Source organism: Ollibium composti (genome assembly GCF_004801285.1).
Taxonomy (GTDB): Bacteria; Pseudomonadota; Alphaproteobacteria; order Rhizobiales; family Rhizobiaceae; genus Mesorhizobium; species Mesorhizobium composti.
In genome coordinates this window covers 1-50793 of record NZ_SSNY01000019.1, presented here as the reverse complement: position 1 = coordinate 50793, position 50793 = coordinate 1, and the positions used below count along the sequence as shown (strand labels likewise).

The window sequence follows — 50793 nt, the reverse complement described above, 5'->3', positions numbered from 1 at the left end:
GCCAAGCTCAAAGACTGGCGGCGCATCGCAACCCGCTACGACCGCTGCGCCCACACCTTCTTCTCGGCAATCTGCATCGCTGCCGCCGTCATCTTCTGGCTATGATTAATGAGTCCTGAGCCTAGACGATCAAACCCAAGCGCTTCACTGAAACGTGACGGACCTGACGGGACGGTGATCTGGAGGCCAGGCGGTATTTTCAAGAGCGTCGATAGGCATTCCCCGACCTAGCCGTGGGTGGGGTTCGCCTCACCCACCTCCTTGATGAAGGCGAGCAGGAGCGTGCTGAGCCGAACCGACCCGTGTTCCGAGCTTGTTCGACGACGCTTCCATCTGTTCGGCGAATTCTGGAATCTCTTCGTCGGCGACCTGCGCCGCATCAGCCGCCCGATACGGACAGCCCTGCCAGAAGCGGAGCGTAGGCGCCGAGCCTGCGGGATACGAACTCGGTGAACAGCCGCACGCGCTTGGTCTTGCGTGCCTCGCCCTGCGTGAGAAGCCAGAGCGTCCCATGCATGGGCAGGTCGGTGCCCGGCACCCTCACCAATAACGGGTCCGTATCTCCGACGAAGCACGGCAGCTTCGTCATCCCGATCCCTTGCTGCGCCGCTACGATCTGCGTCTCGGCGTCCGGGGTCCTGAACGGAACTCCCGTGGTGTGAATCTCTCCCTCGCGCGCCCAGTCCGGAATTCCATGATTGTCTATGACGATCCACCGGACGGGATCGGGCGCGCCCGTACGCCACGCGGCCAGTCGATCGCGGGACATGTAGACGCCGCTGAACAGCTCCGGTCCCTTCAGGCCATAAAGATTGAGCGGCAGGGTCTTGCGGTCGGCGACAATGCGGATCGCGACGTCGGCATCCCGGTTGGTCAGGTTTGCCACCTCGCCGGACGACAGGATTTCCATCTCGATGTCAGGATGCAGACGCGCGAAGTCGGCGAGATCCGGCATGAGCAAATGTGTGGCGAGGAACGGCGGAAGCGTCACCCGCAAAAGCCCGCGAGCGCTCTGGTCGCGCCCGAAGATGCGCGTCTCCAGCTGGTGCGACGACGCTTCCATCTGGCTCGCGAGATCGAGGACCTCCTCGCCCGCAGAAGTCAGGCGGTAGCCTGAGGGCTGCTTCTCGAACATCTGCGCCCCGAGGCGTTCCTCGAGCTGAGCGATACGTCGCAGCACGGTCGAGTGATTTACTCCGAGGCGCCCGGCGGCGGCCCGGACCGAGCCTCCCCGCGCGACGGCAAGAAAGTAGCGAACGTCGTCCCAGTCGATCATGGTGCAATCCCGCACCGTGCGGTGCGCCTTCCAAAGCCCCTTCTAGCACATTGAGCCGCGGTACGCGCGATCGGCGCGACGTTCAATCCTCCAGCCGGATCGATTTCGCACCACCGATATGCGCGCTTGCGCACTCACCGCCTGACTTCGGCAGACCTATTTTGGGGCTCTCAGGGGACCTCCCTACAGCCAACGGCCCGTGACGCCGAAACGAAGGAAACACTGACATGACGAGATTAAGCGGAAAGACCGCCGTGATTACAGGTGGCTCCACCGGCATCGGTCGCGCCGCAGCAAGGCGCTTCATCGAGGAAGGCGCGTTCGTCTTCATCTTCGGCCGCCGGCAGGAAGCGCTCGACGCCGCTGTAGCCGACCTTGGCCCCAATGCCCGCGCGGTGAAGGGCTCGGTCTCCGATGAGGCCGACCTCGACCGGCTTTACGCGGCGGTGAAGGCCGAGCGCGGAACCCTCGACATCGTCTTCGCCAATGCCGGGGCGGGAAGCCAGCTTGCGCTCGGCGAGATCACCGCCGGGCACATCGACGAAACCTTCGACACCAATGTGAAGGGTACGATCTTCACGGTCCAGAAGGCGCTGCCCCTGATGGGCCAGGGCGGTTCGATCATCCTGACGGGATCGAGCGCCGGCACCACGGGTGCTCCGGGAATGAGCGCCTACAGCGCGAGCAAGGCGGCAGTGCGCAACCTCGCGCGGACCTGGGCGGAAGACCTGAAGGGCACCGGCATCCGGGTAAACGTGCTGTCGCCCGGGGCGACGGCGACCGAACTCGCGAAGGAAGCGCTGGGCGAGGAAGGCCAGAAAACCTTCGCTGCGATGACTCCGCTCCAGCGGATGGCCGATCCGGCGGAGATCGGGGCGGTGGCCGCCTTTCTCGCGTCTTCGGACAGCAGTTTCATGACCGCCAGCGAAGTCGCCGTCGACGGCGGCTTGGCGCAACTCTGACACGCACGCCCGGCCGGGCGCTCCATTCGATTGTTCGGAGCGCCGTGGGGGCGTGATCAACCCAAGGAGAATATAGATGAGCTACGCAATCATCGGCTTCGGCAATATCGGCCAGGCTCTGGCCAAGGCGTTTGCCCGCAAAGGCATGGAAGTATCCGTTGCAACCACGCGCGACCCGGAAAGCTTTGCATCCGCAGCGGCCGCGATCGGACGCACAGTCATTCCCACCAAATTGGCGGACGCCGTCAAGGCGGACACCACCTTTCTGGCCGTCCGTTTCGAACAGCACCCGGATGTCGCGAAGGCGCTTCCCACTTGGCAGGGCAAGACCATCGTCGATGTGACCAATGCCTACGGCGTGCCCCCTGAGAAACTGGGAGGACAGCCTTCGTCCAGGTTCGTTGCACAGGCCTTCTCTGGTGCAAGACTGGTCAAGGGCTTCAACCATTTGCCCGCTGCGGTCCTCGACCAGGATCCGGCCGTGCATGGCGGCAGGAGGGTCGTGTTCCTGGCGAGCGACGATGACGCTGCCGCAGCGAAGATTGGTTCGCTCGCGGAAAATCTCGGTTTTGCGCCGATCAAACTCGGCGGGCTTTCGGAAGGTGGGCTGCTGGTCCATGCGCGCGGAAATAGCTGGGGTCAATTGATCTTCAAGGACCTGATCAAGTTCGACGGATGAACACGACTTCCCCGCCGGGAGAGCCACGACGCACGCGATCCGAGGGAAATGGAGAAATTCCTATGAGTACCGAGAAGAACGTCCAGACCGTGAAGGACTTCTTCGCCGCGATCGGTCGCGGCGACAGGGAGGGTCTGCTGGCGCTGGTCGCCGAAGACATCGAGTGGATCATCCCGGGCGAGAACTGGCCGTTGGCTGGTACGCACCGCGGACACTCTGGATTGGCGGATTTGCTTCTAACGGCGTCCAAGACGTTGGAAACGTACACAGAGCCCCGCGAATACGTAGCGCAGGGAGATCGGGTCCTGATCCTCGGTTTCGCAAGGGGCAAGGTCAAGGCTACGAACAGGGCGTTCGAGGACCATTTCGTCTTCGCCATTACCGTCCAGAACGGCAAGCTGACGAACATCCGGGAGTATATCGATACGCAAGCACTGGCGCGGGCCTCCGACATGGCCGCGAGCCCAGGGTCCTTTATCACTGAGACGATCACCATCATCGGATCGGGCGATATGGCCGCGGCGATCGGCGGCCTTGCCGTCGAGGCCGGACACTTCGTCGAGGTGCTGGGTCGCGACGCCGCGAAGGCGCGGGCGCTGGCCGAGCAGATCGGGGCGGGCGCAACGACAGGGACGTTCGGCGCCGCCCCGGCCGGCGATATTGTCATCCTGGCGGTTCCCTACGCAGCCGCTCTTGATGTGGTCACGCAGTACGGCGAGGGCCTGGCAGGCAAGCTCCTCGTCGACATCACCAACCCCATCAAATCCGATTTCACGGGCTTCTTGACCCCGGCGGACAGTTTCGGCGCGCGGGAGATCGCCAAGGCCGCTCCTGCCGCCACGGTGATAGTCAAGGCGTTCAACACCCAGAATTCGAACGTTCTTGCCGCCGGTCCGGTCGAAGGCCGTACATTGGACATATTTCTTGCCGGCGACGACGCGCAGGCGAAAGCGCGCGTTTCGGCGTTTATCCAAAGCCTCGGACTGCGGCCGATGGATACCGGGCCGCTGACCATGGCGCGGACATTGGAACACGCCTGCATGTTGTGGCTGGGCCTTATGACCCACTCCGTCAGGCACACCAATTTCTCAATTGGCGTCAGTCTTCCCGGCTGAGCAAACCCGTACCGCGACTTCTCGCGTCGCCCACAAGGAGCAGTACCATGCACGTTTTCGTCACTGGGGGGACCGGCCATTCCGGTCCGTACATCATCTCCGAGCTCGTCGCCGCCGGCCACGAGGTCACCGCTCTGGCCCGTTCGGAGAAGTCTGCGGCGGAAGTGACCGCGTTCGGCGCCAAGGTGCGTCGCGGCAGCCTCGAGGACCTTGACGGGCTCAAGGCGGCGGCTGCAAGCTCCGACGGTGTCATCCACGTCGCGCACCGGCAGGACCTGCTTCCCTCCGGCGGGCTCGACGCCGTGGCTGCCGCAGAGGTCCAGATCATGCTCGCCTACGGCGAGGCGTTGGCGGGAACCGGAAAGCGGCTTGTCGTGTCGGGGAGCATTGGCTCGCCCGGCTGGGAAGGCCTGGGCCGACCGGCCACCGAGGCCGACCCGGCTCTTCCCGGCGGCGGATACAAGGGCACGTTGCGGGTTCGTAACGTCGTGGAGACTGCGGTAATTGGCCTGGCCGAGAAGGGCGTACGGTCCTCGGTTGTGCGGATTCCTCCCATCATGCACAGCACGACCGACAATGCCGGCTTCCTCCCGCTGCTGATCGGGCTTGCAAAGGAAAAGGGCGTGATGGGCTATCCGGGGGACGGCGCGAACTTGTGGCCGGCCGTACATGCCCGCGATCTCGCCTCTTTATTCCGCCTGGCACTGGAGAAGGGGCCTGCCGGCAAAGTCTGGCACGCGGTCGGTGACGAGGGTGTCCCGTTCCGCGAGATCGCCGAGGCCATTGGCAGCCGTCTCAAGCTACCCGCTGTGCCCATTCCCGCCGACGTCCTGATGCTGCCGGGATTCTTCGGGTTCCTCGCGAATCTGGTCACGCTTGACGTTCCGGCGTCCAACCTCATCACCCGCCAGACCCTCGGCTGGGAGCCGTCTCAGCCGGGTCTGATCGCGGATCTCGACAACGGCCATTACTTCCCGGCCGGCTGACCCCGCTTGGTGACCACGAACAACATTCCACGTCTTTAGGAGATTGAACATGAGCACCATCAGCATTATCGGCGCAGGAACCATGGCCACGGCAATTGCAGACCGTATTGCCAAAGCGAGACACACCGTCGAAGTGATCACCCGCGACCCCGCCAAGGCGCGGGCGCTGGCCGACCATCTTGCAGCCGGGGCGACCACAGGGGCGTACGGCGCCGCGCCTGCGGGCGACATCGTCATCCTCGCCGTACCGTACCCCGGTGCAGCGGCGGTCGTAGCCGACTTTGGTGAAGCGCTTAACGGCAAGGTGATCATCGACATTACCAACCCGGTCGCTCCCGACCTTTCAGGCCTCGTCACTCCCTCCGGCAGTTCCGGTGCGCAGGAAATCGCCAGGGGCCTCCCCGCCGGCGCGCATGTCGTGAAGGCGTTCAACACGATCTTCGGCCACGTACTCGCCAAGGGCGGACGGCTCGACGCGTTCATCGCAGCCGACGATGCAGGGGCGAAGGCGCGCGTCTCGACCTTTCTCGAAAGTCTCGGGCTTCGACCGCTGGATGTCGGCGGCCTGCACATGGCCCAGACGCTCGAGGCGCTCGGCCTGATGATGATCGGCCTGGCCAAAAACGGCGCCGGCACCTGGGACTTCGCCATGAACGTCGATATCGGCTGAGTCAACGATACGCATCGCATGGGGCGGTTATCACAAAGACTAAGTCGAACACCTCGCCCGCCCCGCGGGGGCAGAAGCCGCGAACGCCGCCACTTGAACCGCCATCCACCGGAGTAGAATCGCATGCACATCGAACTCAAAGGCCGCAAAGCCATCGTGACCGGCTCCACCGCGGGGATTGGCCGAGCGATTGCCGAAGGACTGGCACGCGCTGGTGCATCGGTCGTAGTCAATGGCCGCACGCGGGAACGCGTGGACATGGCGCTGCGCGAAATGCGCGCGCTGTTGCCGCAGGCAGAACTGCATGGCGTCGCTGCCGACATCGCCACGCCGGAAGGCTGCGCCACGCTGATCGCGCGAGCGCCCGATGCCGACGTCCTCGTCAACAACGCCGGCACCGCGCGCCCGAATAACTTCTTCGATCAAACCGATGAAGAATGGCTCGACCTGTTCCACCTCAACGTGCTCAGCGGCGTGCGCCTGGCGCGCCACTATCTGCCGAAGATGACGGCACGCGGCTGGGGACGCGTGGTGTTCATCAGTAGCGAATCGGCGTTGAACATCCCGAAGGAAATGATCGACTACGGAGTGACCAAGACCGCGGTGCTCGCCGTATCGCGCGGGTTGGCCGAACTCGTTGCCGGCAGCGGCGTCACCGTCAATGCGGTGTTGCCCGGCCCGACCGATTCGGAAATCCTGTCCAACTGGATGAAATCGGTTGCGCAAGAGCAAGGCATCACGCCCGCGCAGGCCGAGCAGGACTTTCTGAAAACGATGCGCCCGACCACGCTGATCCGACGTTTCGCAACCACAGAAGAAGTGGCGAACATGGTGGTCTATGTCGCTTCGGAACAAGCTTCGGCGACGACCGGCGCATCCCTGCGCGTGGACGGTGGCGTGTTGCGCTCCATTGCCTGACTGCTTCCGTAGGGCGAAATATTCGAGACGAACTTCTGCGCTGGAACGAGGGATGGCCGCCCGAAACCTGCCAGTCTGCAGAGATGCGCCGATTGCCGCAAGGCTAAGACCATAGGTCGCCATGATCCGCGCGGGTGGTGAGGACCCGTCAGCGTAGACGGCGATCCATAGTCCTTGCCGCATTTGAAACCTCACTCGCGCGCGAGCGCAAATGACCAAAAGCCATCTCTCTGCACTGCGAGCAGCGGCAGGTACCCGATTGTGTCCTTCTCCGCATCGCCGGTGACGGGGCCGAAATTGCGGGCCGGGCCGATGAAAGCGATCGGATGATCACTGTCTTCAGGCTTCACCAGATAGGCGAACGTCTCGTCCTCGGGGTCCGCCGCACGATCCCCGATGTATGCAGGGCCGACCATCGAGGAATCGGCTGCGGCAGCGCCGCAAAGCGCGGTCACGCCGGCAAGCACGCTTATCGCCAATGTTAGCTTCGCCATATGATTAACTCCCCTGGTGCTTTGCTAAGCTTTGGCCAGATCCCGTTCAGGCTGGCCCGAGGTGGAGAGCATCGGCGATTTCGCGGCGGCAATCCTGAAGACGCTCCGAACAGAATCCAAAATTTTTCCGAAAGGCGCAAAATTTCGTCCGAAGGTCGTATGATAGGCTATGGCGCCTCAGCGCTTCGCATTCGGCCCCTTCGTGCTCGACGCTGGCAGCAGCGCACTCTTCGAGAACGGCCTTCCTGTTGCGATGGGAAGCAAACCCCTCGCGCTGCTGCAGGCCCTGGTGGAGGCGCGCGGTCAGGTGGTGCCCAAGGCGGCTTTGATGGATGCCGCCTGGCCGGATACCAACGTCGAGGAAAGCAATCTGACGGTGCAGATCGCCACCCTCCGGAGACGGCTGCGGGTCTCGCCGGACGGGGAAGAGTGGATCGTGACTTTCCCGCGGGTGGGCTATCGTTTCGCAGGCCCGCTCACCATCCAGGAGCGCGAGGCTCGCATCGTCGACGCCGGCCGAGCGCTCGAAGCGGACCCCTCCATCGCAGTCCTGCCCTTTTCGTATATGAGCCTCGATCCGGAGCAGGCGCATTTCGCCGACGGTCTGGTGGAGGATCTGATCGCCGACCTGTCGAAGGTGCCTGGCCTCCATGTGATCGCGAGCCATTCATCGTTCGCTTTCAAGGCAAGGTCCACCGATACGCAATCGATCGCGAAGGAACTCGGCGCCCGCCATGTCGTCGAGGGCAGCGTGCGCCGCGTCGCAGGCCAGGTCAGAATTGGGGTTCGCCTCACCGAGGCGACGATGAACAGATGCCTTTGGGCCGAGCACTTCGATGGCGATCTGGCCGACGTCTTTGGTCTGCAGGACCAGGTCGTACGTAAGGTCGTCGCGGCCTTGTCTGACGTGCTGCCGCTTGGACCGGTGCTCGATGATACGCCCCGGCGCCGGACGACGATCGAGGCGTATGACCTCCTCGTTCGCGGGCGCGTTCTTGTCATGCACTCACCCGCGGGGAACGATCTCGCTCGTACTTTCCTTGCCAAGGCCATTGAGCTCGATCCGGATCTGGCGGAGGCCTATGCATGGCTTGCCGTCTCGTACTACAGCGCGGCGATCCAGTACGGGGAGGACTTCGACGCGAACCAGGCCCTGGGGCTCGCTTACGCCCAGAAAACCATGTCGCTCGATATGAACGATCCCATGGCGCATAGCGTGCTTGGGTATGCCCGGCTCTGCGAGGGCAAACTCGATGAGGCGGAAGCCGCATTGCAAACGGCGCTGCGGATCAACCCGAACCATGCCGATACGATGGTGAACATGGCGGGCTTGAGGGTCCTGCAAGGCCAGCCTCACGATGCCGTCGAACTGGCCGAGAATGCTCTCCGGCTCAACCCCTTTCCGCCGGGTTGGTACTATTGGGACCTTGGCTTCGCATACTATGCCGCCGGCCACTATGCCGAGGCGGTCCGGGTTCTCCGCAAGGAGGAGGTCGGCCGGCTCCCGGCAAAGCGCATCCTTGCCGCGAGCCTGGCGCAGCTCGGTCGGCTCAGCGAAGCTCACGAGGAAGCCTGCCGCTTCCTCGAGATAAATCCCGGCTTTCTCGCATCGCGTTGGGCGGCCACGCAGCCTTTCAGACGCGATGAGGACCGGCAGCACTTCCTCGACGGCTATATCAAGGCGGGTTTGCCGCTTTAGCGTCTGCTATACCTCCTCCGGCGCAAAGTCGGAATTAATCTAGCCGCTCTACAAGCGATTGTTCCTTTCTTCCATCGCCGCTGCCTCCTGCTCTCGCCTCCCAAGGGTAATTACCCAGACGTCTTGCGCCTTCGACAAATCTGTGTTGAGTAACGCCTCACCACAGGGGTGCTCCGTATTGCCGGGGCTGAGACCGCAGCGCCAAGCCGCGAAACCCTCAAGCTGATCTGGGTAATACCAGCGGAGCGAGGCGGATCATGTTTTCTGGCGCACAAGTCGCATTGTACCCGATGGCGGACGATTTCGTTCGCGTCATCCTCGGCAGCCTGTCGGCGTTCGATCCCTACCGGGATCGCTTCCGGATCGAGACGGACGACCTTTCCACCCTGCTGGTCGGGGCCCCCGAACAGCTGTTTCCCGCCATGCGCGACCTCCATGTCGCGGCTTCCCGGGGCGGCGTTCATTGCGTGCTGCATGCCACCGTGTCGCGCGGCTGTCCCGGCGAGCCTGACGATCCGATCTGCACGCCCATCCAGGGCCGAGGGGCCGACATGCCGCTCGGTCAACGGGTGGAGGCCGCGCTGGCTGTCGTAGCGGGCGCACCGGAAACGGGACAGGCCGTGGCCGCACAGTTGTCGCTCTACCCGCTGGGCGCGGCGCATCACATGGACGAGATCTACGGCTGCATCGATTTCGTGAAGCGCTCGGGCGTGTTCGGGCGGTCGAAAAATTTCTGCACCACGCTGCGCGGCGACGCCGGACCGGTGTTCGCCACACTCGGCGAGGCGTTCCTGCGTTTCGGCTCTCCCGAAGGCCATCTGGCGCTCGACCTCACCGTTTCGGCCAACAGCCCGACTGCCATCTGAGCCTGGCGCTGTCCGCGCAAGGCGCCTGCACCATGCCCAAAACACTTTCCCTATTGGCCCGGGCGGGGCCTGCCGCGATCGCCATCGCAACGCTGCTGCTTGCCTGGCAGTTCTATGCCTATCTGTCCGGTATCAGCCCGACCATCTTGCCGTCTCCTGTCCGGGTGGCGGAGCAGGCATGGGCGAACCGCCGGGCGCTGTGGGACAATACCTTGCCCACCATCCGCGCGACTCTGCTCGGCTTCGGCTGCTCGCTGGCGACGGCGTTTGTCCTGTCCATCTTGCTCGACTTCTCGCAGGCACTGCGGCGGGCGCTATTTCCTGTCTTCATCGTCAGCCAGACGCTGCCGCTGGTCGCCATCGCGCCGCTCGTCGTGCTCTGGTTCGGCTTCGGACTGATGCCGAAGATCATGCTGGTCGCGCTGGTGACCTTCTTTCCGATGCTGGTCGCGCTGGTGCAGGGCTACGAGTCGACGGAAAAGGAGATCTTGACGCTGCTGCGCTCCATGGGCGCAGGGCGCTGGCTAAGATTCCGGCTCGCCCGCCTTCCATCGGCGGCGCCCTTCTTCTTCGCGGGCCTGCGCATCTCCATCACCTATGCGGTCGTCGGTGCGATCTTCGCCGAATACGCCGGCGCGGCGCGCGGCCTCGGCATCTACATTCTCAACGCCAAGAACAATTTTCGGCCCGACCTCGTGCTCGCCGCGGTCGGCGTAAGCGCGACGCTGACCCTGCTCTTGTTCGCCGCCACGGTGCTCGTCCAGCGTCTGGCCATGCCTTGGGTACGCTTGGAACGGGGGCCGACGCCATGACGCCGAAGCTCGAACTCGAAGATATCCGCAAGGCTTTCGGAACCACGCCTGTTCTTGACGGCATTTCGCTCGACGTACACGCGGGCGAATTCGTGTCGATCCTCGGCCCGTCGGGTGCGGGCAAGTCTACCCTGTTCCAGATGCTGATCGGCGGTATCCGTGCCGACAGCGGCAGCATACGCTGCGAGGGCCAGCTGCTTGGTCCGGAAGTCGGCCGCTTCGCCTTCATGCCCCAGCGCGACGCCCTCATGCCGTGGCGGCGCATCCTCGACAACGTCACGCTCGGCCTCGAGGTGCAGGGCATGGGGCGCAAGGCTGCGCGGGAAAAGGTGCTGGCGCTCTTTCCGGAGTTCGGGCTGGCAGGGTTCGAGAACCATTACCCGGCCCAGCTTTCCGGCGGCATGCGCCAGCGCGCCGCCCTTCTGCGTACCGTGGCGCAGGAGCGGGACATGCTGTTGCTGGATGAGCCGTTCGGCGCACTGGATGCGCTCACCCGTTCAGGCATGCAGCGCTGGCTGGAGGCCATGTGGCGGCGCCACCGCTGGACGGCGCTGCTGATAACGCACGACGTGCGCGAGGCTGTCTTCCTGTCCGATCGCATTTACGTCCTGTCAGCACGTCCGGCACGCGTCGTTTGCGAGTTTTCCGTTCCGCTGCCGCGACCGCGCCACGCCGGCGCCACCGGCCTGCGGGACGCCAGCGCGGTGGAAGCCGCTGTGCTGGAAACGCTTCTCAAAACTGAAACCATTGGAGAATCCAACCCATGACCACGATCAACCGCCGCGATGCGCTTCTGCTCGGGCTCGCCGCGGGCACGAGCTGCGCGGTTCCTGCCTGGGCGCGGGCCGATAAGACGAAAGTGACTGTTGCGCTCGACTGGACGCCCAACACCAACCATGTCGGCCTCTATGTCGCGCGCGACAAAGGCTTCTATGCCGACGTTGGGCTGGAGGTGGAGATTCTCCCCTATGCCGACACCGCGGCCGGCACGCTGGTCAGCAACCGGGTGGCCGATTTCGGTGTCAGCGGCGCGATCGGTTTCTTCACCCAGCGTGCGGCCGGGGCCGACCTCAAGGCGGTCTACGCCGTGGTGCAGACCGAAACCGGCCGCCTCGTCTTCAATGCCGACCGGGCGGGGATCCAGCGGCCGAGGGACCTCGACGGCAGGACCTATGGCGGTTTCGGCAGCGCCTGGGAGAACGCGCTGATCGGCACGCTGATCCGAAACGACGGTGGCGAGGGCAGGTTCGAAACGGTGACCCTGGGCACTTCGGCCTACGAAGCGCTGGCCAACGGCGCGGTGGATTTCACGCTGGAGGTCTACACCTGGGAAGGAGTCAAGGCCGAACTGGAGAACAGGCCGCAGCGCGCCTTCCGCTATGCCGACTACGGCGTGCCGGATCAGCACACGACGTTCATCGTCTCGAGCGATGCCTATCTGTCCCGGCATCCTGATAGAGCGGCGGCCTTCGGGCAGGCGACCCGTCGCGGCTACGCCTTCGCCGTTGCCAATCCCGACGAGGCGGCGGCGATGCTGGTGGAAGCGAACAAAGGCATGCTCACCGATCCCGCCTTCATCCGCGCTTCCATGAAGGCGCTGGTCGAGGGAAACTATCTCGCCCGTCCGGACGGCACCGTCGGCGAGATCGATCGCGGCAAGGTGGAGGCGATGGGCGCGTTCCTGTTCACGGCCGGCATCCTGCGAGACGCGAACGGGGACGCGCTGACGAGCCCTCCCGATTTCGGCGGCTACTTCACGAACGAGTATCTCGCCAATGCGCAATGAGGCAGCTTGGGGGCCGACTTCGGACTGTCCGCTCGTGGGGTGCCTTCGGTGGAAAGCTGCCGTTCTGCAGTCGACCTTACTCTCGGACGTTCGAGCGCCTGTTATGATGCTCTGACACCTGCCGTTTGCAGCAGCGGTCGCATGCTGCCAGATTGGGTCGTTTGCAGTCTGACCGGTCCGGGTGGCGCCCGGCCGATAGCTGTCGTTCAACAACCGACTTCGCTGTAACTTTTCGACCCGCTCCTGGTGGCGCTCTAAGCTTACTGTCCTCCGGCGCGACGGACACTTTGACCGGGGCAGGAGGCGGCATGGAGTTTCCAGGGAATTTCGCAGCCGATGCCCATTCCTCAACAGGCTTCGGGTGGGAGGCTCGTCGACCGTATCGGTATCCTGCACTTTTGTATCGCTTAGTGAACCCCCGGGTCGAATGGTCAAGCGCAGAAGTTTTCTGCATCCTTGCCGCCAAGTTGGTGAATTCACCGCCGCACAGTGCGAAAGGAATGGGCATGACTTGCGAAGGATTGGGGTCAGTCAGGATTGTTACCGATCTTTCTGCGACAGCAAACCACGGCTTCGCTCTGCTAGGCTCGCGAGGAGGCTCGCAAATTCCATCGGGCGGAATCCGGCCCATGGAAAGTCGGATGTTCGATCAGCTATGTGTGTCGGCTGTCCCGAACGCCGTTAAGAAACAAGTCGACAGCAGACCTGACCGCTTTGTCGGCCTCCTTTTCGGAGGGCGGTGGCCGCAATCCGAGTACCACCTGCAGATGCAGATTGTCGCGAATCATGCCGACGAAGCGGTCGGCGAGTTGCCAGCAATCTCCCATCCGAATTTCGTCTCGCTTCTGCGCCGCCTCAAGGATCTGCGCCAGCCGGATTGTCGTGCGGCCGGGTCCCTGTTCGTAGAATGCCTTGGCAAGATCAGGAAAGCGATTGGCCTCCGTAACCGCAAGCCGATAGATGCCGATCACCGTCGGCGACATGTAGATGCGCAGAAGATGACGGCCGAAGACGGTCAGCGTTTCGGCGAGATCGCGCTCCTCGACGGTGTCGATCGGGAGGCTCGAGAGCGCCTCGTCGGCATTCCCGGTGACGATCGCGGCGAACAGGCCCTGCTTGTTGCCGAATTCGCTGTAGATGTTTCGCTTCGACCCGCCGGCACGCTCGATGATCGCGTCAATGCTCGCTGCCGCATAGCCCTGTTCGAAGAAGATTTCGGCAGCCGCCTGAAGAAGCGCTTCCCGTCGCCGGATTATTCGCCCTGACCTGACACCACCCAATGTATCCATTCCTTCCAGGCACGCTTGACTGGTAACACTCGTTACCATAAGCGTCAATGGTAACGATCATTACCGGAGGCCATCATGGCACAGTCGCGAAACAGGAAGCTCGTCGGTATGCTGTTGTGCCTGGGAGCCGTCGTCGTCCTGGCGGCAGGTTGGTCAGTGCTGCGCTTCGACGCGAAGGCCTCCACCGACAACGCCTATGTTCGTGGCAATGTTACCGCGATCGCTCCCAAGGTCGCGGGTTATGTCGATGCGGTGGCGATCGACGACAATCAGGTCGTGCAGGCAGGCGACGTCCTGTTCAGGATCAACGATCGGGATTATCACGCCAAGCTCGCGGAGGCGGGCGCCACCGTTGAGGCTGCGCTGGCCCGGCTGACCAATGTCGATGCCCAGATCGAGCTTCAGCATGCGCTGGTGCGGCAGGCGCAGGCGCAGGAACTATCGGCCAAGGCCGAACTGACGCTGGCGTCGAAGGCTTCCGGCCGGCGTCGCGAACTTGCCCGCAGCCACACCATCAGTCAGGCCAAGGTTGACGAAAGCGATGCCGCGAGGTCGCGCGCGGAAGCCGCCGTAGCCGCCGCTGCTGCTGCTGCCGATGCCCAACAGGAGCGCATCGCCGTTCTTTCCACCGAGCGCGAAGCCGCCGTAGCCGCCGTCGATCAGGCGCGGGCGGCTCGCGACCTAGCCCAGATCGACCTCGACAATACCGTGGTCCGCGCTCCGGTCGACGGCATCGTCGGAAACCGGCAGGTCCGCGTCGGCCGGCTTGTCTCGCCCGGCGCCCCGCTGCTCGATATCGTTCCCGTCGACGATGTCTGGATCGTCGCCAACTTCAAGGAAACGCAAGTCGGACGTATCCGACCCGGCCAGCGCGTCCGCATCACCGTCGATGCCTATCCGGAAGAAACGCTTGCGGGCGAGGTCGACAGTTTTGCGCCCGGCAGCGGTTCCGCCTTCAGCCTGTTGCCGGCGGACAATGCCACTGGAAACTTCGTCCGCGTCGTTCAGCGGGTTCCGGTCAAGATCCGGCTCGTCGACAACCCGCTACCCGGCCGTCTCGTACCCGGCCTCTCAGCACGTGTCGAGATTGATGGTGGCAGCCGTTCATGACCACCACCCTCCCCAGCGCGGTGAGCCGCGATCGCCCTGCGGCAGGGACTTTTCTGTTGGTGGGGATCGTGCTGGCCGCGCTGACTGAGGCGATCGCCAGTACCGTCCTGTCACTTGGGCGCAGCGACATTATCGGCGACACCTACGCGACGCCGGACGAATTCGCCTGGCTCGATGTGAGCTACACATCATTGAAGCTGACGGGGTTCATGGCCGCGCCCTGGCTGATCAACCGTATTGACCCGCGCGGCCTGATCGCTGGCTCCACGCTGGTCATGGGCGCGGCGTGCGCCCTTGCCGCCGCGACGACTCGGCTGGATCTGCTGGTTGCGCTTCGCGTCATGCAAGGCCTGTCCGGCGGTATTCTACTAGTCAGTGGTCAGACGCTCATCTTTCTCGCCTGGCCGCGCCGTCGCCAGCCGTTTCTTCAGGCGCTGTTCGCAATGGGCTCGGTCGTAGCCCCCGCAACGATCGCCCCGGCGCTTCAGGGCTGGCTGCTCGACAGCCGGTCCTGGACATGGATATTCCTCGGCGCCGCTCCGGTAGCTTCGGCGGCGGCTGGTCTGATGTTGGTGGCAGACAGTCCGAAGCCGGACAAAGCTATGCGCCATCCGTTCGACTGGATCGGCTTTTCGCTCGTTTCCACAGCGCTCTTCTGCTTCACCTATGTCTTGAGCCAGGGCAGCCGTTGGGACTGGTTCGAAGATCCGCACATCGTGGGGCTGACGGTGGCAGGCACGATTGCGTTGATGCTATTCATCGGCCGGGAGATATGCGCTGGCCATGACGGCTTGCTCGACTTCACCGCGTTCCTGTCGACTGACTTCTCCTTTGCCTTCGTCGTCAGCTTTGTCGCTGGAGCAGCCTTGTTCGGCAGCGCCTATCTTATTCCGTCGTTCGCGGTGTCGATCCTCGCTTTCACGCCAACCGACGCCGGCCAACTCCTGCTGCCGAGTGGCGGGGTTTTCGCTTTCTCGCTTCTGGTTTCAGCCTTCCTCATGCAGGCGTGCCGCGTTCCCCCAATCGCCACCGTGCCTTTCGGCATACTGATGATCATGGTTGCGATGTGGATGCTCTCGGGTTCGACCGGCGAAAGCGGAGCCGACGACATGATGGCGGCCATCCTTTTACGCGGCTTCAGCCTCGGCTTTCTGTTCCTGTCGATCACCTTGATCGCCTTCGACAGGCTCGAAAGCCGTAATCTTGCATCCGGCATCGGCCTCTTCAATGCAGGCCGACAGCTTGGCGGGCTGGTGGGCGTGGCGACTCTCCAGACGCTGATCCAGGACAATGTCGCAGCGAATGCGGCGGTAATTGGCGCGCACGTTACGTCCGGCGCCCCAGCTGTCGGCGAGCGGCTTGGGGCAACGTCTGCCGCACTCGCCGCAAGAGGAATGGACGCCATGGAGGCCAGCCGCGCTGCCCTCGGTCTGCTGGGCAAAGCGGTAATCAGCCAATCCACGGTGATCGCCTTCGACACGGCGTTCAACGCGGTCGCACTGCTGTTTATCGTTGCCGCACCGATGCTGATTACGATCAGGGTCGCCCTAACTAAGCTGGCAAAGGCGCGAGCCTGACCGTGGTTGCGGCGCGGCCGTCACGCGGTTTCTCGCATCGGCGCCGGTAGCGTTTCCCACGTACGGATAAGCTCGCCGATGGAAGCCGCCTGCATCTTGCGCATGACATTGCCGCGATGCAGCTTCACCGTCACCTCGCTGATGCCGAGATCGTAGGCGATCTGCTTGTTGAGTCTTCCCCGCGCCACTTCGTGCAACACCTCGCGCTCGCGTGGGGTCAGTGTCTCCAGACGTCTGAGGTTGCGCTCGACCACTTCAGCGTCCGCTCTGCGCCGGGCATCGGCGGCGATCGCCGCGATCACCGCGTCGAGCAATGTCTGGTCGCGTACCGGCTTGGTCAGGAAGTCGATGGCGCCTGCCTTCATCGCCTGTACGGTCATTGGAATATCACCATGCCCGGTCAGGAAGATGATCGGCTTTGGATTGCCGTTCCGCGTCAGATGATGTTGGAGGTCAAGGCCACTGGAGCCCGGCATCCGCACGTCCAGAATCAGGCATCCGGGCCGGTCGATCACATCTGCCTCTAGAAGTTCCTTCGTCGAGGCGAAAGCTGCCGGCTGGAAGCCGGCCGACAGGATGAGTTCATAGAGTCCTTCGCGAACGGCTTCGTCGTCATCCACGATGATGACGAGCGGCTTGTCAGGCTCACCCTTCCGTTGCAGGGTTTGCGGTGCCGATCTCCGCACAAACGGCTGTTCAAGTCTCATCTTCACCCTCCTGGTTGTTTAACGCTTCGGCCACTGCCGCGAGCAGTTGTTGAGCGTCGAAAGGCTTGCGGAAGAACCCGCTATGATCCCTGGCACGGTCCTGATCCGCGATCTCATGGCGGCCCGTGATCAGAAAGATGGGTAGATCGGGGCGCTCTTTCGTCACCATGCCACGAAGCTCGAAGCCATCCGTTCCCGGCATGCCGATATCGGTGATGAGCAGGTCCAGGTCCAGCAGCCCGCCGGCCAACAGCGTACCCGCCGAAGAAAAGGTGCGGGCCTCGTAGCCGGCGGATTCGAGCAGGTCCGCCAGCGACTCCAACAGCCTGGGGTCGTCATCGACAATGGCAACGGTATTTCTTCTACTCGACACTCGAACCTCCGGTACGGCGCGAATGGGTGACCGGCATCTCCAGCCGTTCGGCTATGCGCACCAGATCGGCGAGAGAAGCGGCCACCATTTTCTGCATGACGTTGCGGCGGTGGATTTGCAGCGTGACTTCGCTGATACCCAGTTCGGCAGCTGCCTGCTTGTTCAGAAGCCCGCTGACGACGAGCGGCATGACCTCGCGTTCCCGGGGCGTGAGTCGGGCGTACCGTTGCCTGAGCAGCTCGAGGTCGGCACGCTGCGAACGTTGCTGCCGATCCTGTGCGATGGCCGCTCGGACCGCCGTCATCAGGTCGCCGTCGCTGAACGGCTTGGTCAGGAAATCAACCGCGCCCTGCTTGATGGCGCTGACAGAGGATGGAATGTCTCCATGGCCGGTTATGAACACGATCGGCGGATGATCGCCCTCGGCGATCTGGCGCTGGAGGTCGAGTCCGTTGATGTCGGGCAGTTCGACGTCAAGGACGAGGCAGGAGGCGACGTCCGGCTTTTCGGCGTCGATGTATTCGCCTGCCGATCCGAAGACGACGGCATGGATGCCGTGGGAAGCCAGCAGTTCTTCGAGCGCTTCCTGGATGCGGACATCGTCGTCGATGACGAATACGATGTGGTCGTGCACGTTCATGGCGTCGCGTCCGGCTCGATCGGCAATGTGAAGATGAACTTTGCCCCCTGTGGCTCATTCTTCTCCGCCCAAAGCCGCCCGCCATGCGATTCGACGATGGAGCGACATATCGCCAGCCCCATGCCCATCCCGTCTCCTTTCGTGGTGAAGAATGGCTCGAATATTCTCTCGGGGAATTCCACCCCCCGTCCCCGGTCGGCAATTTCGATCCGAACCATTTCTTCCGATCGCCGCGCCCGGATGCTGACGATCCTGGGGCCGGCCAAGGAATTCATGGCGTCCAGACCGTTGCGGATCAGATTGACCAGAACCTGCTGGATCTGGACGCGGTCGAGTCGAACCGTCGGCAGGCCGCTCTCGACCGCAACGTCCATGCGGGCGCCCCGTCGTAAAGCCTCTTCCGTCAGGACCTCACGCGCTTCTGCAACGACGCCGGTAATCGAGGCGCCGGTACGGGCTTCGGCCGATTGTCTGAACAGGGCACGAATACGATTGACCACATCAGCCGCAGAGTTCGCGTCACGCGTGATGCGCTCGACAGTCTTCTGCGCCCGTTCAAGGTTCGGTGGATCTGCATTGAGCCAACGCTGGCAGGCGTGCGAGTTGGCGACAACGGCCGCCAATGGCTGGTTCACCTCATGGGCGATGGAGGCGGATAGCTCCGCGAGACTTGCCGCCTGGCTGGCCCGCGCAAGGCTCTCCTGGGAAAGGCGCAACTCTTCCTGCGCCCGCACCTGATCTTCAATGTCAAAACAGACACCATTCCACTGCACGATCGCGCCTTCTGCATTGCGCATCGCCGCGGTCCGTGTCTCGACCCAACGATATTCGCCGTCGGAACGCCGCAAGCGGTGCTGCAGGGCATAGGGTTCGCCGGATTCGAGCGAATGACCGTACCGTTCCTTGACGACTGCGAGGTCGTCTGGATGGATGATGGCGTCCAGCGTGCCAACCAACCGTGACCTTGCCCCTTCATCCTTATCTTCCAGATTGAAACCGAGGAATTCGCGAAGCTGCTGACTGCGATAGATCGGCTTGCCGTCGGGGGCGGCGCAGTAGATCAGGGCGGGCAGTGTTTCGATGAGTTGGCGGAGCGAGCGTTCGCTTTCCCGCAACGCGTCCTCGGCATGCACCTGATCGTCAATGTCATGGCACAGGCCATACCATTGAACGATCCGATCTTCCTCGTTGCGCAACGGTTCCGCACGGCTCGACATCCAGTGATAGACACCGTCGGCGCGCCGCAGGCGATAGCGCATGGCAAACCGCTCGCCGCTGGCGAGAGAACGGTTGAGAGCATTGCCGAATTCGGCAGCATCGTCCGGATGAACCGTGGCGATGAGCCTGTCCAGCCGGCTCATGCCGGGGCTGGCCATGTCCGCCGCATCCATGCCGAGAAAGTCGGCCATGCGCTTGTTGAAGAAGGTCGGCTCGCCATCGGGACTCAACCGCCACAAATGGCTGGGCACCATATCGATGAGCTGCGACAGCTCCCGCTCCCTTTCACGCAGCGCCGCCTCTGTCTTCTTGTAGACGTCAATGTCTATGCCGACGCCGTACCATCCGGTGATGCGGCCCTGGGTATCGTGGGTCGGCCGGACGGCGAACCGATGCCAGACCCATTGGCCGCTGGTCCGCAGCACGCGCCATTCATGATGGAACTGTTCGCCTGTGCGCAGGCAACGGCGCAGGGCGGCGGCGACATCTTCATAGTCGTCAGGATGCACGCTTCTTTTCCAGCCGAGATCGCCGCCGTCGAGGAAGCTGTTTACGCTCAACGGCTCGTTGAGGTCCTCAAGGGTGAGCGCAATGGAAGTCTGGGCGATCGGCGTGGCATAGGTAAACGTCCCGGACGGATCGAACGCGAAGGCGGCACCGAACAAGCCCTCGACAGCCCTGGCCCCACGCACGGCCTCAACCGTTTCACCGAGCGTATCGGACGTGGCCCACCTTTCGCCTGGCTTGGACACCATGGGGTCTACATCGACGCTGACGGCGTATCCCGGCTCGGCGCGCAGTTCCGCCCAGCGATAGCTGCCGTCAGCCTGGCGCCGCCGGTAGCTGACAATCTGGGGAATACCGTGCCAGAACGCGCGTGCCATCGCCTGTTCCGCGGCTGGCCGGTCATGGGGATGGACGAGGTTCAGCGGCGGAGTATTGGAAGCAGCGTCGTGCACTGGGGCATCGGTGGTCTGGGATGACGGCCGGTTATCGGCGCTCGTCGAAACGCCGGCGTCGATCACCGTGCCATACCACCCCAGTATCCGGCCGAGACCGTCGTGCAGGGGCTGCCCCGTGCTCCGGCCCCAACCATAGGCGCCATTCGCCAGCAGCATGCGATGCTCGACATTGTAGGGCTCGCCGGAGCGAAGGCTGTGACGCCACGTCGCCGCCGCAGCCTCGTAGTCTTCCGGATGGATCACCCGCTTCCATCCCAGGGACCCTTCTTCTGGGGGCGTGTTGAGGTCGTCCAGGGTCAGGTTGAGGAATGTGAGAGCGTCGGGCGTCACATAGATGAATCTGCCGTCGGCGTCGGTCGCCCAGGCGTTGCCGACGACGCCTTCGACGATTTTCGCAGCCCGCAGGATTTCGGCGGCCGACCCGAGCGCAGTCGTCATTGGCTGGTCCTCCTTGCGGCCGTGCCAGACGGCGGCCGCGTCAGAGTCCAGCGTATCATTTCTCGCCGGTTTCGGGTTTTGCCAGTTCATCATCGCAGGCTACAGCCGATACCGCGTCAGGACATCCTATGGAAATCCATGTATCCGCCTGGCCGACCATGGCAGGGTCGGGAGCGAACCGGACAGGTTGGATGCTCGCCTGCCTCTTCGTCGGCCGTGGGGAGAAACCGGAAAAACCCCCACGTTCATCATCCCTGTCGCGTCCGGTTAACACGGCCCGCGCGTTCAATTTCGCGTCTTTCGCCGCCGCGTACATCTGTCCTCGGGGACAGGACGGACAAGCTTATTGGTAGCCGATTCCGGCAATGTAGTTTGCCAGAAGTCTCTCCTGGAGTTCCTCCTGCTCGAACAGCGCTTTCATTGCATCGCGGATATCGAGCACTCCGATAGGTCTTGCGCCCGTATCAAGCACAGGCACGTTCTGGAGGCTCCGCGCAGTCATGGTTTCCCATATGGCGTGGAGATCGTCGTCCGGCGTGCAGGAGAAGAAGGGGCTGCTCATCAATGCGGATACCCTGGCCAGTTCGGCGCGCGCGGTCGCCATATGGCGCACGAGATCCGACTTGCTCAGAACGCCGGCAGCCAAGCCGTTTCCACGGCAAGCGACGACCAATCCGATGCCGGGTTTCAGGAAGGAGACCGCCGCCTCGTGCAGCGGTGCGTCGACACCGACGATCGTCAGGCGAACCGTCGTCATTGAGCTGAGTTGTCCAACAAGCATGGAAACCTCCTCGATAGAGACGAGCGGCGCCGCATGCGACGCCGCCCGCTTCGCAACGACCAACTGCGAATCACTCCGCGTAGGTCGTCAATTCCGTTTCATCCGTGTCGACCACGAAGACGGCGAGCAGGCGCGCGCGTTCGGTCTTGCTGGCATTCTCGCTCACTCCATGGTGATCGCCGGGAAATTCCGAAAAGTTTTCGCCAGCATGGTAGGTGATGACGGGACCGTCATTGACCTGGCTGCGGATCGCCCCTTCCAGGACGGTGGCGTAGATGAAGGCGGAGTCAGGATGGGTATGGGCAGGCGACGAGCCGCCGGGCTCATACTCGACGATCACGCCCTTCATGCTTTTGCCGGGGACGTTGGGCAGCGGCTGGTCGTAGACGACGGCAACCTTGTCGTCATGAGCCGACGCCGGCGTGGCCGCCATGGCCGCCAGCAGCGGCAGGGCAAGCAATTTCCTGATCATGGTTTTAGTCCTTCGTTTGGGAGTCCAAGCATCTGACGGCGCCTCGCCGTCACGGCTTGCGGGCGGAAGTCCGAAGCCAGTCGTCGAAGCGGACCCGACCGATGCGCGGATCGGCACCGGGCACGAGCGAGCCGTCATCGAGTTCGACGCCGAAGTAGAGAGCATGGTGATCGGCCACCACTTCGCGGGGGTCGTCGAACTTTTTCAGGTAGCGGGCCACGAGTTCGTTGAGCGGAACGCGATCCGGCCCGGCGATTTCCATCATACCGTTCAGGGGGGCCGACAGCGCGACCTGTGCCATCACGTCGGCGACGTCGTCCGAGGCGATCGGCTGTACGAAGGCGGTTGAAACGAGAGCCTTGCCGCCGACCGTCCCGGACTGGGCGATCGAGCCCATGAACTCGTAGAACTGGGTGGAATGGACGATGGTGTAGGCAATGCCGGATTCGCGGATCAGGTCCTCCTGGGCTTTCTTGCCGCGGAAATAGCCGCTGCCTTGCAGCCGGTCCGTGCCGACCACGGAAAGTGCGATGTGATGCTTCACGCCGGCCGTCTTTTCCGCGCCCAGCAGGTTGCGGCCGGACGTCTGAAAGAAGTCCATCACCGCCTTGTCCTCGAACGACGGCGAGTTGGCCAGGTCGACGACGACCTGCGCTCCGGCGAGCGCTTCGGCCAGGCCCTCGCCAGTGACGGTGTTGACGCCGGAATTCGGCGAGGCCGCAATGACCTCGTGGCCCTTTGCGCGCAGCCTCTCGACTGTCTTGGAACCGATGAGGCCGGTACCACCGATGACGACGATCTTCATGACTATCTCCTGTTCTGTTTGGGAATTTTGTGATTGATGGATACCGGCGTCGGCGTCCGGCTAGCGACGTATCCGACGATTTCCAGCTTCAAGGCGCCGCAAGTTGCCCCATAGGTCGCGCGTCAGCGCGAAGGTCCTTTCCAGGAAGTGCCTCAGATGTCGGCCCGCATACCCGGGATCCCGGGGAGCTTCGGTGTGCGAGCCTACATGGCGCCTTGGCGGCGATGCCGGCATCGCTTCATGCCCCTTTTCACGCAGCCTCTCGACGGTTTGCGAGCGGATGCTGGCGGTCGCGCCAATGACTAGGATTTTCATGCTGATTATCCCTGCACTTCTGGAAGGGAACCGGACGTACGAAGACCGAAGAGCGGCGACGCTTTATTGTCTCGTCGCGGCCGCCTCGATCAGGTCGGCGACGTCGTGAGGGTGGGAAACCATCAGGGCGTGCGAGGCGCCGTCGATCACGACCGTCTTCACCGAACGGGCGCGCTCGGCCATGAAGCGCATCACCGCCGGCGGAATATTGCGGTCCTGTGAACCATAGATCCAATACGACGGCAGCTTGCGCCATGCAGGATCACCGGACGGCTCCGCCAGCGCGGCCTCCGTGACCGGTCGCTGGGTGGCCGCCATCAGGTCGGCCTGTTCCTTCGGAACGTCCGCAGCAAACTGTGCATGGAACTTGCTACGCTCGATGAAGAGATCGCGCACACCGTCAGGGCGCTCAACCGGGACGATTGCGTTCCCCAGCGTGCTTCCGGGAAACTTGGCCGAAAGCGACAGGCTGGACTCGCCATTATCGGGAGCAAAGGCGGCGACGTAGACCAGCGCCTTGACGTTGGGGCTGTCATTGGCTGCCTCGGTGACGACCGGGCCGCCGTAGGAATGACCGACCAGGACGACCGGGCCGGAGATCGAGTGGACAACCGCCGCGACGGCGGCGGCGTCAGTGGCGACGCTGCGAAGCGGGTTGGCGGCAGCGACGGCTGTATAGCCGTCCCGCTCCAGTTCGGCGATGACGCCGTCCCAGCTCGAAGATTCGGCGAAGGCGCCATGGATCAGAACGATGGTCGGCCTGGACTGCGCGATCGACGGTTGCGCCGCTATGCCGGCCGATACCGTCAGGGCTGTGGCAAGCGCCAGGATTTTCGTGATCTTCTTCATTGCTATCTCCGTGAGCGAATGTGACGGCTGTCACGTCGGAAAATGCGTCGGCATGACACTTGCCGCTATCGAACCTACGGATCGGTGATGCCGTACCAAGGTCCAGGGTCGGTACTACCCGGCACGCCGAATTCGCGCCGGGCCAATGGCCGTCACCGTCGACCGCAGCAGGTGGCACAGATTGACGGACGCGACCACGAGGCTCAGATCGGAAATGTTTTTCGAGGAGAGATCGACGTCAACAAAACGGCCGGTCAGTTCCGGGCCGACCGACGCCGGTGACAGCGCCATGATCTCCACCCATTCGAGCGCGGCGCGCTCACGCGGGCCGAACAGGTTCGAATCGCGCCAGGCCGAGAGATGGCAGAGCCGCATGGGATGCTCTCCCTGCAGCTTGGCCAGCTCGATATGGGTGGCAAGGCCAAAGGCGCAACGGGTCAATTGCGCGGCTCGCGCCGCCGCGAGAGTCAGCAACGGATCGTCGGCGACGAGTGAGCGAAGCGCGATCGACAGAGCTTTGATCACAGCATCAATGTCGGGAATTTGTGCCGAGGGCCCGGGACGTCGGAGGTCCAGGCAGTCAGGCCCGCGCAGAGCTTCCGACGACGCTGCAGTTCTCATGGCAACACTCCCGGGATGGATGGTTCGGCCTCAAGCGCGTCAGGCGGAAACCGTCCGAAATAGAGCGTTACGGGCTGCTCCCGAGACGCATCGACAATCAGTCAGCTTGAACCCTGATGCGAAGGCAGAGCCTTTCGACCGGCTCTGCCTTCGTATCGACATCTGCGATCGGACGACAATCAATCCACGGCACTGATGCCTGTGGCCTTCAGCTCGAATATCGTCATGTTGCGTCCAACTTCAATCGAACTGGGACTTTGTGTGTTCCAGGTGATCTTGACCGTCTGGCCGACGCTGAAACCCGCAAGATCGACGCCAGACGGCAGCCTGAAGGAGTCGCCGTTGACCAGACGCACGGTATTTGCCTTTGCATTCAGGCTTCCGATCTTCCCGTAAGTGGTGAAGCCGGCAGCGAACGTCGCCGTCGGCACCGCCATGACGGCAGAGACCAGGGCAGTGAACATCAATTTACGCATTTTCTTCTCCTATTTTGAATTATCATTATTGTTGCAACATCTTCATGATTTAATTGCTGATGTTGCTGTATATATACTTATAATTTCGAGGAATTTTATAAACTGTACCAAGGTTGAGATTGGATACAGCCTATGGTCTTCGTCCTCATAATTGATGGTCGTAAATACCCGGCGATAGAGAAGTGGCGTCCTGCCGAAGCGGACCGACGAGACCGCTAGCGCCGAATTGCCGGCAGGAGGAGCGTTACGGTAGTGCCGGCGCCCGGCATGCTGGAGACCCTGATCTGGCCGCCTGCGCCCTCGACGAAGCGCTTCACCATAGGCAGGCCGACACCGCCGAGGCCACCGCTCTTGGTCGTGAAGAACGGATCGAAGGCACGCTTCATGGTTTCGTCGGTCATGCCGATTCCGCAGTCCGCGACACTCAGCTCGACCATCGTCCTGTCCTCATCCGGAATAAGCATGGCCGCCGCGATCGTGATGGTGCCCCCGTTCGGCATCGAATCGCGGGCGTTGAGCGCCAGATTCAGGATCGCGCTCTGCAATCCGAGGGGCTCGCATTTCACCGCGGGCAGACCACCGCCAACGTCCAAAGCGATCAGATGCGTCGGCGCCCATGTCGGTTGGAGCAGGTCCAAAATCTCCGCCAAGGAGTGCGCAACGTCGACATGGCCGAGTTCAGTGGAGGCGCAGCCTGCCTGATGAAGCGACTGCCTGACGAGAGTGCCGGCGCGATCAAGGGAAGCTCTTGCGCCCGAAATCACCGGCTCCAGCGTCGGCGTCACGTCGAACCGCGAACCGCGCGCAATGATGTTCACCGCAGACGAGGCGATCTGGATCAGATTGCCCAGTTCGTGAGCCACGCCGGCGCTCTCCAGAAGACCGCGGCGCTTCAAGGCAGCTGCCTCGCCGGCGTAGGGTGAGAGAAATGGTTTGGTCGGTTCGAGTTGCGGCATGGCGCAGTCCTTGTTCCTTCGTTTGCCTGGCGTGCAGTTGATGCCGCAAAACGCTACGGGTGAGCGGAACCATGGTCGATTGGATCAAGGGGTCGGGTCTGCCATACCGCAGTACAGGTCGTCGCGACGGCCGCATGGGTGGAATTCACCCGGCATCCGGTCGGCTGGCTTCTCTCAGGGACTGGAAAAGCCCTTCGTGCTCCATCGCCGCGCGCACGGCCGGCCGGGTTGCAATTCTAACCCGGAGCGCTTCGAGCGGCTTGGGAACGGGAACGCGGAAGCGCCTGGCCCACAGGAGCATGACGAAAAGGTAGAAGTCGGCGACGCCGGGCGCGTCGCCGAACAGGTAGTCGGTCTCCAGGCCGGCGACGAACAGGTCCAGCAATACGGCGATCGAACGGCTCGCCTTGGCTTTGTCCTCTTCCGTACCTTGATGCCACATGGGTTTGAAGGCTCGATGGATCTCGGTGGAAATATAGGTCAGGGCCTCGAGCGTCCGCGTACGGCCGAGAGGGCCGTCCGCGCGCAGAGCGGGATATTGTGAGGCAATCCAGTCGAGGACGGCTATATTCTCCGTCAGGATTTCGCCGCCGTCCAGCACAAGGGCTGGCACGTATCCCTTGCGCGTGACGGTGGCGAAGTCGGCTCCGGACGCCGTGTGCTTGGTCTTGAGGTCGACCGCTTCGCGCTCGAACGGAACACCGGCTTCCAGAAGCGCGATGTGGTCTGCCAGGCTGCATGCCAGGGGGCTGTAGTAGAGTTTCATGGAATGTCTCCTCGCTTCCGACGGACGGTGGATCAGACGCGGTATGCGCGTCGCTTCCGATTCTGCATGGGAGACGGGACGAACCATGTGGCTTTGGGGCGAACCGCTCCGCGCTGTCGGTGGAGATCTTCCTGTACCAAAGTATGCGGAAAGGCAGCCTCGGGCACGATAGAGGGCGCTCGGGAAGGCGGACATAGTCGGTCCGTCTTCACTCCAACCAAGGAACCCGCAAATGACGCCTCGTTTCGCTCCCTTCAAGATCGCCCCCGACCTCGCCAAAACCCTGCTCGACGTCGAGAAGGCGCTCGGCGCCGGCGGGATCGAGCACGGCCTTGGCGAACTTGTCCGGCTGCGCGCGTCGCAGATCAACGGCTGCGCCATGTGCATCCACATGCACGCGACCGATGCTCGCAAGAACGGCGAAAGCGACATGCGCATCATCATGCTCGACGCCTGGCGGGAATCGCCGCTCTATACCGACCGTGAACGTGCAGCGCTCGCCTGGACGGAATCGCTCACGAACATCAAGGAGACCGGTGCCGCGGATGCCGATTACGAACTGGTCAGGAGCCAGTTCAGCGAGGCCGAGATCGTCAACCTGACGGTCATGATCGGCGCGATCAATCTCTGGAACCGGCTGCAGATCGCGGCCCGCGCCGTCCACTCGGTACAGCAGACAGACAGAGCGGCCGCCTGATTTGCCTCCTCAGGCCCGAAACGGCCCGTCCTCCCCCGTTTCGTGCCGCTCTGCTTGCGGGCCGCCCCGTCTGCCCCCCAACGAGGGCGGCCCGCAACGCTTCCCTGCATGAACGGAGGAGCGTCTCAAGCGAGGAACGATCCGATGAACTTTGTCCATTCACCCTATACGCCGAGGGCCGCATGGGAGCGCTGGCTCGATCAGCGGCTGCCGTTGCCGAGATTCGTGCACGGCTCCTTCATCGCCTATCCCGTCCCGCGCAACCTGAACTACGCCTATACGTTCGGCGGCATCCTCACCATGATGCTGGCGGCTCAGATCGTCACTGGCGTCGCCATGGCCATGCATTATGCGCCGGATACCGCGCTCGCCTTCCTGTCCGTTGAAAGGGTCATGCGCGACATCAATCACGGCTGGCTGCTGCGCTACCTGCATTCCAACGGCGCGTCGTTCTTCTTCATCGCCGTCTACATCCATATCTTCCGTGGCCTCTACTACGGCTCCTACAAGGCGCCGCGCGAGCTGCTGTGGGTACTCGGCTGTATCAATTTCCTGCTGCTGATGGCGATCGGCTTCATGGGCTACGTGCTGCCCTGGGGGCAGATGTCGTTCTGGGGCGCGACGGTCATCACCGGCTTCTTCTCGGCCATTCCTCTGGTCGGCGACTGGATCCAGCAGCTTCTGCTCGGCGGTTTCGCCGTTGGCGATCCGACGCTGAACCGCTTCTTCGCCCTGCACTACCTGCTGCCGTTCATGCTCACGGGTGTGGTTGCCATGCACATCTGGGCGCTGCATGTGGTGGGCCAGAACAATCCGACCGGCATCGAGGTGAAATCGAAGACCGACGTGGTGCCATTCACGCCGCACGCCACGGTGAAGGATCTGTTCGGCGCTTCCGCCTTCCTCGTCGTGTTCGCCTATTTCGTCTTCTACATCCCGAATTATCTCGGCCACCCAGACAACTACACGGTCGCCAACCCGCTGAAGACGCCCGCGCACATCGTTCCCGAATGGTACTTCCTGCCGTTCTATGCGATCCTGCGCGCCATCACCTTCAACATCGGGCCGATCAATTCCAAGCTCGGCGGCGTGCTGTGCATGTTCGGCGCCATCGCCATGCTGTTCCTGGTGCCGTGGCTCGACACCTCCAAGGTGCGCTCGGCCGTCTACCGGCCGTGGTACAAGCTGTTCTTCTGGCTGTTCGCGGCCGATGCCATCCTGCTCGGCTGGCTCGGCTCCCGTCCGGCGGAAGGCTCCTACGTGCTGATGGCGCAGCTTGCCACGCTGTTCTACTTCGCCTTCTTCCTGATCGTCATGCCGGTTCTCGGCCTGATCGAGACACCGCGCCGCCTGCCCAACTCGATCACCGAGGCGGTGCTTGGCGACAAACGCCAATAGAGCCTTTCATACCCGATCCGGCTTCGACCTCATCTATTGTCGTTCCAGATCAACTGGCCTGCTTTTGGCAATGCCGCCTTCAGCATCGATCGGGATGGTCGACCCGGAAGGCTTTCCCGCTGGCGCGGCCAAATGCTTGTCGTCATCTATGACATGCAGGTTATCGCTACGGCGGTGCCCTCGTCGACCGTGCCGCCGAACCAGACTTCGAACATTGTTTCGAGGAGAAATTCTCGAGGGGCTGCCGCAGAAAACAGGGTGAGCGAAGCGTGCAGATCTCTCGCATCGGCCTCGCCGAAAACGGCCAGCACGTCGGCGGCGAACAATGGCAGAAGCGCTCCGACGCATTCCCGATAGCGTCCTCCCAGAAGGGGAGACGACAGATATGCCCTGGCTTCATCGAGCGACGAGATCGCATAGTGCCCGGGAAGGTCGTGTCCTGTGGCCAGTCGCGGGAAAATGAACTTCATGTAGGACGACTCCATGGTCCCCCTGCGAAGGCAACCGAGTGTCTTCTCGTACACGGGAGCCTGGGCCCGGATGAACCGGCGCAGATCGTATTCATCGGCCATGTCTGACCGTAGATGCCAATGTGTCATGAGCGGCTACCCGGCGATCACGTCCAGATAGTCCAGGTGGTTGGCAAAGAACCGGCTCATAAAGGGGCATCTCAGGATCGCCTTGCGCCCGGATGCGCGGAGCAGGTCGAAAATGCCCTGCGCCAGGCACGAACCGATACCCCGACCGGTGAACTCCGAAGGAACTTCCGTGTGGAACAACACGATGCGGCCATCTTCCATCCGATAATAGGCGGCGGCGAACAGCCCCTTTGAGATCGGCAACTCGAAACGATGGAGTTGCCTGTTTTCCTGAATCCTTGCGTCCATTTCCGACCTCGATATCCTGACGTCCCGGCCTTTGGCGATCCGCCGATGCCGGGCAAATTATGCTGTCGAGGACGTTAAATCCGCAGGGCTGCGCGCGCGACTGGATGGAGGATCAGGGCGGACCACACAGGTGGCGTGTCCTCCTGTCCCACCCAAAGGCACGACATAGACCTTCGCACTAACTGACAGACACCTGTGTCGGATGGCTTGATGGGCGGCCTTGGCCCATCCTTTCCACCGTCGGCCGCCAACGGATCGACGTGCGCCGCGGCCAATCCAGCGTTCGCCCCGCGTATCCGGACAAGGACAAGGTCAATGCGAAACAACGTCTTTCCGACGGTCCGCGCATCGCGCCGCGATGTTCTGGTTGGCGCGGTCACGGCGACGCTGGCAGGCGCGCTGCCCGTACTCGCCCGGTCGGGAAGCGAACAAACCCTCTCTCCTCACCAACCAAACCAGGGATCAATCACCATGAGCATCATCACCACCAAGGACGGCACCGAGATCTTCTATAAGGACTGGGGGCCGAAGGACGCCCAGCCGATCGTCTTCCACCACGGTTGGCCGCTATGCGGCGACGACTGGGACGCGCAGATGCTGTTCTTCCTCGGCAAGGGCTACCGCGTCGTCGCGCACGATCGTCGCGGCCATGGTCGATCGGCCCAGGTAAGCGACGGCCATGACATGGATCATTACGCCGCCGATGTTGCCGCCGTGATCGAGCATCTCGGCCTCAGGAGCACCATCCATATCGGACATTCCACCGGCGGAGGCGAGGCTGTCCGCTACGTCGCCCGCCACGGCAAAGAGCGGGTTGCCAAGCTCGTCATAATCGGCGCGGTGCCGCCGATCATGGTCAAAACGGTCGCTAATCCTGGCGGGTTGCCGATCGAGGTGCTGGACGGGTTGCGCCATTCTCTCGCGACGAACCGCGCGCAGTTCTACATCGACTTTCCTTCGGGTCCTTTCTACGGCTTCAACCGGCCGGGGGCGGAAGCAGTACCCGGCATCATCCAGAACTGGTGGCGCCAAGGCATGATGGGCAGCGCCAAAGCCCACTATGAGGGTATCAAGGCATTCTCGGAAACCGACTTCACCGAGGATCTCAAGCTCATTGAAACGCCGACGCTGGTCGTGCACAGCAAGGACGACCAAATCGTGCCCTTCGCTGACTCGGGACCACTTTCGGCTAAGCTGTTGAAGAACGGAAAGCTCAAGGTTTACGAGGACTTGCCGCATGGCATGTGCACCACGCACGCCGATCTGGTGAACGACGACATCCTCGCATTCATCCGCCGCTAGGCTCCCGATCCTTTCCCGAAGCCCGATCGCCAGTCGTCTGTCCTCCTGGCGGCTGGCGATCGTCCCAATTTTCGAATTCTGGACGATCGGCCACGTCATCTTCTCGACCGCGTCGAACAAACCAAGGAACACTTCATGTCGACATTCAAGGACAGGGTCGCTCTCGTTACGGGTGCCGGCTCAGGTATCGGACGCGCCGTAGCGCTGGCCCTGGCCGCCCAGGGGGCGCGAGTCGTCATTACCGGGCGCCGTTCCGAACCACTGGAGCGGGTGGCAGCGGCCCATGAGAACATCATTGGGCTGGTCGCCGACGTCGCCGAACCGAACGATGCCGCCAACAGCGTCGCAAAGGCCGTGAAGACCTGGGGCCGCCTCGATATCCTCGTCAACAATGCGGGGGCCGGCGCCCTAGCGCCCTTGGCCGACGTCACAGCCGACCACATCAGGGAAATCCTTGCCGTCAATGTCGTCGGGCCGAGCCTTCTGGCTCGCGAGGCCCTGCCGCATCTTTCCAAAACGGCGGGGACGATCGTCAACGTGTCGAGCACGTTCGGCCACAAGCCGGGGGCAGATCTTTCGCACTACGCCGCGAGCAAGGCCGCTCTGGAGCACCTGACCCGCTGCTGGGCGCTCGAACTGGCATCGCGGGGTATCCGCGTCAACGCCGTCGCCGCAGGCCCGACCGAGTCCGGCGCGCTGACCGGAATGATGGGTCTTTCGCCGGAACAGGCCGCGCTTGTCGAGGAAGCGGAACGTGAACAGATTCCCCTCAAGCGACGCGGCGTACCCGACGACATCGCGCGCTGGATCATTCACCTCTCGGACCCGACTTCGAACTGGATCACCGGACAAGTGATCACGGTCGACGGAGGCCTCGCCCTGACGTGAGCGAAGAACGGGCCTCGCCGGCGACGCTAGCAGGCTGCGGCATCGCCGAGCCTTGGACCATGCCCAGGCCGGGGGCAGACCCGCAGCGGCAACGATTCATTTAGGCCGCTCGGGGGCCGATTCCAGACCGGCTGGTTCTGGAGAGCGGTCATGGGCTAGCTGCCGTGCAGCTCCCGACTCTCATTATGGCCGTCTATCATTATGAATGACGCCTCTTAAACCGGACGCTGAGATGGCTGAAGCTGCCGGGTTTTCGAGATTATCGCCACAGGGCCGACAATTTATAGACCATCCCGTCTATCCAGCAGAAGATTAAGCATAGCTAGAGAGCCTGACGATACCTTCTTCAAAAAAGCTACTCGTGCGTGCGATGGCAGGAGAGCGAACCGAACGCCCCCGATCTGGCTAATGCTTCAGGCAGGCTGTTACTTGCCGGAACACCATGTCATGCGGGAAGCCGCTGGAGGCATGCTGAGCTTGTATAACTCACCTCAATATGCTGCAGCGGCCATCTTAAATATTCCTGCAACGCGAAATGCTCCCTCATCCTTTTGGATGTTAACCACTCGTTAAGTCTAGCATTGCGAAATTTCGACAAACTTTTACTATCCCACTTGGGCTTTGGGGTAGATAACTTGCTAATTAGGAAAAAAATTGCGCTGATCAATCATCAACCGCTCATGCTTGAAGCGCTCATCCGCATCTTTGGTGCGCTAGAGTCTTGTCGATTGACCGATGCCATTCTTCCTGCGCCAGAGAAGATAGAAGATACTCTCCTAAACAATCCAGACCTGATAATACTGGACTGCGGGGATCAACATTACGGACTGAAGACGGTTTCAAGGATTCGCGAAGTTTGCCCGGATACAAAGGTTCTCGTTTTTGCATCTACGAGCAGTGTCGACTTTGCCGTACGAGCAATCGAGGCAGGGGCCGCCGGCTACGTCTGCACGACAGCTACAGCGGAAGAACTGACGAGCGCGGTTCAGGCCATCGCAGACGGAGATACATTTATCTCCCCAAAGATCGCCACAAAGGTCATCGTCTCCCTCCGAGCTGCGGCGATCCGAAAAAAAACAATGCGACAGCAGCGATTGAACTTTCGGGAAGAACAGATCGCCGGGCTGTTGTTGAAGGGTAGAACCAATCGGCAGATCGCCGAAACGCTTGGTCTCAGCGAAAAGACGATAAAGCACTACATGCACCACCTGATGCAAAAGCTCAATGCCAAGAACAGGCTCGAACTTGCTCTTGCTATGCGAACCGGACCTGCGGTCGAGGCACATTTCGTCAATTGATGCCCAGCCTCATCGGCGCACTTTCTCACATTGAGAGAACCGCATCTTCTTGAAACCAGGCAGGCGCGGCCGAGAAAAGCAAGGATGCAGGCGGGTCGAGTACACTCGACCTCACCGCTCCCTGAAAGCCCTGTTGAACTGGTCGGTGATCGGCTTGGCCAGGTAGGAGAGCGCCGTTCGCTGCTCGGTCGTCACATAGACTTCCACGGGCATGCCGGGCAACAACGTTTCGTCCCCGAGTTTCGCTAGTTCTTCCGGCGTTACTTTTATGTCGCCCATGTAATAGATTTCCCCGGTGGCGGGATCATGGCTTGTGGCTGGCGAAACGTGGATGACCTCCCCCTTCAGTTCGGGCGTCGTGCGTTGGTTGAAGGCGGAAAAACGCAATCGTGCCGCCTGACCAACGGAAACCTGGTCGATGCTTGCAGGGGCCAGCCTCACCTCTATCTTGAGCCTGGCGTCTGCCGGAACGATCGTGACGAGAACTTCGGCGGGCGTGATGACCCCGCCAAGCGTATGGATGTTGAGTTCATTCACGAAGCCGGATATCGGAGCCCGGATATCTGTGCGTGAAAGCCGGTCCTCGATAGCAGTCTTTCGTTCGTACAGCTCCGATATTCTCGTTTCGACGAGGCTGAGTTCCCGCTGGGCTTCGGTCCGTGCACTTTCGTCTATGGAGATTATCTGGAGCCGTATCTCGCTCTGACGAGCCCTGGCTCTCGCCATCGCAGCATCGATTTCGCCGCTTTCGCCAAGCAGACGTGCCCTGTCCCGATTGGAGGTGTAAACGCGCGTGTTTTCGATCAGGTTCTTGTCTGCAAGGCCTTTCAGCTTACCGTGCTCGACCTCCAGCAACGCGATCTCGTCGTCCTTTGAAGCCCTTTGGGCCTCCAGTCCTTTGATTTCTTCCTCTATCTGCCGGATTCCGAGCTCCAGTTGCTGCTTCTGGCTGTCGCGATTGGTGCGGTTACCCGCGAAAAGACGTTTCTCGCCGTTGACGATGAAGGCGACATCGGAAACTGTCACATCCAGCCGGTCGGGAAATTCGACCGCGTCGAGGAGGTCCCGCTCCGCCAGAAGCCGCGCCTTTCTGGCCACCAACTCGATCAGCTGCGACCTGACGATGGATAGTTCTGCCCTGGTCTGAGCATCATCGAGCCGGATCAGAACCTGATCCTTGCGGACAAAATCCCCCTCCCTGACGGCGATTTCCGAAACGATGCCTCCGTCTCGGTGCTGGATGGCTTTGAGCTTCTGGTCCACCGCCACCGAACCTTGGGAGATGACGGCTCCGGTCAATTGCGCCGTCGCGGCCCAACCGCCGGCTCCGGCGACAAGCAGGACACTGAACGCCACGCCGGCGAAAACCCGGCGGCCGATCCTGAAAGCGGATTCTCGGTTCTCAAACGATTTCCTGACCATCTCGAGCGTCCTCTTGTTCGCCGGTTCACGCATTCTCGACGATCACCAGGACATGATGGCCCTGCATGGTGACCGTCGTTTCATAGACATCGTCCCTGTTAAGATCGGCCTCGATCACCGTCCGCTTCATGTCCTCGACCCAATCGCGGCTGATGCGTATCGGGACATCGTCATCGTCGAAACTGTCGCCGTAAATGTCCTCGAAGCGGTCCTCCAGATCGTCGAGAACCTCTTCGAAGAGATCGTATTTGGACATTCTGATCCTGTCGCCGATCTCGAAATCCATGACCTTGTGGATGACCGGACCGTTCGTTCCGGCATTCTCCGGCTCAACAAACTCGAAAATATCGGCGCCGTCTCCGCCGACCAGAACGGCGGCATCCTCGCCGACGACAAAATGATCGTTGCCTTCCCCGCCGATGACCGTTTCGAAGCCGGAAATCGAATCCTCGCCAATCTCCACGCTGCAGGCCGTCGCCATTGTCAGGTCGATTCTGATGCCCTCCGTGGCTTCAGAATAATCGAGCGTGTCGCAACCGGCACCGCCGTCATAAAAGTCGTCGGCGCGATCGATCGCTGCAACAACCGTGTCGTCTCCGTCGCCGCCGCGAACGGTGTCGCTGCCGTGGCCATCGAAAAGCGTGTCGTCACCGCCTCGGCCGAGCAAGAGGTCATCGCCCTCGTTGCCTTGAAGGATGTCGCCGCACTCGGTCCCGGCCAGGTCATCGTCGCCGGCTCCTCCGATGACGGATTCGAATCCGGAAACCGTATCCTCGCCAATATCTGCGCCCATGGCAGTCTTTGCCGATAGATCGACCGACACCGCCATGGTGGCAGCAGAATAGTCGAGCGTGTCCAGCCCTTCGCCGCCATCGTAGACATCCGCGTCTCCATCGGCTGAGGCGACGACCGTGTCGTCTCCCACCCCTGCACAGACGAGATCATTACCTGGACCGTCCACGACAGTGTCGTTGCCGCTACCGCCCTCTATCCAGTCGTTACCGCTGCCCCCGTCGATCGAATCACTGCCGGAGCCGCCGGCAAGAATGTCGTCGCCTTCTTCTCCCAGGATCGTGTCATTCCCGGCGCCGCCAGCGATAGTGTCGTTGCCGGTGCCTCCCAACAAGAGGTCGTTGCCCTCTCCACCGGAAATGACATCGTCGCCGGCATCGCCGAAGATCACGTCGTCGCCTTCTTCGCCATACAGCCGGTCGCTGCCTGCCCCGCCGGAGATGTGGTCGTTGCCCCGGCCGCCGAAAACGATGTCGTCACCGTCGCCTGCGAACACGGTGTCGTCGCCCGATCCGGCGACGATGTGGTCGTTACCGGCGCCACCACTCATAATGTCGTCGCCGGCGCGCCCGTCCATGTTGTCGTCGCCGGCGCCACCCTCCACGTCGTCGGCGCACATCGTGCCAAGCAGCAGGTCGTCCGCGTCGGTGCCGCCGACATAGGAACGGCCCACGGAAAAATGCGCGGTCTGCGCGACCGTAAATTGCCCGTCGGTGATATCGTAGGTGATGGTCACCGGGCCGAGCAGCTTAGGCTCGCTTTGGAATATCCAACCGTCGCCGGACGGGGAAAGAGTACCGGACGATACCGTAAGATTCTTCACTGCGAGCACGTCGCCGTCCGGATCCATCGCGTTGCGCAGCAGGTCGGAGAGCGCGACGGCAAGGATGGCGCAGCCGGTGATATCCATCAGATAGACGGGGCCGGAAATGCGCGGCGCACGGTTCGGCGCACGGGGGGCCTCGCAGGGCTCGTTCGGCTCTTCCACGCACGCTTCTTCCTCGCCGCGAGGCGGATCAGGCTCCTGGTTGTCTGGTCCGGCCGCGTCGGTGCCATCGGAAATATCTTCGTCGTCATCCCGACCACCGCCACCGTAATTCTGCGGATCGTCACCACCGGAATTTTCGTTTGCAGGGTGCGCTGCCAGATCCGTGTTGTCATTGGCCGGCAGGGCTTCCAGATTCAGCGGCTGGAATTTTCTCCACCATCCCTCGGGATCCGGTACCCGGAAGTTTTCCACCGTCGGCGGTTCGATCATCACGAATTCGGCGGGCGGCGCCAGATCGATCAGCCTGCCGCCGCCACCGGGCGCCTGCGGCCCGGGAACCGTTCCCGTCGGCTTGTCGTCCAGGACCGGAGGCGTCTCCAGCTCGGTCTGAGCGAGTTTCGCCTCATCCTGGCTGTCCAGTTCCTTTTCCGCTGAAGGCCCTGCCTCTTCCGGATTGGCCGCACGACCCGGGAAAATCGATTTCAGGTAGACGGCAATTCCCACGAGGAAAATGCCGAAGATCGCAGGAAATTTCGATCTCCGCTCCGTGTGCTTCAACACGTAGCGCTGCGCTGGATCGGTTTCCTGCGGCTGGGTCTTGGTGCCCTTGACGTCGATCATCATGCCAGCACGCGCGCGGACATTCGCGGCCGCGCCTCCTTCCGGGACTGCGTAGCGCCTGAGGTCGTATCCTTCCGGTCCACCGGCCCGATGATCTCATCTTTGGGCCCGAAGGCGGTCATCCGACCGTTCTGGACAACCGCGACGAGATCGACCGCTGCAAGCGCGCTCGGCCGATGGGCGATGACGATGGCGATGCCGCCGCGCTTCTTCACGCCTTCGATCGCGGCGGTCAGGGCCGCTTCGCCTTCTCCGTCGAGGTTCGAATTCGGCTCATCGAGGACGACGACGAACGGATTGCCGTAGAGAGCGCGGGCCAGCCCGATCCTCTGTCTCTGCCCCCCGGAGAGAGCGGTGCCCAACGGTCCTAGCTCGGTGCGGTAGCCCTCCGGCATGCGCACGATCATCTCGTGCACGCCCGCCGCCTTGGCCGCTTCCACGATTGCGCGCGCATCCGGCTTCTCCTCAAGCCGCGCGATGTTTTCCTCGATCGTGGCGTCAAGCAGCGCCACTTCCTGCGGCAGATAGCCGACGAACCGGCCGAGCGCCTCGTCGTCCCATTGCGACAGTTCGGCATCGTCCAGCCGTACGCTGCCGCGCAGGGTCGGCCAAATGCCGGTCAGGGCGCGCACCAGCGTGGTCTTGCCGCCGCCGCTTGGCCCGACGATCCCGAGTGCCTGTCCCGCCTTCAGCTCAAAGCCGACCTCGCTCAGCAGCACGCGGCCGGAGCCCGGTGCTGCGACAGTGATGTTCTCGACCTTGAGAGTGGACGCCGGCCGCGGCAGTTCCATCGGTTCCGCGCCGTCGGCCAGCGCCATCGCGGTTTCCTTGAGCCGCCCGAACGCGGCGCGCGCTGAAACGACGTTCTTCCAGTTGCCGATGGCCAGGTCGATGGGCGCCAGCGCGCGCGCCGATGCAACCGAGGCCGCGATGATGGCACCGGCGGAAAGCTCGCCCCCGATGGTGAGATAGGCGCCCAATCCGAGGACGGCCGATTGAAGAATCATCCGCAGCACCCGCGATAGGGCGCCGAAGGTGCCGCTGATGTCGTTGGTCCTGGTCTGCAGTTCCAGATGTTCGTCGTTGGCGCGGCCGAACCGCGCCACGGCGCGCCCGGCAAACCCCATCGCCTTCAGTATGTCGGCGTTGCGGGCGTTGGAATCGGCAATGGCGTTGCGGGTAACCGCCGCCTGGTGCGTGGCACCGCTCAGCCGCCGCGTCATCAGTTCGGTGATGATCGTGATGACCGTCAGGACGAAGGCCCCGCCGAAGGTCAAGGCTCCGAGCCATGGATGCAGGATGTAGACGAAAGCCAGGAAAAGCGGCATCCAGGGGAGGTCGAACAGGGCCATCGGCCCCTGGCTGCCGAGGAAGCCGCGTACGGTGTCAACATCCCTGCCGCGTTCGAGCGCCTCGGCGGTCGAGAAACCGAAGCGCGGCATGTCGATGGCAACCCGATGCGCCATGGGAGCGACCTTCCGGTCGAGCCGCGCACCGACACGCACGAGAATCTGCGATCGTATGATGTCGAACAGGCCCTGGAAGAAATAGAGCCCGATTGCAAGGACCGAAATGGCGAGCAACGTCGGGACGCTACCGCTGGTCAAGGCACGATCGTATATCTGAAGCATGTAGAACGCGCCGGTCAGGGCAAGGATATTGATGATGCCCGATACCGTGAACAGGAACAGGAAGATGCTCCTGAAGCCCTTTGTCAGCTTTTCCACGCTTTTGCGTTTTGCCGCCGTGATCGAATCGCTGGAACGCATGGCATCCCCCGGAATGTCCATTGAGGTATCCGTCCCTGGGCAGGAATGCGTTTCCTGCCCAGGGAGGGGCTGCGCTAGAGGTTGAAGTCGCTGGCTGTGAGGTCGTGCGATCCCTTGATGCTGATCTTGAAGTCAGCTTCGGAACCGCCAGACGTGTTGCCTTGCACGACCGTGTAGTCCTCGCCGTCCCGGACCTCATGCGAGAGGATCAGTTCTCCCCTTGCCCCGGTGAAGGCATCAGACACCAGGGTGAATGCCTGGTTGCCTGCAGCGCATCCATTGGCGTCCATGCCGCTGAGGTCGATCTTGTCGCCCGGCTGGAAGCCCATGATCGTATCGCCGTCGCCGTCGGCGGCTGAAAGGAAACGGAAGGTGTCGTTGCCGGCTCCGCCGTCGATCACGTTTACGGCGCCGCTCGCGGTAACCGTGTCGTTGCCGGAGCCGGTGACGATGTTCTCGATCCCCCAGATCGTATCGTTTCCGGTCTGGATGCTGGAAACGCTGCCGTGGCCCATGAAGCCGGTGCCGAGGTCGGCGACGATGTCGGCGGTGATTGCCGACATGTCGAGCGTGTCTTTGCCCGAGCCGCCGACCATGTCGTCGCCGTAGTAGGTGTCGTCGCCGTCGCCCTGCTCGGCCACGATCAGGTCGTCGCCATTGCCGCCGAAGACGGTGTCGCGGCCGGCACCCGCGTTGATGAAATCGTCGCCGTTACCGCCCAGGATACGGTCGTTGCCGCCGTCGCCGTAGAGCATGTCGGCCCCACCGCCGCCGAGAATGTCGTCATCCCCGGCACCACCGAATATCACGTCGCGGCCGCCAAGCCCCATGATCGTGTCCGCTCGGGCCGTGCCGACGATGGCCGCGACAGGAACGTTGGTCGAGTCGTCGCCGGTGCCGCAGGCATCGCCGTCTTCGTCGCCGTCCCCGGCATCGTCGTCGTGGCCATGATCGTCATTATCGTCATCGTGATCGTCGTCGTGGTCGTCATCATGGTCATGATCGTCGTCTTCGTGATCGTGGCCGTCGTCGATTCCCTGGTCGTCGTCGTCCTGGCCGACAGGGGCCTCGGCCTCCGTCCCGACCGGCGGTGCGTGGCCGTCGCTGTCTCCGGTGCCGGAAACGAATTGCGGCATCCCGTTGTTGGCGAGGAAGGTGACCGAGTATCCCTCGCTGGCAAGCGTGGTGGTGCCGTTATCGTTGGAGACGACTTCGTAGTCTTCGACCGCCGTGCCTTCCGGCAGCTCGACCACGTCCTGCGGACGCAGCGTGCCGATGATCGTGTCGTTGCCGCCGTTGGTCTTGAAGACGATGCGGTGGGCGGAAAGCAGGCCGGAGATGTCGACCGTATCATTGCCTTCCGAACCGATGATGGTGACCGTGTTCAGGCGCAGGCTGGTTTCCTCGCCCTGCTCGGCAAAGTCGCCGATCAGTTCGAAGCGGTCACCGCCGGCGTCCCCCGCGCCGTCGGCGGGCGTTCCGTTGACGACGATCTCCTCGATCTCGGCGAGTTCGGCGATCACCTGCGGCGCGCCTTCGACGCCGTTCACGACCGTCGACCTCGTCACCACGATTTCGGTGGCTGTGCCCTTGAGGGCCAGTCCGGGGATGACGAGTTCGGCATCTTCCGCCGGGTAGAAGCGGAAGATCTCGTAGTTGTCGTCACCGGTGATGACGAACGTGTCGCCGGCGATACCTTCCGAGCCGCCGTCGATCACGTCCCAGCCGCCCGTCGCGGCGTTCCAATGGATGGTGTCGTCGCCGCTGCCACCGTTGGAGACGTCATCGCCGGCGCCACCGTCGATCACGTCGTTTCCGGCAAGACCGTTGATCGTGTCGTCGCCACCATGGCCAAGAATGATGTCGGCGCCCGAGGTGCCATTCAGCGTTTCGCCATTTGCCGTGCCGTTGACCTGCGTTTCCCCGGCAAGGACAAAGTCGGCGCGGGTGATGACATTCAGACCGGCTCCGGTCACGCCGCTCAGAGTGATCGAGCCTCCAGCGACCTCAACCCGCGTATTGGAACCGTCCGAGCTGATCGAAACCCGCGATGCGAAATCGGCATCGGTGATGCCCAGCCCGCTGAGATCGATCTTGTCCTGGCCGCCGCCATTGGCATTGGCGTCGAAGCTCGCCACCACATCGTCGCCGAAATTTTCTTCGTCATAGACGATGGTGTTGAAACCTGCGCCGACATTGATGGTGTCGTTGCCGGCACCGCCCTTGATCGCGTCATTACCGTCGCCGCCGTTGAGGATGTCGTCGCCGTCGCCGCCGTCGAGCAGGTCGTCGCCTTCGCCGCCGACGAGCCTGTCCGCGCCTTCGCCACCATAAAGGCTGTCGTTGCCGACACCGCCTGTCACGACGTTGTCCAGCTCGTTGCCGGCGCCGGTGAAGTCGCCGGTGCCGGTGGAGGTCAGGTTCTCGACATCGGCGTCGAGCAGGTAGGTCGCGAGCGACGTCTGCACCGTATCGCGTCCGCCGTTCTCGAGTTCCACCACCGTGTCGCCGAGGTCGTCGACAACATAAGTGTCGTTGCCGCTGCCGCCGACGAGCAGGTCGTCGCCCGCGCCGCCGTTCAGCGTGTCGGCGCCGCCGTTGCCGAACAGCATGTCGTTGCCGGTGTCGCCGGTAAGGGTCGTGGAGACGTTGCTGCCGAGATCGGCGAGAATAGTATTGACGCCCGCTTCGGCGGTGAGGACGGCGCCGGTGCCCGTGTTGAGCGCATAGGTGCCCCGGAAGACCTCGTCGCCCTCGTCGTCCGCCAGATAGAGGTCGTAGCCGCCATAGCTGCCCCCGTCGAAGGTGAGCGTCTCGACGGCCGCCGCCGGATTGGCGAAGTGACCGGCCACCGTCAGAACCTGGCCGTTCAGTTCGATCCGCAGGTCGTTGGCATTTGTCCTGCTGAAGTTGAGGCTGGAAAGCGCCTGTCCGGCGAGCGCGTAGCTGATGCGGTCGTTGCCGGCGGTTTCCTCGATGCGATCGTTGCCGTCCCCGAGGCCGAAGACGTAGATGTCGTCGCCCGCGCCCCCGCGCAGCGTGTCGTTGCCGTTGCCGCCGATCAGCACGTCGTCGCCCGCGCCGCCGTTCAGCGTGTCGTTGCCCCCGAAGCCCATCAGGACGTCATGGATCAACCCGGTGCCGGCCTCGTCGCCGTTCAGCGTCTCGCCGGCAGCCGTTCCCTCGATGACGTTCATGGTGAGATCGGTGAATTCAAGCCGCTCGATGTTGCGCACAGTGTCACGACCGTCGAGGACCGGCTTTTCCGTCACGCCTTCGATATTGTCGCCGAGCACATCGGTGTCGTCGCTCGCCGCCGGCGCGTTGTCGACATACAGGCTGCCGTCGGTATTGACGCCGAAACCGTAGCTCCCGCGGATTCCGGTGAACACGGCCGTATCGATGTCGCCTTCGGCATTGCCGTCGACGATTTCGCGTACGATCTGGAGTTGGCCCGGATTAAGGGTGCCAGCCAGCATCAGCGAGTCGAGTCCCAGGCCGCCGAACTGCGCAGCCGCGTTCTCGACCAGCGCACCGTTGACCATGTCGCTCTCGAGATAGACCTTCTTGGTCATGCCGTCGGCGGTATAGCGAACGCTTTCATGCGTGATGAGGATGCGGACGTTCAGCCACTTGTCGCCGTCGATGACGTCGTTGCCGGCCAGACCTTTGATGCGGTCGCTGCCGCCGCCGCCCAGCAGGATGTCGGATGCGTCGGCCGTATCCATGACGACCGTCTCCGCCTTGCCGTCCATGCCGACCTCGACATAGCGCTGCAAATGCACGACCAGGTCGTCGAGACCGTCGATCAGCGCGACGTTCTTTTCCAACAGGGCGTTCGAGTACTGGTAGAGCGGCGATCCCGGCGCCGGGATCGCGGCCGTGCCGGTCGCCTCGACCCGCGTGTTCACGGGAACGATGCGCCCAGTCAGGACGTCGTCGTGCTTCCAGCCGGACAGGCCTTCGACAAGGTCGAAGCGGTCGCGCAGGATAAAGGCTTCCTGGTTGGCGAAAATCGGGATGCCGAGATCGGAATTCGCGGCCACCGGATCGTCTTTGTGGATCGCCCAGTCGAAGCCCGACATGCCGTTGCTGCGCTGGATGCCGACGCCCTGGAACATGATGTCGTCGCCGGCTTCGGCGTCGTAGTCCGTGTCGCCCTGCTGACCGTTCAGCACGTCATTGCCCTGGATGGTGGAGTTGAACATCAACTCCGAATTCTCGCCCGCCAGCGTGTCGAAGCGACCGCCGCCTTCCATCCAGTCGTCGCCGGCCTCGCCGAGGAGGAAATCCATGCCGTCGCCGCCCATGATGAAGTCGTCGCCGATGCCGCCCATCACGGTCTTGCCGTCGGGGCCGGCGATCAGGAAGTCGTTGCCCTGGTTGCCGAAGACCAGCGACAGGCCGCTGCCGCCATGGATGACGTCGTTACCCTCCTCGCCATGGAGGAAGTCCATCGCGCCGATATCGGTACCGGCGTTGGTGATGATGTCGTCGCCGGCACCGCCGTGGACATGATCGACGCCGTATCCGCCCTCAAGCCGGTCGTTGCCATCCCCGCCCCATATCGTGTCGTCGCCCTCGCCGGTGACGATATGGTCGTCGCCGTCCGTTCCCTGGATGACGACGTGCTCGCCACCGTTGTAACGGATGTAGTCGGTGGCGCCGTCACCGTCCCTGTCCTGGCGGTCGACCAGCCTGGAAACGGCCTCGAGATAGGGATTGTCGTGCGTCGGATCGCCCAGCCCGGTCATGGCGATCTGCTTGGCGATATCCATGTAGAGCACGCGATCCGGCCGCGAGAAGATATCGCCTGGAATAGCCGTGCCGGTCTCTTCCAGGTCGGTGTTGCGCAGCGCCATCTTGGCGAGCGAGTTGCTTTCCAGTTCCGACAGGATGTTCAGGCCCTGGACGCGCGACAGGTAGTAGAAGCGGTCGCCGTCCTGCAGGTTCTCCATCTGCAATTCGAAGATGAAGGAGAAGGTGGAGCCTAGCATGCCGCCGAAATCCATCTTCTTTTCGGCCAGGCCGCCCATCCACAGGTCGACGCCGTTCAGGCCGCCGAGACCGTCGGCATAGGCGCCCGTGCCGTTCAGGAAATCGCCCCGATCGGCCGCGGGAGCGATCGTCTTCATCGCACTGGCGATCGGATCCCAGAAGGTTTCCGTCGTGCCGAAAACGAGCGACATCGCCGCCGCGCGCTTGCCCTCGATCGAGGCTTCGCGAGCGATGAGCTCATGCGTTCCGTATGCGGCGATGAAGTTGACGATGGAGGCCGGGTTCTTGAGGTTCAGCGCGAAGTCGGTCCAGCTCGTGTAGGGGTCGAGCTGGCTGTCGCCGCCGGCGATCGCCCTGAACTGCTCGCGCGCTTCGTTCAGGGTCGGCATGCCGGTGTCGCGGCCGCGCGCTATGTTGATCGCGGGAAGGTCCAGTGGAATGCCGAGAAGCTGGTTGCGCAGCGTGTTGGTTACGAACTCGTCGATCTCGTTGCCGACCTGGGCGCTCATGCCGCGAAGGATCGCGCCCGCCGCCGCCTCATGGGTAATCGTGCCGTCCTGGTCGTATGCGATCGGATTGAGGAACGCGTCGAACAGCGACATGTGGTCCTGTGTGCCATCGGCACCGACACGATCGACCGTTTCGTTCAGCATGGAATGGCCGAAGCGATAGACGACATTGGCGAACTCGGCGAAGATCGCCGGGTTGATGTCCGGGTCGGGCTCGAACAGGAAGGCGTCGACGTCCGGCTGCATCTTGCGCGCGAATTCCTCGAACACGAGGTGCTGGTATTCCATTTCGGTGACGAACCGCGCCGACTGGAACAGGCGCTCGCCATCCCAGATCAGCGTCGAAAGGTCGGCCGGAACCTCCGCCACGTCGACCAGCAGCCATTCGTTCAGGAATGCGAGGTCACCGGCTTCGGCCGCTTCGATGGCGACGCGCTTGGTCTCTTCCACCATGCGGTTGTGCTCGCCATGGAAGATGTGGTGGATGGTGGTCAGCCCGATGTTTTCGTTGCCGCGCCCGTCGCCGGTGATGAAGTGCGCGTCGAGCAGTTCATCATCGTATTCGGTGTTCTGGCCCCGATTGTCGACGGCGACGGCATTGCCGGCATCGCCATCGGAATCCGGCGCCAACTGGCCTGCCGTGATGACAGGCACGGCATTGTGGGCGATGTCGTCCAGGAATGCGTGCCCCGTGCGGAACGCGCCCACGGCGGTCGGGTTGACTGGAGCAGCGGGGTTTCCTTCGACGAGCACATCGTCGGCTGTCCCGAAAATTCCGTCGTCCCCGAGGCCGGCTACGACCTGGGGGTAACCGTTCGCGCCGGGAATGAAATTGCCGTACTCGTCGGCCACAATCAGCGGGATGTTGCCGACATCGGCGTCGGTCAGTTCGATCCCGAGGACGTCTCTCGCCTGCGCCTTCACGTCGGCCCACGTGGCAAGACCGCCGCCTGCACCTTCCAGCAGGAGGCCGGTGGGCACCGGCTTGCCGTCGGCGCCGACCTCATACTCGCGCATGAATACCTGCTTGGAGGCGTGCGAGCCGTAGGTCTGGTTCTGATCGACCCATGGTGTTGTTGAGTTCCTGGCCCCGTCGCCCGTGGTGGCGCGCGTCAGCACCATGAAGTTGGTGTGCGGACTCGCGGGGTTGTAGAGCGGATCGTCCTCCGAAAGCGGCATGAACACCGTGCCGTTGCCGCCCTTGGCGACAAGATCGAGGCCGTGGTCGAAAAACTGCCCGAACAGGGTGAAGATCGAGCTGAAGGATGCGGAATCGCCGATGTCGGGCGAAACGTTGGGCAGGAAGATCGTCGGGCCGTCCATCTGGATGCCGTATTGGTCGAGCAGCCCGTCGAGGATCGTCTTCTGCGTGGCGTAGGCCGGTCCGGCGTTGGGATTGAGGCTTTTCAGGATGGTGTGCGCGTCGCGGATCTCCTGCAATGCCACGGCCTGGTCCAGGCCTGTCACGCCGGCATGTTCCAGAGCGGCGACGATGGCGGCCGGATTGTCGAGCGTCTGGTCGACGATGAGGTTCGAGATCAGCCTTGGTTCGGCGTCGACGACGTTGCCGGGGACCCCATAGTCGTTGTTGGTCGGATAGCCGGGCGGCAACGTGCCGCTGCCCTCACGGAAGGACGGGGCCGTCGCCGGCAGGAATTGCTGGTCCGCCGCGCCCCATTCCTCGCGCCCCGGCAGCAGGTTGTTGTAGCTGCCGTCGACGGTACGCAACCCGTAGGGAAGCAGGTGAATCTGCGGCGATGCGGGCGAATTCGGGTCGACGCCACCTGCCTCCGCGACCAGCGCGTGAAGGTCTTCCCCGGCCGCGTGCCGCTCGGCGATCTTGATCTGCTTGAGAATGAATTCGAGATCGTGCTTGACGATATTGACCATGACGCTGCTCCCCTTGCGCTGGTGTGCACATCCCCATCGCCGTTCTTCGGCAGGGTTTGCCTAAATTGCCTGCAAGGGTGACTGAACCTGGCCTGGTCGGTAACTGCCAAAGGTTTGGCGAATTGCGACGGCAGAAAGTTTGGCGCGTGCAGTACCATGGATCGAAAGACCACATGTACTTTGATACATGTGTTGATTGGACCTTCGGCCATGTCCAGACTTGTCACGCCGGGTTAAATTGTCGGCTTGGGGGATGGTATGGCAATGTCCGCACCACATGGCGGGGCGACTCGCCCGGAGGATCGTCCATGGAGTCTCTCCAGGCAATTTGCCTTGTCCGGGGGGCTGGTTATGGTGTTGGCCGCCGCATTGGCGGGCTTCATCACATCAGGGATAGTAACCAGGGCGACAGTCGAGAACACGGCGACCTCGACGGCACTCTTCATGGACAGCTTCCTGTCTCCGCATCTCCAGGAACTGGCCACGTCGGATATTCTGTCGCCCGAGGCGTCCGGCGCGCTTGACCGCCTCTTGGATTCCGATGCATTCGAAGGAAGATTCCCCCACCTGGAGATATGGAAACCGGGAGGCCTCGTCGCCTATTCCAGGACCAAGGAGTTGATCGGAAAGAAATTCCCGCCTCCCGAGGGCCTTCTTGAGGCGCTGGGCGGCAAGGTGGCGTCGCGCTATGCCGACCTCGATGCCGAGGAACATACCATACGTCACTTCAACAAGGCGTATCTGGAGATCTACGTTCCGGTTCGGGAATATCTCTCGGGGCGGATCGTGGCAGTCGCCGAAATCCACGAACATCCCGGCGCGATCGAGCGACGGCTGTTTCATGTCCGGCTGCAGACGTGGCTGGTGACGGCGGCACTGACGCTGCTGTTGATGGCAAGTCTGGTCAGCATCGTCTATCGCGGCAGCAGAACCATAGCCACCCAGCAGGAAAAGTTGAGAGACAACATCCGTGCTGTACAGCAGATTTCTGAACAGAACAGGGTCTTCAAAGAACGGGCCCAGAGGGCGTCGAGCCGCCTTGCGGAGTTGAACGCCAGATATCTGCGCAATGTCGGCGCGGAACTGCATGACGGCCCGGCCCAATTGGTGGGACTGGCCGCGCTGAAGGTGGAGCACATCCGCCGCGCCAGGACCACGGCCAAACGTGAGGAAAACCTCGCCTCGATGGAAACCGCGCTGAGCGAGGCCATTCGTGAGATCAGGACGATCTCCAAAGGATTGATGCTACCGGAAATAGAGGATCTCCCTCTTTGCGAAGTCGTAGACTTGGCCGTGTCCGCTCACAAGAAGCACACCGGTACCAAAGCCGCCGTCGACTGCGATCTTCCCGAGAAGGCTTTCCCGCACGCAGTCAAGATATGCGTCTACCGCTTTATCCAGGAAGGGCTGAACAACGCCTTCAAGCATGCGGGTGGGCGAGGTCAGACCGTTTCGTGCAAGATAAAGAACCGGGTGCTGACACTTTCGGTCGAGGACGAAGGCGGTGAGCGGGAGGGCTGGCAATCTGCCCGTGAAGCCGGTCTTGGTCTTGCCGGAATGCGCGACAGGGTGGAAAGCCTCGGCGGCACGGTGACGATCAGCAGCAAGTCCAACGGTGGAACAAGGGTGGAAATGAAACTCGACGTCGCCGAGGCCGAAAAGAATGCGTAGGCAATCCACCATTGTGGTCGTCGACGACCATCCGCTGTTCAGGGCCGGCGTGATCCAGACACTCGAACTTGACAAGGATTTGAAAGTCGTGGGCGAAGGAAGTTCGTGCCAGGAAGCCTGTGAACTCGCTTCTCGGCTGAAGCCGGACATCATGCTTCTGGACGTGAATATGCCCGGCGGCGGGATAGAGGCGGCAAGAACGATCCTTGAATTGAAGAACGCGCCCAAGGTGATGATGCTGACGGTATCGGAAAAGGACGAGCACGTCATGGGAGCATTGGGCGCCGGCGCCATCGGCTACGTGCTTAAGGGGGTCAAGGCAGCCGAACTCATCGGCGCCGTGAAGGGCGCCCTCGAAGGCGATGCATTCGTTTCGCCCAATCTCACCAGGCGGCTGATTGCAAACTCGCTCGAAAAGCCGGCGCCGTCACTTCTTTCAGCCCTGACTGATCGGGAGGAACGGACGCTGAGGCTTCTGGCCTCGGGGCTCAGCAATGCCGAGATTGGCCGGCGACTTGGCATCACCGAAAGAACCGTTAAGGCTCATGTCACGAACGTTCTTGCCAAACTGAAAGTCCGCAACAGGGTCGAAGCAACGCTGGTGGCAGAGCGGGAATGGAGAAAATCACATGACCGAAACAAGACTTCCAACTAAGCGCCGCCAAGTTGGTCATTCCGGTTTCCTATGCGGATTTCAGCATTTTTGCGATGACGACTTCCAGAATGATCACCGCGAGGTCGACTTCTGGACGGGGACAAGTTTGCTTCTATAACCGACATGTACACGAAGCCGACCCACTTCTCGGCCCGTTTCGAGCGTCCGCTTTCAGGCAAAGCCAGAGTCTGGTTAGACGACCGGAATGGCGGCGCAATGCTGCCGAAGCTCGTTAGCCAGAAGAAGGGCAGCTTTCCCGGCATAGTCACCCGAAACCTGCCAGGCCGTCCAACCCCATGTCGAGCCGTTCCGGGTCGCGACGCGCGCCGTGATCGGTGTATTGGCAGAACCCACCTCAACGCGGCCACTCAACAGCCCGTTCAGGCGATCCGAGAAGCGATCGTTTACCGAAGGCCCTCAAGCAGGACAAGGTAAGAGCCGAGCCATCGTGCGTGATAATCTCTCGCGGCCCCTATCGCGAACCAAACCGCTGCTTTGCCGCGTCGGTTACCGGCGTATACAGACCCACAAGCGTGCCCTCAGGGTCGCGGATCTGCGCCGCGCAGTTGCCCCAGGGCATCAACTTCGGCGCGTGCACCACTTCCACGTCATCTTTCAATTTCGCGAACTCGGCTTCTACGTCATCGACCTGGAATTCGATGACAGCCGTACGATTGGCGGCGGGCTCAGCACTTCCCGCCTTAAACAGCGCCACCGTCTCGGCGCTGCCAAAAGCAAGCGTTGCCGTCGGAGTGACGATTTCGGCGAACATAGGCGCAAGCCAGTCCGCCTTTTGACCCGTCACCTTCTCATAAAAGAGAACCATGGCCTTCATGTCAGCTGCAATTAGACGTGTGGAGGCGAACTTCATGCCTTTGTCCTTTCAATGGGCCGCAAGCTGCGGCGTTGCGAAAGGTCTTGTCGCCCAAGCCTGTTGCCACCATCCTGGCAACAGGAGTCAAAATACAATGCGTCGCGCCGACCGATTGTTTCAGATCATACAAATCCTCCGCCGATCATCCCGACCGGTGACGGCGGCAGCGTTGGCGGAGGAACTCGAAATATCAAAGCGCACGGTGTACCGCGACGTCGCCGACCTGATAGGTCAGAGGGTTCCCATCGAGGGTGAGGCGGGTTTTGGCTATCTGCTCGCCTCCGATTACGACATGCCGCCTTTGATGCTGACACCCGATGAGATCGAGGCGGTGATGCTCGGAGCGCAATGGGTAGCAGGCCGTTCCGACAAGGTTCTTTCCAGCGCGGCCCGCGATGTGGTCGCAAAGATCGCCGCCGTCGTCCCCGAGCGTCTGCGCCCCTTCATCATCGAGCCGAGCGTGGGCGCGAAACCAACGATCGGAGAGCCCGATGAACATGTCGATGCTTCGATGCTCAGATCAGCGATCCGCAACGGTGTGAAACTGCGGCTGCGCTACCGGTCCGAGGTTGGTGAGGAAACGCAGCGAACGGTGTGGCCGGTGATCCTTGGCTATGCCGAGACCAGCCGCTTGCTGGTCGCATGGTGCGAGTTGCGTCAGAATTTCCGACATTTCCGCACCGACCGGATCGTCGAGGCCGAGATGCTCGACGAAACCAATGGCCTCCGCCAAGGCGAATTACGCCTCCGCTGGCAACGTTGGCGCGAGGCGAACGCCCGCTTTCCCTAGCGCAATGCAATAAGCTTCCGGTCTGCTCACCACTCCGTTTGAGGGTTTGCTCGATCGGAGATGCGTGAGAATGCGACCGGCGAGGCGGTGCGGATCCTGCGCGTGCTGCATGGCGCCCAGCAGCGCCCAGACGATCGTCCCGACGGTTGATCCACTCACCGTTTCCCGCGCCCCGCGGTGTGCGCTAGAATCCCTGCTCCGCCTGCGGGGGCGCATGGAAGGGAGAGGCCGCACCCTGTTGGCGGTGACGAGGCGCGTAAGACGCCATCACCTGCGCCAGCGGGCGTCGGACGATGCGGCGCAGAGCCGGGCCGGCCGCTTGGGTGGGAGGCAGGCCTCGCCGTCGCCGGAAAAATGCCCGCCTGGTCGGCGGCCGCGACCGTTGCCGGCCGAGATGCGGTGCGAGCGGATGGGCGCGGGCGGCGGCGGTCGGCGCCGAAAGGGCAGGGCCTGGACGAATGACGGGGACATTGCTGCGGCCCGGCCGCCGCTGGCGTGTCATTGAACTCCACCGATGAGCATGGAGCCAGGGTCGGCACCTGTCCGCGTCTGCTTGTGGGGCGCCCACGCTGGCCTCGATGAGTCGGGTGTGACCGCAGGATGTTGATTTCCGCTGAGAGCTGACCCGGGATTTTCGCCGAGAAGTGACCCGCCTTCATGTATGGTTTGGGTCTTAGGTTTTGGTCAAGGGGCGGCTTTCTCCTTCTTGCTCGTTGCGGCCTGTGC

The 50793-nt window shown here is 62.5% G+C and carries 44 protein-coding genes, 3 pseudogenes and 1 riboswitch; of the genes and pseudogenes, 24 read left to right on the top strand and 23 right to left on the bottom strand.

Annotated features, from left to right (window positions below):
• A pseudogene (locus E6C48_RS21820) lies at positions 1–105 on the top strand (IS5/IS1182 family transposase); the annotation flags it as partial.
• Between the two features lie 274 nt (positions 106–379).
• Here the strand turns inward: E6C48_RS21820 and E6C48_RS21815 are convergent.
• Positions 380–1276, bottom strand: coding sequence for a LysR family transcriptional regulator (locus tag E6C48_RS21815; RefSeq protein ID WP_136360301.1), 897 nt, complete (start codon positions 1274–1276; stop codon positions 380–382).
• Positions 1277–1503: 227 nt separating this feature from the next.
• Between E6C48_RS21815 and E6C48_RS21810 the strand changes: the two genes are divergently transcribed.
• The 7 genes and pseudogenes from E6C48_RS21810 to E6C48_RS21785 all read left to right on the top strand — a co-directional run bounded on the left by E6C48_RS21810 (position 1504) and on the right by E6C48_RS21785 (position 6606).
• Complete coding sequence (locus tag E6C48_RS21810) at positions 1504–2238, top strand: SDR family NAD(P)-dependent oxidoreductase (RefSeq protein ID WP_136360300.1); 735 nt, start codon at positions 1504–1506, stop codon at positions 2236–2238.
• 76 nt (positions 2239–2314) lie between these two features.
• Positions 2315–2917 carry an NADPH-dependent F420 reductase gene (locus E6C48_RS21805; protein WP_136360299.1) on the top strand — a complete coding sequence of 201 codons (603 nt, stop codon included), beginning with the start codon at positions 2315–2317 and terminating at the stop codon, positions 2915–2917.
• Between the two features lie 62 nt (positions 2918–2979).
• Positions 2980–3381 (top strand): annotated as a pseudogene (locus E6C48_RS22970) (nuclear transport factor 2 family protein); the annotation flags it as partial.
• On the top strand, positions 3370–4032 hold the full coding sequence (locus E6C48_RS22965; RefSeq protein ID WP_136360306.1) for an NADPH-dependent F420 reductase: 663 nt from the start codon (positions 3370–3372) through the stop codon (positions 4030–4032). The pseudogene E6C48_RS22970 and the gene E6C48_RS22965, both read left to right, overlap by 12 nt.
• A gap of 47 nt (positions 4033–4079) precedes the next feature.
• Positions 4080–5018, top strand: a complete 939-nt coding sequence (locus E6C48_RS21795) for an SDR family oxidoreductase (protein ID WP_136360298.1) — start codon at positions 4080–4082, stop codon at positions 5016–5018.
• Between the two features lie 43 nt (positions 5019–5061).
• Positions 5062–5688, top strand: coding sequence for an NADPH-dependent F420 reductase (locus E6C48_RS21790; protein WP_136360297.1), 627 nt, complete (start codon positions 5062–5064; stop codon positions 5686–5688).
• Between the two features lie 123 nt (positions 5689–5811).
• Positions 5812–6606: an SDR family NAD(P)-dependent oxidoreductase gene (locus E6C48_RS21785; RefSeq protein ID WP_136360296.1), complete on the top strand. Its 795-nt coding sequence runs from the start codon at positions 5812–5814 to the stop codon at positions 6604–6606.
• Positions 6607–6797: 191 nt separating this feature from the next.
• Here the strand turns inward: E6C48_RS21785 and E6C48_RS21780 are convergent, their stop codons facing one another.
• Entirely contained in the window at positions 6798–7100 is a 303-nt protein-coding gene (locus tag E6C48_RS21780) for a hypothetical protein (protein WP_136360295.1), read from the bottom strand.
• Positions 7101–7269: 169 nt separating this feature from the next.
• Between E6C48_RS21780 and E6C48_RS21775 the strand changes: the two genes are divergently transcribed.
• From E6C48_RS21775 to E6C48_RS21755, 5 genes are all read left to right on the top strand, one after another.
• Entirely contained in the window at positions 7270–8799 is a 1530-nt protein-coding gene (locus tag E6C48_RS21775) for a winged helix-turn-helix domain-containing tetratricopeptide repeat protein (RefSeq protein WP_136360294.1), read from the top strand.
• A gap of 154 nt (positions 8800–8953) precedes the next feature.
• A riboswitch (TPP riboswitch) is annotated at positions 8954–9066 on the top strand.
• A complete protein-coding gene (locus E6C48_RS21770; protein WP_136360293.1) occupies positions 9057–9665 on the top strand; it encodes a YkoF family thiamine/hydroxymethylpyrimidine-binding protein in 609 nt (202 codons plus the stop codon). (Overlaps the previous riboswitch by 10 nt.)
• Before the next feature lie 32 nt (positions 9666–9697).
• On the top strand, positions 9698–10477 hold the full coding sequence (locus E6C48_RS21765; RefSeq protein WP_136360292.1) for an ABC transporter permease: 780 nt from the start codon (positions 9698–9700) through the stop codon (positions 10475–10477).
• Positions 10474–11244, top strand: a complete 771-nt coding sequence (locus E6C48_RS21760) for an ABC transporter ATP-binding protein (RefSeq protein ID WP_136360291.1) — start codon at positions 10474–10476, stop codon at positions 11242–11244. The genes E6C48_RS21765 and E6C48_RS21760 overlap by 4 nt, the downstream gene beginning before the upstream one ends.
• A complete protein-coding gene (locus E6C48_RS21755) occupies positions 11241–12263 on the top strand; it encodes an ABC transporter substrate-binding protein (protein WP_136360290.1) in 1023 nt (340 codons plus the stop codon). Before E6C48_RS21760 ends, E6C48_RS21755 begins: the two co-directional genes overlap by 4 nt.
• 653 nt (positions 12264–12916) lie before the next feature.
• Here E6C48_RS21755 and E6C48_RS21750 read toward each other — a convergent pair.
• Positions 12917–13552, bottom strand: a complete 636-nt coding sequence (locus E6C48_RS21750) for a TetR/AcrR family transcriptional regulator (protein ID WP_136360289.1) — start codon at positions 13550–13552, stop codon at positions 12917–12919.
• A 75-nt stretch (positions 13553–13627) separates the two neighbouring features.
• Between E6C48_RS21750 and E6C48_RS21745 the strand changes: the two genes are divergently transcribed.
• Both E6C48_RS21745 and E6C48_RS21740 read left to right on the top strand, forming a co-directional pair.
• Positions 13628–14662, top strand: coding sequence for an HlyD family secretion protein (locus E6C48_RS21745; protein WP_136360288.1), 1035 nt, complete (start codon positions 13628–13630; stop codon positions 14660–14662).
• The gene (locus tag E6C48_RS21740; RefSeq protein WP_136360287.1) at positions 14659–16239 is read left to right on the top strand and encodes an MFS transporter; all 1581 of its coding nucleotides are present in this window, start codon (positions 14659–14661) and stop codon (positions 16237–16239) included. The genes E6C48_RS21745 and E6C48_RS21740 overlap by 4 nt, the downstream gene beginning before the upstream one ends.
• Before the next feature lie 20 nt (positions 16240–16259).
• Here the strand turns inward: E6C48_RS21740 and E6C48_RS21735 are convergent, their stop codons facing one another.
• The 13 genes and pseudogenes from E6C48_RS21735 to E6C48_RS21680 form a co-directional block, all read right to left on the bottom strand.
• Positions 16260–16946 carry a response regulator transcription factor gene (locus E6C48_RS21735; RefSeq protein ID WP_136360286.1) on the bottom strand — a complete coding sequence of 229 codons (687 nt, stop codon included), beginning with the start codon at positions 16944–16946 and terminating at the stop codon, positions 16260–16262.
• On the bottom strand, positions 16936–17319 hold the full coding sequence (locus E6C48_RS21730; protein WP_136360285.1) for a response regulator: 384 nt from the start codon (positions 17317–17319) through the stop codon (positions 16936–16938). Before E6C48_RS21730 ends, E6C48_RS21735 begins: the two co-directional genes overlap by 11 nt.
• Positions 17309–17959 carry a response regulator transcription factor gene (locus tag E6C48_RS21725; protein WP_136360284.1) on the bottom strand — a complete coding sequence of 217 codons (651 nt, stop codon included), beginning with the start codon at positions 17957–17959 and terminating at the stop codon, positions 17309–17311. The genes E6C48_RS21730 and E6C48_RS21725 overlap by 11 nt, the downstream gene beginning before the upstream one ends.
• Positions 17956–19932 carry a PAS domain-containing protein gene (locus E6C48_RS21720; protein WP_407941035.1) on the bottom strand — a complete coding sequence of 659 codons (1977 nt, stop codon included), beginning with the start codon at positions 19930–19932 and terminating at the stop codon, positions 17956–17958. Before E6C48_RS21720 ends, E6C48_RS21725 begins: the two co-directional genes overlap by 4 nt.
• A 42-nt stretch (positions 19933–19974) precedes the next feature.
• Positions 19975–20577 (bottom strand): annotated as a pseudogene (locus E6C48_RS23215) (PAS domain-containing protein); the annotation flags it as partial.
• A gap of 343 nt (positions 20578–20920) precedes the next feature.
• Positions 20921–21421, bottom strand: coding sequence for a CBS domain-containing protein (locus E6C48_RS21715; RefSeq protein ID WP_230978906.1), 501 nt, complete (start codon positions 21419–21421; stop codon positions 20921–20923).
• A gap of 7 nt (positions 21422–21428) precedes the next feature.
• Positions 21429–21830 carry a cupin domain-containing protein gene (locus E6C48_RS21710; protein ID WP_136360282.1) on the bottom strand — a complete coding sequence of 134 codons (402 nt, stop codon included), beginning with the start codon at positions 21828–21830 and terminating at the stop codon, positions 21429–21431.
• A gap of 49 nt (positions 21831–21879) precedes the next feature.
• Complete coding sequence (locus E6C48_RS21705) at positions 21880–22635, bottom strand: SDR family oxidoreductase (protein WP_136360281.1); 756 nt, start codon at positions 22633–22635, stop codon at positions 21880–21882.
• A gap of 378 nt (positions 22636–23013) precedes the next feature.
• Positions 23014–23799 (bottom strand): alpha/beta fold hydrolase, encoded by a 786-nt coding sequence (locus tag E6C48_RS21700; RefSeq protein WP_136360280.1) that lies wholly within the window; start codon positions 23797–23799, stop codon positions 23014–23016.
• Between the two features lie 114 nt (positions 23800–23913).
• Positions 23914–24420 carry a carboxymuconolactone decarboxylase family protein gene (locus E6C48_RS21695; protein WP_136360279.1) on the bottom strand — a complete coding sequence of 169 codons (507 nt, stop codon included), beginning with the start codon at positions 24418–24420 and terminating at the stop codon, positions 23914–23916.
• A gap of 179 nt (positions 24421–24599) precedes the next feature.
• A complete protein-coding gene (locus E6C48_RS21690; protein ID WP_136360278.1) occupies positions 24600–24896 on the bottom strand; it encodes a DUF1344 domain-containing protein in 297 nt (98 codons plus the stop codon).
• Positions 24897–25111: 215 nt separating this feature from the next.
• Complete coding sequence (locus E6C48_RS21685) at positions 25112–25852, bottom strand: sensor histidine kinase (protein WP_136360277.1); 741 nt, start codon at positions 25850–25852, stop codon at positions 25112–25114.
• A gap of 145 nt (positions 25853–25997) precedes the next feature.
• Positions 25998–26618: a glutathione binding-like protein gene (locus tag E6C48_RS21680; RefSeq protein WP_136360276.1), complete on the bottom strand. Its 621-nt coding sequence runs from the start codon at positions 26616–26618 to the stop codon at positions 25998–26000.
• A gap of 232 nt (positions 26619–26850) precedes the next feature.
• On the opposite strand from E6C48_RS21680, the gene E6C48_RS21675 reads away from it, so the two are divergent.
• Both E6C48_RS21675 and E6C48_RS21670 read left to right on the top strand, forming a co-directional pair.
• Positions 26851–27315: a carboxymuconolactone decarboxylase family protein gene (locus E6C48_RS21675; RefSeq protein ID WP_136360275.1), complete on the top strand. Its 465-nt coding sequence runs from the start codon at positions 26851–26853 to the stop codon at positions 27313–27315.
• Positions 27316–27459: 144 nt separating this feature from the next.
• Complete coding sequence (locus tag E6C48_RS21670; RefSeq protein ID WP_136360274.1) at positions 27460–28713, top strand: cytochrome b; 1254 nt, start codon at positions 27460–27462, stop codon at positions 28711–28713.
• A gap of 146 nt (positions 28714–28859) precedes the next feature.
• On the opposite strand, the gene E6C48_RS21665 is transcribed toward E6C48_RS21670, so the two are convergent.
• Together E6C48_RS21665 and E6C48_RS21660 are read right to left on the bottom strand one after the other, a co-directional pair.
• The gene (locus tag E6C48_RS21665) at positions 28860–29285 is read right to left on the bottom strand and encodes a DUF1810 domain-containing protein (protein ID WP_136360273.1); all 426 of its coding nucleotides are present in this window, start codon (positions 29283–29285) and stop codon (positions 28860–28862) included.
• Positions 29286–29318: 33 nt separating this feature from the next.
• Positions 29319–29600, bottom strand: a complete 282-nt coding sequence (locus E6C48_RS21660) for a GNAT family N-acetyltransferase (protein ID WP_206086549.1) — start codon at positions 29598–29600, stop codon at positions 29319–29321.
• Between the two features lie 471 nt (positions 29601–30071).
• Between E6C48_RS21660 and E6C48_RS21655 the strand changes: the two genes are divergently transcribed.
• The 4 genes from E6C48_RS21655 to E6C48_RS21640 all read left to right on the top strand — a co-directional run bounded on the left by E6C48_RS21655 (position 30072) and on the right by E6C48_RS21640 (position 33088).
• Positions 30072–30902: an alpha/beta fold hydrolase gene (locus E6C48_RS21655; protein ID WP_136360304.1), complete on the top strand. Its 831-nt coding sequence runs from the start codon at positions 30072–30074 to the stop codon at positions 30900–30902.
• Positions 30903–31037: 135 nt separating this feature from the next.
• The gene (locus E6C48_RS21650) at positions 31038–31790 is read left to right on the top strand and encodes an SDR family NAD(P)-dependent oxidoreductase (RefSeq protein ID WP_136360271.1); all 753 of its coding nucleotides are present in this window, start codon (positions 31038–31040) and stop codon (positions 31788–31790) included.
• 258 nt (positions 31791–32048) lie between these two features.
• Positions 32049–32363 carry a uroporphyrinogen decarboxylase family protein gene (locus tag E6C48_RS23075; protein ID WP_330998655.1) on the top strand — a complete coding sequence of 105 codons (315 nt, stop codon included), beginning with the start codon at positions 32049–32051 and terminating at the stop codon, positions 32361–32363.
• Positions 32364–32371: 8 nt separating this feature from the next.
• Positions 32372–33088, top strand: coding sequence for a LuxR C-terminal-related transcriptional regulator (locus E6C48_RS21640; protein WP_136360270.1), 717 nt, complete (start codon positions 32372–32374; stop codon positions 33086–33088).
• Between the two features lie 111 nt (positions 33089–33199).
• Here E6C48_RS21640 and E6C48_RS21635 read toward each other — a convergent pair whose 3' ends face one another.
• The 4 genes from E6C48_RS21635 to E6C48_RS23145 all read right to left on the bottom strand — a co-directional run bounded on the left by E6C48_RS21635 (position 33200) and on the right by E6C48_RS23145 (position 46077).
• Positions 33200–34510, bottom strand: a complete 1311-nt coding sequence (locus E6C48_RS21635; protein ID WP_230978904.1) for an HlyD family type I secretion periplasmic adaptor subunit — start codon at positions 34508–34510, stop codon at positions 33200–33202.
• A 25-nt stretch (positions 34511–34535) separates the two neighbouring features.
• Positions 34536–36914: a cadherin-like domain-containing protein gene (locus E6C48_RS21630; RefSeq protein WP_136360268.1), complete on the bottom strand. Its 2379-nt coding sequence runs from the start codon at positions 36912–36914 to the stop codon at positions 34536–34538.
• A complete protein-coding gene (locus E6C48_RS21625; protein ID WP_136360302.1) occupies positions 36911–38680 on the bottom strand; it encodes a type I secretion system permease/ATPase in 1770 nt (589 codons plus the stop codon). Before E6C48_RS21625 ends, E6C48_RS21630 begins: the two co-directional genes overlap by 4 nt.
• Positions 38681–38754: 74 nt before the next feature.
• Positions 38755–46077, bottom strand: a complete 7323-nt coding sequence (locus E6C48_RS23145) for a peroxidase family protein (RefSeq protein WP_136360267.1) — start codon at positions 46075–46077, stop codon at positions 38755–38757.
• A 444-nt stretch (positions 46078–46521) separates the two neighbouring features.
• On the opposite strand from E6C48_RS23145, the gene E6C48_RS21615 reads away from it, so the two are divergent.
• Together E6C48_RS21615 and E6C48_RS21610 are read left to right on the top strand one after the other, a co-directional pair.
• Positions 46522–47748 carry a sensor histidine kinase gene (locus E6C48_RS21615; protein WP_168734619.1) on the top strand — a complete coding sequence of 409 codons (1227 nt, stop codon included), beginning with the start codon at positions 46522–46524 and terminating at the stop codon, positions 47746–47748.
• Positions 47741–48403: a response regulator gene (locus E6C48_RS21610; RefSeq protein ID WP_136360265.1), complete on the top strand. Its 663-nt coding sequence runs from the start codon at positions 47741–47743 to the stop codon at positions 48401–48403. The genes E6C48_RS21615 and E6C48_RS21610 overlap by 8 nt, the downstream gene beginning before the upstream one ends.
• Positions 48404–48875: 472 nt before the next feature.
• Here E6C48_RS21610 and E6C48_RS21605 read toward each other — a convergent pair whose 3' ends face one another.
• Positions 48876–49274, bottom strand: coding sequence for a VOC family protein (locus E6C48_RS21605; RefSeq protein ID WP_136360264.1), 399 nt, complete (start codon positions 49272–49274; stop codon positions 48876–48878).
• A gap of 97 nt (positions 49275–49371) precedes the next feature.
• Between E6C48_RS21605 and E6C48_RS21600 the strand changes: the two genes are divergently transcribed.
• On the top strand, positions 49372–50067 hold the full coding sequence (locus tag E6C48_RS21600) for a helix-turn-helix transcriptional regulator (RefSeq protein WP_136360263.1): 696 nt from the start codon (positions 49372–49374) through the stop codon (positions 50065–50067).
• Positions 50068–50793: the final 726 nt, after the last annotated feature.

What these genes read in the sequence shown, in the direction of transcription:
- E6C48_RS21660 (WP_206086549.1), bottom strand. Translation starts at nt 29,600, where the DNA reads ATGGACGCAAGGATTCAGGAAAACAGGCAACTCCATCGTTTCGAGTTG.
- E6C48_RS21650 (WP_136360271.1), top strand. Translation starts at nt 31,038, where the DNA reads ATGTCGACATTCAAGGACAGGGTCGCTCTCGTTACGGGTGCCGGCTCA.
- E6C48_RS21780 (WP_136360295.1), bottom strand. Translation starts at nt 7,100, where the DNA reads ATGGCGAAGCTAACATTGGCGATAAGCGTGCTTGCCGGCGTGACCGCG.
- E6C48_RS23145 (WP_136360267.1), bottom strand. Translation starts at nt 46,077, where the DNA reads ATGGTCAATATCGTCAAGCACGATCTCGAATTCATTCTCAAGCAGATC.
- E6C48_RS21695 (WP_136360279.1), bottom strand. Translation starts at nt 24,420, where the DNA reads ATGAGAACTGCAGCGTCGTCGGAAGCTCTGCGCGGGCCTGACTGCCTG.
- E6C48_RS21755 (WP_136360290.1), top strand. Translation starts at nt 11,241, where the DNA reads ATGACCACGATCAACCGCCGCGATGCGCTTCTGCTCGGGCTCGCCGCG.
- E6C48_RS21785 (WP_136360296.1), top strand. Translation starts at nt 5,812, where the DNA reads ATGCACATCGAACTCAAAGGCCGCAAAGCCATCGTGACCGGCTCCACC.
- E6C48_RS21690 (WP_136360278.1), bottom strand. Translation starts at nt 24,896, where the DNA reads ATGCGTAAATTGATGTTCACTGCCCTGGTCTCTGCCGTCATGGCGGTG.
- E6C48_RS21815 (WP_136360301.1), bottom strand. Translation starts at nt 1,276, where the DNA reads ATGATCGACTGGGACGACGTTCGCTACTTTCTTGCCGTCGCGCGGGGA.
- E6C48_RS21610 (WP_136360265.1), top strand. Translation starts at nt 47,741, where the DNA reads ATGCGTAGGCAATCCACCATTGTGGTCGTCGACGACCATCCGCTGTTC.
- E6C48_RS22965 (WP_136360306.1), top strand. Translation starts at nt 3,370, where the DNA reads ATGGCCGCGAGCCCAGGGTCCTTTATCACTGAGACGATCACCATCATC.
- E6C48_RS21630 (WP_136360268.1), bottom strand. Translation starts at nt 36,914, where the DNA reads ATGATGATCGACGTCAAGGGCACCAAGACCCAGCCGCAGGAAACCGAT.
- E6C48_RS21805 (WP_136360299.1), top strand. Translation starts at nt 2,315, where the DNA reads ATGAGCTACGCAATCATCGGCTTCGGCAATATCGGCCAGGCTCTGGCC.
- E6C48_RS21615 (WP_168734619.1), top strand. Translation starts at nt 46,522, where the DNA reads ATGGACAGCTTCCTGTCTCCGCATCTCCAGGAACTGGCCACGTCGGAT.
- E6C48_RS21810 (WP_136360300.1), top strand. Translation starts at nt 1,504, where the DNA reads ATGACGAGATTAAGCGGAAAGACCGCCGTGATTACAGGTGGCTCCACC.
- E6C48_RS21680 (WP_136360276.1), bottom strand. Translation starts at nt 26,618, where the DNA reads ATGAAACTCTACTACAGCCCCCTGGCATGCAGCCTGGCAGACCACATC.
- E6C48_RS21605 (WP_136360264.1), bottom strand. Translation starts at nt 49,274, where the DNA reads ATGAAGTTCGCCTCCACACGTCTAATTGCAGCTGACATGAAGGCCATG.
- E6C48_RS21675 (WP_136360275.1), top strand. Translation starts at nt 26,851, where the DNA reads ATGACGCCTCGTTTCGCTCCCTTCAAGATCGCCCCCGACCTCGCCAAA.
- E6C48_RS21710 (WP_136360282.1), bottom strand. Translation starts at nt 21,830, where the DNA reads ATGATCAGGAAATTGCTTGCCCTGCCGCTGCTGGCGGCCATGGCGGCC.
- E6C48_RS21775 (WP_136360294.1), top strand. Translation starts at nt 7,270, where the DNA reads ATGGCGCCTCAGCGCTTCGCATTCGGCCCCTTCGTGCTCGACGCTGGC.
- E6C48_RS21770 (WP_136360293.1), top strand. Translation starts at nt 9,057, where the DNA reads ATGTTTTCTGGCGCACAAGTCGCATTGTACCCGATGGCGGACGATTTC.
- E6C48_RS21795 (WP_136360298.1), top strand. Translation starts at nt 4,080, where the DNA reads ATGCACGTTTTCGTCACTGGGGGGACCGGCCATTCCGGTCCGTACATC.
- E6C48_RS21735 (WP_136360286.1), bottom strand. Translation starts at nt 16,946, where the DNA reads ATGAGACTTGAACAGCCGTTTGTGCGGAGATCGGCACCGCAAACCCTG.
- E6C48_RS21720 (WP_407941035.1), bottom strand. Translation starts at nt 19,932, where the DNA reads ATGGTGTCCAAGCCAGGCGAAAGGTGGGCCACGTCCGATACGCTCGGT.
- E6C48_RS21665 (WP_136360273.1), bottom strand. Translation starts at nt 29,285, where the DNA reads ATGGCCGATGAATACGATCTGCGCCGGTTCATCCGGGCCCAGGCTCCC.
- E6C48_RS21705 (WP_136360281.1), bottom strand. Translation starts at nt 22,635, where the DNA reads ATGAAGATCGTCGTCATCGGTGGTACCGGCCTCATCGGTTCCAAGACA.
- E6C48_RS21685 (WP_136360277.1), bottom strand. Translation starts at nt 25,852, where the DNA reads ATGCCGCAACTCGAACCGACCAAACCATTTCTCTCACCCTACGCCGGC.
- E6C48_RS21600 (WP_136360263.1), top strand. Translation starts at nt 49,372, where the DNA reads ATGCGTCGCGCCGACCGATTGTTTCAGATCATACAAATCCTCCGCCGA.
- E6C48_RS21745 (WP_136360288.1), top strand. Translation starts at nt 13,628, where the DNA reads ATGGCACAGTCGCGAAACAGGAAGCTCGTCGGTATGCTGTTGTGCCTG.
- E6C48_RS21655 (WP_136360304.1), top strand. Translation starts at nt 30,072, where the DNA reads ATGAGCATCATCACCACCAAGGACGGCACCGAGATCTTCTATAAGGAC.
- E6C48_RS21670 (WP_136360274.1), top strand. Translation starts at nt 27,460, where the DNA reads ATGAACTTTGTCCATTCACCCTATACGCCGAGGGCCGCATGGGAGCGC.
- E6C48_RS21750 (WP_136360289.1), bottom strand. Translation starts at nt 13,552, where the DNA reads ATGGATACATTGGGTGGTGTCAGGTCAGGGCGAATAATCCGGCGACGG.
- E6C48_RS21740 (WP_136360287.1), top strand. Translation starts at nt 14,659, where the DNA reads ATGACCACCACCCTCCCCAGCGCGGTGAGCCGCGATCGCCCTGCGGCA.
- E6C48_RS21635 (WP_230978904.1), bottom strand. Translation starts at nt 34,510, where the DNA reads ATGGTCAGGAAATCGTTTGAGAACCGAGAATCCGCTTTCAGGATCGGC.
- E6C48_RS21700 (WP_136360280.1), bottom strand. Translation starts at nt 23,799, where the DNA reads ATGAAGAAGATCACGAAAATCCTGGCGCTTGCCACAGCCCTGACGGTA.
- E6C48_RS21760 (WP_136360291.1), top strand. Translation starts at nt 10,474, where the DNA reads ATGACGCCGAAGCTCGAACTCGAAGATATCCGCAAGGCTTTCGGAACC.
- E6C48_RS21725 (WP_136360284.1), bottom strand. Translation starts at nt 17,959, where the DNA reads ATGAACGTGCACGACCACATCGTATTCGTCATCGACGACGATGTCCGC.
- E6C48_RS21765 (WP_136360292.1), top strand. Translation starts at nt 9,698, where the DNA reads ATGCCCAAAACACTTTCCCTATTGGCCCGGGCGGGGCCTGCCGCGATC.
- E6C48_RS21625 (WP_136360302.1), bottom strand. Translation starts at nt 38,680, where the DNA reads ATGCGTTCCAGCGATTCGATCACGGCGGCAAAACGCAAAAGCGTGGAA.